Genomic DNA, 44,623 nt, shown 5'->3' with positions numbered 1-44,623 from the left:
ATATATGAACACGTAAAGGTTTAAACAGACATATAAGCAGTCACGCTTTGTCATCACCTTGTTGTTGTAAATTAGTATTCCCCCATTGAATAGACATTCTATAATATCGTATTTTGATTAAAACTATAAAACATACTTAACACTAATAGTAGAATTTTTCTTCTTCATCAAATTCACTTCTTCTTTTTTTATAAACATAAAAAAGGAGCTCTATTTATATAGAGCTCCTTTCTAATTTTATAATTTACTAGACTGTAACCCCTGAATAAATGGAACTACTTCAGGATTTACAAGTGAAGACAAATCACCTAATTCTTTTCCTAAGTAAGCTGCTTTAATAACACGGCGCATTACTTTAGAATTACGTGTTTTCGGTAAATCTTCTACAACGTGGATGTCTTTAGGACACAACGCTTTTCCAATATGAGAGTTTACTAAACTCATTAATTCTTTCTTTAATTCTCCTGTAAATGTTACATGGTCTCTTAATACTACAAAACAATGACAAACTTCACCTTTTACTTCGTCAGGTACACCAATTGCAGCAGCTTCAATTACATCGTTATGTTTCACAAGAATAGATTCATATTCAGCAGGTCCAATACGTTTACCTGCAATATTTAACGTATCGTCTGAACGCCCTGTGATGATATATTGTTCACCATCGTAAATGACCCAGTCACCGTGGACCCATTTATTTTCAAAACGCGACCAATATGTATTTATGTAACGTTCATCATCTTCCCAGAAGCTTTTCGTCATACCTACCCAAGGTTTCTCTAAGCATAATTCTCCGACCTCATCCCGAATTGGTTTACCTTGATCATCCAGTACGACAGCTGCCATTCCTGGTAAAGATGCGTTAAAACTAATCGGTGCTATTGGCTTAATAAGAACATTACCGAAAATCCCACCAGAGATTTCAGTTCCACCTGAGTAGTTACAGATTGGGACATTTCCTTTTCCAACTGTTTCAAACAGCCACATCCATGGATCAGGATTCCAAGGTTCTCCTGTTGATGCGAATACTTCCAAACTCTTTAAAGAATGTTTATTGACATACTCATCACCTTTTGCCATTAATGCTCGGATTAACGTTGGCGAAATACCTAAATGAGTAATCTCATATTTATCAACTGTCTCCCATAACCGGTCTGCTTCTGGGAAGTCTGGAACACCTTCGTACATAACCATCGTTGCTCCATTAATGAGTGAACCAAATAATAGAAACGGCCCCATCATCCAGCCCATATCAGTTACCCATAATACACGATCACCTTGTTTAATATTCATTCCAAATCCTGCATCAAAAGCTGCTTTCAAAGGAAATCCTGCATGCGTGTGTACTGTTCCTTTCGGCTTACCAGTCGTTCCTGATGTATAAATGAGCATTAATGGATCATCACTTTGCATTTCCTCTGCATGTATGAATGGTTTTTCTTTTTCTAGCGTACTCCACGAAAAGTCATAGTTATGTGGTGTAAAATCATTTCCTGCATGACGAACGATAACAACTTTTTCAACAGTTGGGCAATGTTCACAAGCTTTATCTACTTCATCTTTTAAAGAAACAATTTTACCGCGGCGTGAAAATCCATCTGCGGTAATAATCATTTTTGAACCTGCCGCTTGCACACGTGTCATAACTGCATCAGACGCAAAGCCTGAGAATATTGGTGAAATAATTGCTCCGATTTTCATTACAGCTAGCATCGCAACAACTGTTTCTGGAATCATCGGCATATAAATTGTTACACGGTCACCTTTCTCAATACCCGCGTGTTTCAAACCATTTGCAACACGGCTTACCCAGTTGTCAAGCTCTTCATATGTAAATGATTTTGAAGTTCCATTTTCCCCTTCGTACTGAAGTGCTGGCTGTATTCTCGTCTCTTCATCCGCAAGCCAGCGAGATAAAGCTGATTCTACAACGTTACATGTTCCGCCATTATACCACTGTGCAAACGGTGTACCATTTTCTAAATCTAACACTTCTGTATAAGGTTTCATCCATTGATAGCCTACTGCTTTTTCTGCCTCTCCCCAAAACCAAGCTGTTTCCTCAATAGATTTATTATAAAAAGTTTCATAGTCTTCATATCCCAATGATTTCATCCAACCATATAAACGTGTTTTTTCCTTGTACTCTTCTGTTGGAAACCAAACTGCTTGTTTCAATGTTTTCCCCTCCTTAACTTTTTGAGCAAGAAAGCCCTAAATAGGGCTTTTAAACTGGATATACAGGATGTTTACGATCTGTGAATACTTGATATTTGCTCATATACATTTCAAAACGTCCTTTTAACTCTTCACGTAAATTGTTTGGATGAACAATACCATCAATCACCATCTCTGATGCTAAGTGGTATATATCAATATCTTTCTTATACTCTTCACGTTTTTCAGCAATGAAACTAGCACGCTCTTCTTCTGGTAAAGTTGCAATTTTATTTGCATATACAGCATTAACCGCAGCTTCTGGACCCATTACCGCAATAGAAGCTGTCGGTAATGCCAGACAGCAATCTGGTTCAAATGCTGGACCTGCCATCGCATATAAACCAGCGCCATATGCTTTACGAACAACGATAGAAATCTTCGGTACAGTTGCTTCACTCATTGCAGAAATCATTTTTGCACCGTGGCGAATAATACCGGCACGCTCTACTTTTGTACCAATCATAAATCCTGGTACATCCGCAAGGAATAATAATGGAATATGATATGCATCGCATAAATTAATAAACTTAGCAGCTTTATCAGCTGAATCATGGAATAATACGCCGCCCTTCATACGCGGCTGATTTGCAATAATACCAACTGGCTTACCATCAATACGTGCTAAGCCTGTAATTAGTTCTTGAGCAAATAATTTTTTCACTTCATAGAATGAACCTTCATCAATAACTCTATTAATGAGATCTTTCATATTGAAAGGAGCATTTTGATTTTCTGGAATGATTTGTTCTAACGTTTTATCGAATTGTTTCGGTTCTTGAGGTGTAACCAATGGAGTCTTTTCTAAATAGTTGTTTGGAAAATATGAAATGTATTGTCTTGCTTGTGTAATCGCATCTTCTTCTGTCTTACATAAAACATCTCCGCATCCTGATACAGAGCAATGCATACGAGCCCCGCCCATCTCTTCTAAAGTTACCTTCTCACCGATAACCATCTCAGCCATACGAGGAGATCCTAAATACATAGATGCATTTCCCTCTACCATCATTACAACGTCACAAAAGGCTGGAATATACGCACCACCAGCTGCAGAAGGTCCAAATAACAAGCATACTTGAGGAACTTTACCTGATAACTTCACTTGATTATAGAAGATTCTTCCTGCACCGCGGCGCCCTGGGAACATTTCTACTTGATCTGTAATACGCGCTCCAGCAGAGTCAACTAAATAAAATAACGGAACACGTAGTTTTTCAGCTGTTTCTTGAATACGTAAAATCTTTTCAACTGTGCGTGATCCCCATGATCCAGCTTTTACAGTAGAATCATTGGCCATTACACACGCAGTACGACCATGTATTTTACCCGTTGCCGTTACAACGCCATCCGCAGGTAAGCCTGTTTGTTCACAGTTAGCAAATAATGCATCTTCTACATATTCGCCATTATCAAATAGAAGCGCTAAACGGTCTCGAACGAATAATTTTCCTTTTGCTTTATTTTGCTCATGATATTTCGGTGCCCCGCCTTGTTTAATTGTTTCAACTCGTTCTTCAAATGAATTAGATTGTTGTTTTTGGTCTAACATATTTACTCCCCCTTATACATCGGTTTGCGTTTTTCTTTGAATGCCTGTAATCCTTCTATGCGATCTTTCGTATGGATTACACCTTCATACGCTTGTTTTTCCATTTGTAATCCGGTATGTAAATCAACTTGAATACCATTTGAAATTGCCTCTTTTGCTAATCGAACAGCAATAGGTCCATTACTAGCAATTTTCTCTGCTATTTCAATCGCTTTCTCTTCAAGTAAATTAGCTGGTACAACAAATTCTACTAAACCGTATTCTTTTGCTTCTTGCGCTGAAATACGTCTACCTGTATAAATTAATTCTTTCGCTCTACCAGCACCAATTAATCTCGGTAAGCGCTGTGTACCACCTGCTCCTGGTATAATTGCAAGTGTCGTTTCAGTAAGACCAAGACTTGCAGATTCAGCAGCAATTCTAAAATCACAAGCTAAACTTAATTCCGTACCACCACCAAGTGCAATTCCATTTATAGCAGCAATAACTGGCTGTGGTAATTGTTCAACCATCTTCATAGTAGTACGAATCATACTAACAGCATGGCGAACTTGTTCTTCATTCATACCGGCACGCTCTTTTAAATCTGCACCAGCACAAAATGCTTTTTCACCAGTACCAGTCAAAATAACTACACGTGCGTTTGAATCTTCACTTATTTGAGTTAATATCGTTTGTAATTCATCTAATAATGCCAAAGATAATGAGTTTGCTTGTCTTGCACGATTTAACGAAATCTTTACTACGTGAGGTGTTACATAATCAACGGAAATGTTTTGTAATTGTAGCATCTACTCACCTACTTATCGTTTTATGTTGAAGCGCTCTATACACATGACTCGGTAATTGGATATTCAACTTACTTTGAATAAATTGACTAGCTCTCAATAACTTTTCTTCGTCTATATTCGTTTGGACTCCTAATTTATGGAGCATATGTACTAGGTCATCAGTGGCAACATTACCTGATGCTCCTGGTGCATAAGGGCAGCCCCCGAGTCCACCACAAGAACTATCAAACGTTGTAATACCGTATTCTAATGATTTAACTACATTCGCTAGAGCCATTCCATACGTATTATGAAAATGCATTGCAAACTGCGAAGCATCATACTTCTTTAATAGGTGTTCTAATACTTGTTCTACTTGTAATGGATTCGCTACACCGATTGTATCCCCTAGAGAAACTTCATAAATACCGTATGAAAATAGTTGATTACATAATTCGTCAACTGCTGCGACACTTATATTCCCTTCATAAGGACATCCAAATACAGTAGAAACATAGCCTCTTACCTTTTTCCCTTCGAATAATGCCTGTTTTGTTATATCTTCAATTACAACTAATGCTTCTTTGATCGATTTATTAATATTACTTTTATTATGAGATTCACTTGCTGATAAAAAAACATTCACCTCATCTACATTTTGCAAAAAAGCTCGTTCCAAACCATTTTGATTCGGAACAAGCGCAGCATATGTAACATTGGGATCCCTTTTCAGCTCAGAAAATACATCATTTGCATCCGCTAATGCAGGGACCCATTTTGGGTGAACGAATGAGGAAACTTCAACATACGACAATCCCGCTTCTGTAAGTAGTTGAATCCATTTTACTTTATCTTTTGTGCCAACAATCTTTTTTTCATTTTGTAAGCCATCACGTGGCCCGACTTCTTTAATGACAGCAAAATTAGGTAGTTTCAATTCGCTTCCCCCTATATCTCCCTATTCAATTTCTAATAATACATCTCCTTCATTTACAAAATCGCCTTCTTGCACATTAATTTTCATAACTGTGCCAGCTTCTTCTGAAATGATTGGAATTTCCATTTTCATAGATTCCAAAATGACGACATCCTGCTCTTCCTCTACTGTATCTCCTACTCCTACAACAATCTTCCAAACGTTTCCTGCCATCGATGCGTATACTTTCGTCATCATTTTTTCCCCCTTAATATTGTTAAATCTTATTTTTTAACGAGTTGTTTCGTTACAAAGCCTGTTGTATAAATACCCTCTTTGAACACTTCGTCTTCCAAAACTTGCAGTAGCATTGGTGTGTTCGTTTTAATACCTTCTACTTTTAATTCCTCTAGAGCATCATGTAATTTTGAAATTGCTTCTTCACGAGTCTCGCCATGTGCAATGACTTTCGCAATCATTGGATCATAGAAAGGTGTAATCGTTACATGATTTTCTAAGAAGTGATCAATCCGTACATTTGACGGTAATGTTAAATCTGTAATTTTCCCAGGTGACGGGAAGAATGTTTTCGGATCCTCTGCATAAATACGAGCTTCAATGGCATGACCACTACGTTTTACATCATCCTGAGTAAATGATAGTTTCTCTCCACTTGCAATCAGAAGTTGTTGTTCTACAAGGTCTAATCCCGTAATTTCTTCTGTCACTGGATGCTCTACTTGTAATCTCGTATTCATCTCTAAGAAATAGAAGTTCTTCTGATCATCTACAAGAAACTCAACTGTACCTGCATTTGTATAACCAAGTGCTTTGGCAGCTTGTACAGCAACTTCCCCCATCGCCTTTCGTGTACCTTCATCTAAAAATGGTGAAGGTGCTTCTTCGATTACTTTTTGATTTCGGCGCTGTACCGAACATTCACGCTCCCATAAATACACTGTGTTACCATGTGTATCTGCTAAAAGCTGAATTTCAATATGATGCGCGTCTGCTATATATCGCTCTAAATACATTTCTCCGTTACCGAAGAAGTTTTGCGCTCTTGTTTTATTACTTTCAAACGCTTTGGTGAGCGTTTGCTCAGTTTCCATCAACTGCATACCAATGCCTCCACCGCCTGCGGATGCCTTAAGCATTAATGGATAACCAATTTGTTTTGCAATTTCAATTGCTTCTTCAGCAGTTTCAATATTTGTAGTAATACCTGGGACTACTGGGACATCTGCTGCTTGCATTGCGATACGTGATTCGATTTTACTTCCCATCTTCGTAATGATTTCTTCTGAAGGACCGATAAATACGATTCCTTCTTCTTTGCAGCGAACCGGAAAAGACGGATTCTCTGATAATAAACCATAACCCGGATGAATTGCTTCTGTATTTGTCTTCTTAGCTATTTCAATAATTTTTTCAAGGTTTAAATAGCTTTCTTGGACACGCGGTCCACCTACTAAGTAAGCTTCATTTGCCATTTTCACATGAAGGGCATTTTCATCTGCTTCAGAATAAATAGCAACAGTGCGAATGCCAAGTTTTTGACAAGTTTTCATAATACGAACTGCGATTTCTCCGCGATTTGCAATTAATATTTTTTGAAACATAGTGATTCCTCCCTTTTATCTACATCCTAAATGTCTAGCAATTACGAGACGTTGAATTTCAGAAGTTCCTTCACCAATTTCTAATAGTTTCGCATCACGAATATGTCGTTCAACTTCATATTCACGCATATAACCATATCCACCATGAATCTGTACTGCTTGATTCGCAATACGGCTTGCTGCTTCCGATGCAAATAGTTTTGCCATTGCCGCTTCTTTGCCGAAAGGTTTATCATTATCTTTTAACCAAGCTGCTTTATGTACTAAATTGCGTGCTAGCTCTACTTCAGTCGCCATATCAGCTAATTTAAATTGAATCGCTTGGAAATTAGAGATTGACTTTCCAAATTGTTGACGTTCTTTCGCATATTGCAATGCACGTTCAAAGGCTGATTGCGCAATACCAACTGCCAATGCTGCGATTGAAATACGTCCTCCATCAAGTGTATATAAAAATTGTTTAAAACCTTTATTTACATCACCAAGAATATTTTCTTTCGGTACACGAACACCATCAAGTACGATTTCACAAGTATTAGAAGCGCGAACGCCCATTTTATCGTAAGGACTAGAAATCGTTAATCCTTCACTAGTAGTAGGTACGATAAATGCTGAAATGCGTTTTCTACCATTCTCTTCAACACCGTTGACAGCGGTTACAATAATTGTATTTGCATACTCTGCGTTTGTAATCCAACACTTCTCACCACTGATTACATACTCATCGCCATCTAGTACCGCTTTCGTTTGAGTACCACCTGCATCTGATCCAGCATTCGGCTCCGTTAATCCGAAGGCACCTAATGTTTTACCTGACGCCATTGGAACTAAATACTTTTGTTTTTGTTCTTCTGTACCGAAATAATAAATTGGAGAAGCACCTAATGAAATTGTTGCAGCATAGCTTAAACCAGTGCCACCACAAGCGCGACCAATTTCTTCAACTGCTAACGCATACGATACAGTATCGCCACCTGAACCTCCATACTCTTCTGGGAATGGGATGCCTAATAATCCTAGTTCGCCCATTTTTTGAAATGTTTCATATGGAAACTCTGCAGTTTTGTCATAATATACAGCTTTCGGTGCGATTTCCTTTTCAGCAAAGTCACGTACCATTTCTTTAATCATTTGTTTTTCGCGAGTTAGAGTAAATTCCATTCCGCTACACACCCCTTATCGAATATTGAGTTTCGACAGCGTGCGAGTTTCTACTACAAACATAACAACTTAAAAGACAAGAATATTAGTTAGACAATTGCTATAATTCTGTCATAACTTAATTTTAAAACAGATTCTGTACTAATGCACAAAAAAATTCCTACATTGTTCTACAACAACATAGGAGATTTTGTGTCGAATTATGTAATTTATTGTTTAATAATCTCTACCTTTTCCCGAATCAGAAATTTCTACTAATGCTTCAGGGTATGGTTCGAAATACGTTTGTCTTAATAAATACTTTTCATCAAATCGAATGGCCCATGATTTTAAAATTGTAAGTAAACTACTAAGTGGTATTTTCTTTTCTGCATACTTTTGTAACAGTTCTATAAAATGATCTTTTTCTTGTTTTTTTAGCTTTGTTTTAAAGTATCCAAAAATGTGCTCGCATACATTTACATTCGATGTATAGCGGGGGGTGCGCATAAATAATTCATATAAAGTCTTCTCATAGTTTTCAAATACAACTTCAATCTTTTCATTTTTTTGATTTGCAATTATACGCCCTAATTCCTTTTGTTTCACTTGATTGTATGCCATAAATAAATATTTATTGTCCGACTGAAACGATACAAGGTCTTTCATATTTTTATTATGTTTAATCATTTTGTAATATGCGATTGTAAATAACCTTGTAAAGAAATGCTCTCTAATAATAAAATTCGACAATCTACCTTCCTCTTCAATAGGAAGATGCGAAAAATTTTTTACTACTGCTCCGCCAAATAAGCCTGATCCTTTTCCCTTTGCTGGCGCTTTTTCAAAACCAGAATAAATTTTCACATCACGCGTACCACAACTTGGCGAACGATTCTTTAAAATAAAACCATCCACATCCGATATCGTTTGTAAAAAGTCATTTGAAAACCGCTCCATTTTTTCAGTTACATCTTCTCGTGTCGACGGTTGCACAAGTCTGTTCTCACCATTTTCTTCTACAATTCGTATCGTTTCACGAGGAGTTCCCAATCCAATCTCCACTTCTGGACAAACAGGTATAAATGTAACAAATGGCTGCAAATTTCGTATTGTTACATCTGGAATCATCTCTCCATTATATCGACAAGCATCAAATTCTAAACATTTACTTACGACGATTGTAGGTTTTGCAAATTGTCGCATCTCATTACCTCCTTAGTGCTAGTCCGTATACTATAAATTGTACTAAGATTAACATTTTAAGCAAAGTTTGATTCATTTATTTTTATGAGAAATATATATCCAATAATATATTAACAATCATTCAACTCTATTTTCAATAAATGTGCGCCCTATTATACTGGTTTAGATATTGTGAAATGAATAATACACAGATGCTACGGAGAAATTAATGATTAAGAAAGGAGGGAATTGTTATGAAAAAGAAATTATCATCTATTTTAAGTGTTTTAGCACTCTCTATTATGTTTTTAGGTACATCTGCGCAAGCTGAATACGATGGAAATAATATGAATAGAGTGAATAACACTGATATTTCAACTCGAGTAAATGACAATAATTTAGACAGAGTTAATAATGATGTAAGAACTCGAAATGTAAATACAACAAATGATTTAAATGATAATCGTGATAGAAATAATAATTGGGCTTGGCTTGGTTTATTAGGACTAGCAGGATTATTAGGTCTTAGAAGAAGAGACAAAGAAACACGCTGATTTAGAATATTTTTAATAAACAAGTACTTATTTATCAAAAATATATAACGAAAATAAATCGCCTTTTTAAAGGCGATTTATTTTTACTTAAAAAGTAATGTATGTAATTCACACTTCGACGATTAAATTCGTGGAGTTAATCCATACAATATAAATTGAATCGTATTTTCAATTTCTTCTTCATCATTCCATTTTTCTTCAGGCAATAATAAAAATCGTGTTAATAATAAACCTAATACAGCTGATAAAGTAAGACGTAGTACGGAAGATGGTGGTATCTCAATAATCTCTCCTTCTTCTTGAAATTTCACAATCAACTTTTTGAAATGTGAAAACAGTTCTGTTTCTACTAATTGCTGTATTTCATTTTTTAGTTCTGGTTGAAATGGTACTTCTTGAATTAATATTTTTATCATAGGAAAGTGTTTTTGAGCAAATTTAAATCTATTATGAATTACAACCCTTAAAAGTCCTTCATACGATTCATACTCTGATTTAAATATTTCTTTTGCAAAGGTTTGTACGAAAAATGGTGCAGCGAACTTAGTTAAAGTTGGCATTACGACCGCTAGTAATAAATCTTTTTTCGTCTTATAGTAGCGGAAGATGGTTCCTTCCGCTACACCAGCACGCTTTGCAATTTCACTTGTTGAAGTTGAAGCGTATCCTTTTTCTCCAAACATATCAACAGCCGCCTCTAATATTCGCATTTGACGTTCATTTCGTTTATCCGTATTAGTTGCAGCTATTAATTCCTCCAGCCAATCCTTCTGCATTTATAAAGCTCCTTTTTGTCATTATTATATTTTGCGATGTTTCTTTAAAGCAAATACATTTCCTACTGCAAATAATAGTGAAAAAAGTAATAACACAGTAAGATCTAATGCAATCTCTGTAAACCCTTGATTCCGAATCATCACTTGTCTCATTGCGTCAGCGCCGTATGTGAGTGGAAATGCTTTCCCTAACATTTGGAGCCACTTATTCATAGATTCCATTGGAAACAATCCAGAAAAGAAGATTTGTGGCACTATAACAAGCGGTATAAATTGAATCATTTGAAATTCATTATTTGCGTATGCCGATAAAAACGTACCTAATGTTAGTGCAGTTAAAGAGAGCATACATGTAATAAGTAGCGTTAGCCATATGGAGCCAGCTACGTATAAATCTAAAATATAAACGGAAAAGCTTACGATAATAATGGATTGTATAAAGGCAAAGATTCCAAAACCAATAATATAACCTGCGACTATTTCCCATCTTCTTACTGGGGTGGATAATAACCTTTCTAGCGTACCACTTAAACGTTCTCTTACGAAAGATACACCTGATAATATAAATACAAAGAAAAATGTAAAGAAACCAATTAATACAGGACCAAGCCCATCAAACATCGTAAAGTCTTTAGAGCCATGTAAATAATTTACTTCAGGTTTCATAATCGATACATCATTCTTCTCTGTGCTTTTTTGCAATACTTGAAGTACAGCACGATTTTTTGACGAATCACTACCTTCCAACAGAAGTTTCATTTTTCCATTCTCTATACGAAATACTGCATCTACTTTTTGTTTTTCCAACTCAGAAATCGCCTTTTCCTTACTGTATTCATAAATTGACGCTTCTTGATTTTTCATCATTTTTACTATTTGAGCGGGCATATCAACAACAGCAATTTGCGGTATATAGTCTTTCTGTGTAAACACTAGTGACAAAAGCCAAAGTAATAACATCGGTGCTCCAAACATCATTGCTAACGAACGCTTATCTCGAAAAAATTGACGAATAATACGTATAATTACACCAGTAACTCTCATGATGGCACCACCTCTTCTAGCAAAAAGACATCTTCAATCCGTCCAGATGACACGCGTTTTTTCAATTCTTCAGTTGTTCCAACCGCAACTAGTTTCCCTTCTCTAATTAACCCTAGACGCTCACAAAATTCAGCTTCATCCATAATGTGCGTCGTTACAATAATCGTTGTGCCTTTCTTTTTAAGATCATAAAATTTTTCCCAAATCGTTTTTCTAAGAAGCGGATCTATCCCCACTGTAGGCTCATCTAAAATTAATATTTCTGGTTCGTGAAGGAGCGCTATTGCTAATGATAAGCGTTTTTTCATTCCACCTGAAAATTGTTGTACTTGCTTTTTCATATACTGAGACAATTGTACAAGTTCAAAAACCTCTGCAATTCTTGTCTTTTTACGTTTTCCCTTTAGTCCATACATCGTTGCTATAAAATCTGCATTTTCATATGCTGACAATTCTTCGTATAATGCATCCGCCTGAGCCATATAACCAATTCTTTTCATTTCATTTAAATTAGGCATATTAGTATTATTAACAAGCACTTCACCTTTCGTTGCCTCATTAATACCTGCAATCATTTTAATGAGCGTTGTTTTCCCCGATCCAGAAGGTCCAACAAAACCAAAAATTTCTGCTTTTTCAACTTGCAATGAAAGATTGTGTAACACTTCTTTTTTTCCAAAACTTTTTGATACAGTCCGTAAAATAATTGAAGGTTGTTGCACGTTTCATCCTCCTTTTCCAATAAAATGAGTGAGTACTCACTTTTATTTTACCCTTGCTTAATTATATGTCAAACTTCATTGATTAGTATGTATGTTCAATCAACGATATTAAACAATGAAACAGAGTCGACATTAGAATTTCATTTCCTAAAGTCGACTCTGTTTCATTTAAACTATAAATTTCACTTTACGTTTTTAAATTCATATACTTCCGAATTCTAGCAACATCTAAAGAATATTCAATAACTAATTGCTGTAACGGTAAAATAACTGTGTCAGGATATAAATGTGCATATTGTAATGTTTCTGCATATTTTTCTAACCTTTTTTCTAAATACTTTATTATTTGATCAGGATGACTTACTAATAAACATTTACAATAATAATGTATTTGTTCCTCAATCGCCGTGTATTCTTCAATTTCATATTCTTTATGCATGTGTACACCCCTTTAAGTTTTTTACATGAATTACTTATCACAATTTTCACTCGACAAATTTTAAGTTTTTTGATTATTTACACTATAACAAACAATCAGGGTCAAATTTTGTTACTTTATGTAACGTAGAAAATTTTTAACAAAATTGTAATGTTAACTCCTGCAAAATACATAAAATCTCTTTACTCACTTTTGCATAAAAAAATCGTACAGCTTAATTTAACTGCACGACTACAATCTCTGGCCTATTCAAAATTCTTTGCGGAATGATACTATTTCCTAATCCTCTACTCACTACCATTGATGTATTTTGTTCTACATATAAACCTGCTGTATATTTAGGTAAAACACCTTGATTTGGAGCAACTAATCCACCGATAAATGGCAATCTAACTTGCCCTCCATGAGCATGTCCCGATAAAACCAAATCCAACCTCTCATTCTTATATTCCTTTATAAATTCAGGCCTATGGGATAATAATACATTATATCTATCTGGCTGCATTTCAATTTTTGCTTTTTTAATTTCATCTATTATAATATTTCCTTCATCACGGTTTCCAGTAACAAACTCTGGATCATCAATACCTAGCAAGTTTATTTCTTGCTCACCCTTTCGAATGCCTACATGTTCATTCCTTAAAACATTGACACCATATTTCTTCAACTCTTTTTCTAAACTGTTATACTTTCCAGACCATTGTTCATGGTTTCCTGTCACAAAATATACAGGATACTTATTTACCATTTTTTGTATTAATTGCATACTCACTTCTGCATCGTATGATTTACTGTCAATTAAATCACCCGTAATCGCAATAATATCTGGGTCTATACTTTTTATTTTTTGAATTAACACATCTTGATTATCGCCAAATTTTTTATTGTGTAAGTCTGAAATTTGTAGAATTTTATACCCTTTAAAAGAGGATGGTATTTTACTAGAGGTTATTTTAACCTCAGTTATACTTATTAAATTGTTCTGTAAATATAAAAAGATTGTAAAACCTACTAATATACAAATAATCATTACAATTCTATTAATTTTCTTTTTCATATTTTCTCCTTTACATTCTCATCAAACACTTCTATATGCTAACTGAATTATATTATACTTTCTTGAAATTTATTTAAATCAATATAATAATACAGTACATGAAATTTCGTATGAGATATGTCATATATATTCGTTATATTTTTACTTTTACCTTTTTAATAATAAGAATACAAAAACGACTCTTATCACAAGAAAAGAGTCGTTTTCTAACTTTATACTTTTAATACTTTCATGTTAAAAATGCGAAAACTAAAATACTATTTAAGAGCCTTAACTATAACTTTAGTTGCCTCTGCAATGAGTTGATTATCATAGGTTGCCTCTTTCTCATCTTTACTAGATAAAATTGCGATGATAATTGGTGCTCTATTTGGAGGCCAAACGATAGCAATATCATTTCTTGTCCCGTAACTACCAGCACCTGATTTATCTCCAACTACCCATTCAGTTGGTACGCCTGCACGAATAAGTTTGTCCCCTGTAGCATTTCCTTTCATCCACTCTGTAAGAATTTTACGTTTTTCAGCTGGAAGTGCATTTCCGACCGTAAAAGCTTTAAGATTCGTAGCAATAGCTTTCGCTGTACTAGTGTCACGAATGTCTCCTGGAATAGCTTCGTTTAATTCTGTTTCAAAGCGATCAGACATAGTAATCCGATCCCCCATATGCCTAAGCGCTTTTTCATATCCTTTCGGTCCTCCTATTTTATTAAATAAAATGTTCCCTGCAGTATTATCGCTTGAACGAACAGCAGCCTCAGCAATTTCTCCTAGTTTCATTCCAGTATCTACATGTTTCTCTGTAACAGGTGAATAATCCACTAAGTCTTCTTTCGTAAATGTGATTACTTCATTTAATGTATCAATTGAGTTTTGCTGTAGTAATACTCCTGCTGCTAAAGCCTTGTAGGTTGATGCGAAGGCAAATCTTTCGTTAGATCGATAAGAGATTGTTTGATTTGTACCAGTATCAATCGCATATACACCTACTCGAGCATCAAATTTTTTCTCAAGTTGTGAGAACTCTTTATGCGTCGCCTGATTTTTATGTTTCACTTGTCCAGTCTTTTCTTTCGCTTCAACTTGCAGTGACTCTCCTGTAAAAGCTTCTAGGCTTGTAATACTTAAACCTAATATACCAACGCATATTCCTATTTTTAGCATCCTCTTATTTTTCAAAATCATCATTCCTTCCAAATTTTTAGCACCTTTTTATACGTACACATAATAGACAATCACCGAACCAAATTTGTTCCACAAACTAAAAAAATTATAGCTAGTATGAGAGTTATTAACAAAATAAGAGATAGTAGCTACGACGCCTCTATCTCTTATTTCATATTTCATTTTTTTACTTATAAATGGCTTTATATGAACAGGGTCTCTTCCCTGAGAAAAGTACTCTAATTTTGCTTAGAACTACCTGTACTAGTAGCTTCACCATGTATACGTTGCTGTTTCAAATCAAAGTATACATCTAATACTTCCTTTCCAATTATAGAATTAATTCCATTTTTATCATCATGAAGCCATGGAACTACTACGGAAAATGCTACTTCTGGATTATCATATGGAGCATATCCAACTAACGTTAAGTTGTAACATTCCATACGTTCTCCTTTTGCATTTCTACCAATCGGGTCATCTCCACCATATACAGTTTGGGCTGTTCCTGTCTTTCCTGCTGGTTTATATGGCGCGTTTTTGAAATATTTCACGCCAGTTCCATCACCTTCTTGGAATACCCATCTAAACCCTTCTTTTATCCGATCAATATGTTCTTTCTTCATATCAATTCGATTTAATACGACAGGCTCTATGGAACGTATAACTTTGCCAACCTCTTCTTTTATTGATTGTTCTCGTATTTCTTGTACAATTTGAGGTTGCATTCTATAACCACCATTCGCAATCGTTGAAATATATTGCGCTAATTGCAACGGCGTATACGTATCATACTGACCGATAGAAAAATCTAGTAAAAACCCAGGTTGACTATCTACTTTTCTCGTTTGTCCAATTATTTCATTCGGTAAATCAATACCTGTTGGGACACCTAAACCAAATTGCTTGAAATAATAGCGCATCGTATCAAATGCTCCTTGTTTAATATCCAATGAGCCATTTGGTACGTAATTAACTCCCGCAATTTTTAAAGCTGTCTGGAACATGTATACATTCGAAGATACTTGTAAAGCCCGTAAATCATTAATATTACCAAATCCGGATACATTCCACGATTTCTTAGCTTGTGTACCTTTAAATTTCATCGGCGCGTCATAAAATTGATCTCCTGGATGTATTGCCCCTGTCTCATATCCAGTTAATAAAGTAGCACCTTTTACAGCTGACCCTAGCTCATACGAAGTTGTCATGTTTCCTAATGCCAAATCCTCAACCTCTATTTTCCCTTCTTTTTCTACAATCTTTTTGCCTGCCATTGATAAAATTTGTCCGTTATTTGGATTCGTCATGACAACAAAAGCTCGATCGAGCAGTGGCTCTGAACTCTTAAAAGCTCTCAAGTTTTTTTCTATACTTTCTTCCACTTTCTTTTGTAATTCCATATCAATCGTTAATGTTAAACTATTACCACTTTTTCCTTTAGAGATTATTTCTGTGTTAACAATGTTTCCTGATTTATCAGTAATATTTTTTACTTCTTCTTTTGTGCCGTGTAATACATCTTCATATCGTTGTTCAATATAACTTTTTCCAACACGATCATTACGGTTATATCCACGTACTAAATAAGAATCTAAATTTTCTTTCGGTAATCCTTCTTCACTACTCGTAATATTTCCTAATACAGAACGAAATAAATTACCGTTTACATAATTACGTTCCCAATCAACAGTTGCATCTACTCCTGGAAAATTCGCAAGATTTTCGCTTATCCGCGCATACTCTTCATCTGTTACATCTTTTTTAATAATTTGTGGTGTTAGTTGATAACCTGAACTCATTTTACTTTTAATAGCTAACACCTTTAAATCTTGTGCTGTTAATTCTGCTAATTCTACCTCTGTAACCCGACCTCGTCTTAAGTCTTCTATTTTTTTATCTAACTCTTTTCCCTCTATACCCTTTTCTTTAAACTTTTCTATATCTTTCTTAGTAATCTTTGTCTCCGCACGTTTCGAATTCAACTGCATCCAAAAATCTTTTTTATCGATATCTGTTAATTTATTTATATCTTGTTCAGGCATTTCAAGTACTTTCGCCAAGTCTTTTGCTGTTTTTAAAATATCTTCACTCGTAATTCCCTTCACCCTTGTATACGTAATTGTGCGAAGAGATTTATTATTAACAACTGTTTTCCCTTCTCGATCTAAAATTTGTCCACGTGGAACTGGAATACTAGTTATTGCATTTTGACTACTTTCCACTTGGTTCTTATAAGCCTCTCCCTCAACGATTTGTACCTTTCCTAGCTGCATAATAATAGCTGAGAATAGTACAAATATGCAAAGGAACATTATATTTAATCGAATAGATATATATGTCTTCTGCTTCTTGCCTTTTTGTCCTTTCATAAATCCTCCATTTAATCCTTTCAGGAATTGCTACAAATACTAAAAGCATTCCTTATATATTAGATACCGATAATCGGTTATAAATATCGCCTCAATTTTTTGCTTAATCCTTGTAAGCAACCATTCCTTTTCGTTTAGCTACGGAATTAATAACTCTCCCTTCTTGTTTTCTCTCTATTTTTTTTGCCACTTGCATTAGAAGTGCTAAACTGTATAATAACTCTTATTAAACTTACATATAAACTTGCTAGTAAATTTTCATGCTAATTATTCCTTTCTTCATGCTGTAATACTTAATAGACAACCTAAACAATAAAGTTGTTCCACATTTACAAAAAAAATAATTAAATATAAGATGAAATAGGCTACATAAGGGAGGGTTATATGTTACATACAAGAAGATGGAGATTTTTTGCGGTTCTTTCTATTGTAGGTTTGATTTTACTAATTTTATTAAAAATCAACTTCATTTCAATTACTATCGCAACTTCTTCAGCTGAAAGAGGAAAGATTTTTGATAAAAATGGTGTAATGCTAGCTACAAATAAGAAAGTTAAGTCTCTATATTGCACTTCTAATGATGAAAAGCTATCGAAACAAGATACATCAAACACATTAGCTTTTTTTAACCAATTTTCAAGCGAGTTTCAACATGATATTTCTACAGAGAACATAAAATCTCAATTACAACAATCTTGTAAAAAGAAGACTATGAATGATATACCGTTATACTCTGATATAAATGAGAATGAACTTGCATTCATAAACAAAAACAAACCCAATAATGTAATAATTAAAGATGAATGGATTCGATATTACCCTAAACACGAAATTGGTTCACAAGTAATTGGGTATGTAGAAAATGACCTTAAGTCCAAGCATATGGCTGTTGGAAAAAGCGGGATTGAGCTGCAATATGAAAATGATTTAAAAGGAAAACCAGGCAAAACTCTTATTTTTAAATTGAATAATAAAAAGTTCTTATGGAACATTCAAAAAGTACAAAAAGGAAAAGATGTGCGGCTAGCTTTAGACTCTGAGTTGCAGCAAAAGGCAGAAGAAGCATTAAAATCTCAAATTAAGAAAACACCTGATGCTAAAGCTGGTTATGCTATAGTGAGCGATGCAAAAACTGGCGCAATTTTAACTATGGCCAACTCGGTAGCTTTTAATCCAAATATATTAAATACACATGTATCTTCTAGAAAAGAAAACATTAAATCTCTTTCGCAAAATAAAGCAATTCAAAAATTAAAGTATGGTGAATCTTATGTAAATATGGCTTCTACTATAAAACCACTCACTATTTTAATTGGATTAAATGAAAAGCTTTTCCAACCAGAAGATACTTATTTAGATAAAGGTACTTTTCAGTATGATAATCAAAATAACATTACGAATGCGCCTGGAACACCAACAGGGGAGATTACACCGAGGCAGGCTATCATTAATTCATCTAACACATTTATGACAGCAAAAGTAGCTCTGCCCTTATTCAACCAAAATAATGGAAATATAGAAAAAGTGGCACATATATGGACAGATTATTTAATGCAATTCGGCCTACGTTCTAAAACTGGGATTGATTTACCCTTTGAAGAAGACGGACAATATGAATTCCATCCATCTAATAAATTTGAAAATGGGATTTCAGCTTTATTAAATGCCTCTTGGGGAGGAAATGAAGTGCATACTCCTCTTCAACTCGCTCAATATGCAGCAACTTTGGCAAGTAAAGGCGACAAATATAAACCTCAAATCGTAAGTGCGATTATTGGTCAAGATGGTAAGGAAACCAAAAAGTTTAAACCCATTTTAGAAAGTTCAAATCGTTACCCGATGAACTTTTGGAGTGTCGTGCAAGGTGGGATGAGTCAAAATATAGAGGAAATTAAAAAGTTGCCCTTTGACGTCGCAGGTAAAACAGGTATTACAGGTTTTCCAAATGAGCAAGCAAGAATGATAAATCACTCTCTTTTCATTGCGTATGCTCCTACGGAAGATCCACAAATTGCCGTTTCTGTCGTTATCCCTGGTAGTAATTCAGAAAAAAACATTGCCGCTCTCGTTACATCAGAAATTTTAGAGTACTGGAATACTCTTCAAAACGAAAATAAAAATAAAGAGGAAGGTTCACTTTAATGAACCTTCCTCTTTTACCATATAGAATCTATATTTATTATTTTCCATATACCTTCATTATTCTTTTCGAACATAAATGAATATTTAATATCAGTTAAAACGTACTCTTTCTGTACATATCCAGTATTACCGTTAATTGTAGATATTTTTATATATCCATTATTCTGTACTTTTTCTGGAATCCAAGCTTTTACCATTTCATTAGATACTTCATATAAAACTTGTGATTCTCGCTTTGGTTCAGCTAAAATTTTCGTTTTATTTCCAGTAACAGTTGCATATATAAAATGCGCTTGGTTTGGTTGGTTACTTTCTGTCAATCCACTTGGTACTTTATATACTTGCTTTGTATCTTTTGCAAACTCTCCTCCCATTGTAAGGGCGACTTGCAACTCATGAAAGATATCTTCATCAAACTTCAATTCATCCTTCCTATAACTCTTTCCTTTAAATAGAACTTCATCATTTAACGCTTTGTACAAGTTATTTTCATTTTTTGAGTTCGTACTTTGATATAGTTCATTCATAAATTGTTTTAATGATGGATCTTGAGCAGACTCATCTTTTGTTTTAGGCTTAATTTGAGTACTACTTTGTACCGGCGATTTATTATCATCAAGCCAAGGTTGTTGAACAATGAAAAATAACATTGTACAAACCAAAACAACTACAATAGGTAATGCTTTTTTACGAAATGGTCTTTTATGTTTTTCAAAATCCACTTCATTATTTTCATATATAGACTGCTTTATTTTAGAAATAAATTCTTCTTCATCTTTACGATTCTCCATTGGGCCTTTTTTTATTTTTCTATACCAGTCAGGATTTTGTTTATTGTTCATCACTACTACCCTCCCCTATTAATTTTGAAACCTTACTTCTCGCTCTACTTAATCTCGATTTTACAGTTCCAACGGATACTCCTAATGTTTCAGCCATTTCTTCATAAGATAATTCATATTTTGCATCCAATATAATTATTTCACGGTGCTTTTTAGGTAGTTCTAATACCACCTTCCACACATCATTCATTTCTTCTTGCTTAAAAAAATTCTTGTTCTGCTGACAGGGATTGCTTATCGTCACTAAAAAATCCTATTAAAGATATCCTTTTAAAATAGGAGGATTTCAAATAGTTTATTGCCGTATTTCTTGTGATTTTTAAAATCCACGTTTTAATAGATGACTCCTTTCGAAATGAATTCCAATTTTTAAACACCTTTATAAATACATCTTGCGTGATATCATCTGATAAGTGTGGATCTTTCGTAATAATAAATGAATAATTCCATACATCTTGCCAATAGTCTTTTATAACATAGTCCAGCTCATCATGATTACACTTTTCAATAAACGTCTGTTCCATTTCCACACCTCAAACTTATTTGAATAAACATAAAACTGCCCTCACTTTTTTATTATGGTTTCAATATATAGACAAAATACAAGTTTCATTTGTTCCATTGTTTATCTTTTTTCAGGCAGAATAATACTACTAAAAAACAAGTAAAGCATACAATGATAAAAATCCACTCACAATAATCTATTTTTTGAATTTAACGTAACACTCTACTTGTCCATTTCAATTTGCTATTCCCTTCTATTTACCATTAACAATGTCAACTTTTCTAAAATGACAGCAAAAAAGCATTCTCGATTAGAAAGAATGCTTTTTTGAAATTTAATTGTTCTATATTTCCCCCAATCTATATCTTTGAGTTAAGCAAACATGTAATAAATTTAGTGAAAAATTCACCTTATAATTAAGTATTATTTCTGAAATACATGTTTTATTTTTTCACCTGGAACGTTACTTCCTCCTCTTCCTTTTACATCTTCAATCATCATTGTAACAATCATGTCTGGCGCATTTGCATCGAAAGCTGCGAACCATCCCAGTTCTTTTCCGTCTGCTTCTTTCGACTCTTTCAGTTCTGCTGTACCAGTTTTACCAGCAAGCGTCACACCATCAACCTGTGCAATTCTCCCTGCGCCATCAGGGTCATTAATGACTTTAATTAATGTGCTCTTTAATATCTCTTGATTCTTTTTAGAAACCACATTTTCTTTCCAATTCCCTGCTACTTTTGCTTCTTTTAAAAGATGTGGCGACGGAATATTCCCTTCATTCACAATCGGTGCATATGTTAATGCTAAATGAAGTGGTGTCATTAATACTTGTCCTTGTCCATAGCCCGTGTCTGCTAGTTGAATATCGTTTTTTATCCCATCTTTTGCAATGATTGAAATAGGAAGTTCGTATTCGATTGGTAATTTTTCATGAAATCCGTACTTTTTAAATTCATTTACATACTGATCTTTTCCCATTTTCAAAGCTTGTTGAGCAAAATAAATATTATCAGAGTACTTCATTGCCTTATCAAAATCAATTGGACTTGCATCCTTTACACGCGTTACATAGTAATTTCCCCAAGACGAATCTTTTGTCCACTTCAATCCTTGAATTTTAAATTCTTCCTTCGGATTTATTGTGTTTGTTTCCAAACCAATTGCACCTGTGATCGTTTTAAATACGGAACCTGGTACAAATGCTTGTGTAAAGCGATTCGTCATTGGTAGTTTCGAGTCGTTACTCCATGCTTCTCGTTGGGCTTTCGATGCTCCTCTAACTATTATATTTGGATTATAAGCAGGGCTACTTACAAGTGCGATTGTTTCACCCGTTTTAGGATTGACCGCTGCACTAGACCCTGCTTCAGTTTTCATCTCATTAAAGATTTTTTCTTGAATTGCAGCATCAATTGTTAACGTAACATTTTCTCCTTCTTTTGCTTCTTTTTTTGCTACGTTTTTAATCTCTTTCCCCTTCTCATCTTCTATAAATACGCGTCCACCCTTTTCACCACGCAATTTATTTTCTAACACTTTCTCTAAACCGGTCTTACCTACTAAATCATCTGCTTGATAACCTTGTTTTTGAAGTGATTTTAACTCCTCCGCATTCACCTTTCCTATGTATCCAGTTAAGTGTGCCGCTGCTTCACCTAATGGATACGTACGAATATTTACTGGGTGAGATGAAACTCCTTCTAATTCAATATAATCATTCTGTCTGGTTCCCTCTTTTAAAATGCCAATTGGTACAAAGGAGTCTGGTTTTATCCATTTCGCTGTGAGCTTTTGTTCGACCTCTTCTATAGACATATCAAGTAATTGTGCTACTATTTCTTTCGTTTGCGCTGCTGTCTCGCCTAGTTTCTCTGGAATAATTCCAACCTCAGTCGCTTTACCATTCGTTGCAAGCCCTTTTCCATTTCGATCATATATTTCTCCGCGTTTTCCTTGCTCTATTTGCATACGTACTTTGTAATCTTTTTTCATTCCTGGAAAAATGAAGTCTGGCGTCCAATCTATTTTCCAAGACTCTTTATCTTTCACAAGTTTTGCTTCATGGATGAATGAAACTGATCCTACATCGGTATCCATCTTAACTTCAAAAAGAAAAAGCTCTTTATCTTTCGTATTCTCTCCTTTCATTTTAACTTTTAAATTCTTAGCTCCAATCCCCTCATAGATTTTTTGATATTTTTCTGTGAATTCTTTTTTAGAAATTGATTTTTTTGCATGATCTGATAAATGATCATACATATTTGTAAATTTTCTATCATTCCATAAATTGATATATTCTTCAAATGCTTGTTTTGGCGGTTCGTTTTTATTACATCCTACCAACATAACCGCGAAACAAACGAAAAGCAGCATCCATAATTTTTTCAATTCAATCTTCTCCCTTAGTTAAAAATGATGATTCCTTTCTTAATTTATTTAATAAAAAATGTTTTAACGCTTAATAGACAGTGAAAGTAAGGATATTGTTCCATATTTACAAAAAACTAAAAAAGAGTGATAAGAATTCCGTAAATTTGGAATCCTCATCACTCTCGTTTGATATTGTGCAAATCATGAATATGAAATAAGAATTTCTAATTTTTAAAAACAATTTCAATTTTCCGACTAATGGGATAAAAATCATGTATTTGTTCTATTTTTAATAATTCATAAATTCGTTGAAATGTTCGCATCAAATTCATCTGATGTTTTGGTATCTATTTTTCTCCCATCAATTGTCATCTTTATTTTTTGTTTTTGGTTTGCTGTTACTATCCAAGCGTTCGGTAAATAACGATCTTCATGGGATAATGTAGACGGTGAATTTATAACCTTTCCTCCTAAATATAGCGTAGCAGAAGAACCTCCATCCATTGCCATTGCATTTATAGCTCCTTTTTCATATAGAATATCTTGACACTCTTTCAACGTAGCTCCTATACTATGTGTCTGTCTACCGTCAATAACTAGAAACATAATTGTACCATCTTCTTTTTGGGCCATAATACTTCTTGGAGCCGACCCCCAACCGCCGTCTCCTTCTGTAATCATTTTTTCTCCATTTACAATTAACTGTGGCATAAATCCAGCTGCGGAAACGACTTGTTTATCCAACAGTTGTTGGGTAGAATAATTTCCTGTTATCATTTGACCAAACTTTGTTAATCCCGTAATAATTGTAGGGGCATTTCTATCCATATTTGTATCAATAGCTTTCCCATTTTCTATCACAATTCCAGTAGCAACATTTCCTCCACCCCTTCCTGTTTCGTCAGCAAATCCACTTGCATTCACAGCAACAAGTGCATGATTACGTTTTGCCATTACACTAATTTTTTCTCCCCTGTTAGCACCCTGTGTTCCTTGATGGCTAACAAGTTTAACATTGAAAGGATTACTAATTGTTACTAACTTTCCTTCGAAAAGAAAGCGACTATCTTTATTACTTTTAATTGTTTCTACATCAATTTCTAATGGCTGATTTTTTAATTCTTCTAATCTTTTTCCTACTATTTTTTTATAAATATGCTCATCACTGTTTGACCATTTTGGATGATTAATTCTATCTTGCAGTTTATCTAGTTCCTTTTGGGATAGGAATGTATATTTCGCATATTGTGGATGCTGAGAAGTTAATATACTCCCAGCGATTGTTATACGAAGCTCTCGGCCATAGCTAGTACCAAATAGTATTCCTACGCCAATAATCATTAAAATAGAAAATAGAAGCAAAATTCGTTTGAAGATTTTTCTTAGATGTTTCATAGTTTTATCCTCCAGCATTCATTACATTCAATAAATCCATTAAAATATTATTTATCTAAAGACAAAAGTGTTTGATTTCCTCATGCCTGAATTCCCCACTATGTTTTAGCAATTAAGGCAACATACTTATTCCGGATTTCGTTTTTTTAGTGTATATTTATAAATTTAATAACGTTTTTGCAACCATGAAGTAAATTATTAATCCTGTTCCGTCAACAAATGTTGTAATAAATGGACCTGAAACAACTGCAGGATCTAGTTTTAATTTTCTTAGAATTAAAGGTAAAGCAGCTGCTACAAGAGAAGCCCAAATAACAATAAATAATAAAGTAATTGCTACAACTTGCGCAACTTCTGTTCCAACTCCTAACATATAAGCACGAATGAGCCCAGCTATCCCAAGTGCAAGTCCTAGAAGCATACCAATTGCAAATTCTTTTTTCATTACACGGAAAATGTCTTTAAATTTCAACTCTCCAATACCAATTGCACGAGTAATTGTTGCTACAACCTGTGTTCCTGTATTCCCTCCAGTACCTACTAATAATGGAACAAAGAAAGCAAGGGCAACTACAGTTTCAATTTCGTCTTCAAAATACTTTAATACTGTACCTGTATATGCCTCAGCAACAAAAAGAAGTAATAACCATGGTAGACGTTTTAGGAAAATGCTCCAAATACTAGCTTCAAAGTAAGATTGATTCAATGGTTCACTTCCGCCTAACTTTTGAATATCTTCTGTAGCTTCTGCTTCCATAACATTCATTACGTCATCAAATGTTATAATACCAATCATTTTATTATTTGCTGTTGTGACAGGTATTGCTGCTAAATTATAATTCAGTAGCTTTTTTACAACTTCTTGTTGGTCAACTTCAGCGTGTACTGAAATTACCTCTTGCATCATGATAGTAGATAATACCTCTTCATCTGCTGCTAGTAATAACTCATGTATGGAAACGATTCCCTCAAGATAACCATAACTATCAAGAACATAACTATAAGATATTGATTCTACATTTTCAGAGTGTTCCCTAATATGCTTCAATGTCATTTTTACTGACCAATTTCCTCTAACTGCAACAAAATCACTTGTAACAAGACTTCCTGCCGTTTCAGGTTTGAAAGTCATTAATTTTTTTACGTTATGTTTTGTAATTTTATCTAGATAAGCCATTAATTTAGCCTGTTTTTCCGGATGAACCGCTAGAAGTAAATCTACTAATTCATCAATCGGTTGTAAATTTAGTAACTTTTTAGCTTTATTTTCAGATAAGTGAATTAAGATATTATACTTTTCTTCTGCACTCATATATTGAAGAACTTTAGAGCTTTTTAATACAGGAATCGTATTTAGTAATATGACTTGATCTTCAATTGAAAACTGTTTTACTTCTTGCGCAATATCATACGACGGAAGACGTAAAACTTTCTCTGCATCCAAGTTATTTTTGGTTATAAGTAATTCCTTTAATAATTTCTTCATGTTAACTCCTCCTCATATTGCTAAGGGAGACTCTAGAGTTTCATGAGTGGTTTTGTTTTATTTTATCTGTCTTAAATTTTTTATTAGAGCAATAATAGTTACATTGCAATCAATTCATTAGTTAGAATTACCTCCTTTTTGAATATAGACAAGATAAAAATAAATAACATTAAACAGAAAAACCTTTACTCAAAAAGGAGTAAAGGTTTTTTCACAATACAAATAAATGATTATTAAGACAGCTCTGCCGAAATCACAGAGGTGCCTTTCTATCAAATCGTATACCACTCCCTCGTTGAGTTTTAGCACTGTATAGCATAGGTTTTTATAACCAGCTACATTAAGAAGGGCCTTAATCCGACCGTTCCTGTTGACCCATTGGCGTCTCTCGACATTTTTGGGCAGCAGCGTTTCTCTATACAGGAGCCTCACCTAACAAAGTTTATTGAATTACTTCAAAATTTAAACCAGAATTTAATATTTGTCAACTGACTTTCAATTCCATTTATAAAAAAATCTTTTATAGAAAATGAAATTATATTTTATTATAAATTTAAAATTCCCCTTAAAAAACATAGAATTCAAATAGATTTAATTCGAAGAAACGTAATAAAACATATGAAACTTATTGTTTTTAATCAAATTCCAACTTTATAACAAAAGATGAATAATTAGTCATTCTGTATATCAAAAGAACATTCACAAAAAAATCTTCTTTTATGATTAAAATCTTCTTTACTGTTTATCAAATTTATATGGTTAAACTACTTAATCAAACGATACACTACAAGTCAAAAATATGTACTTATACAGAATGATTACAGACATTTTTTCATATCATTTCTCAAAGGACTATAAAGCAAGAAAACAAATAAAATTAGCAATATGGTTGCTTGACAAGCAAAAAAAATATATTTATGCTTGCTACACGAAACAAACACATAAAATTTATATTGCTTAACCTGTTAGGTGAGGCTCCTATGCAAACACAGGCTATTGCCCAAAAATGTCGAAAGACGCCAATGGGTAGAACAGGAATTGTCGGATTAAGGCTCTTCTTAAGATAGCTAAGTAATGAATTTTCATTACTTTACGTTGTATAGTGCCAAAGCTCTACTAGAGGGAAAAAAGCCTTATTTAGTCATGCCATTTTGAATCCCTCTAGTTACATACTAGGGGGATTTTTTGCGTAAAGAACAGGGAATAAGCGATAGAATCTTCCTAAACAAAAGTCATATTTAGTAATTAACGAGAACAAGATTCTATTCATTAGCAAATGTAATATTATGTTTTGTTTTAAATCAGGAGGATATTAAAATGAAAAAAATATTAAAACTCGATTATCTATTGCTCCTTCCTCTATTCATAACATGTACTTTAGGTATTATCATGATGTATAGTGCAAGCTCCATTGTCGCTGTTCAACATTACGGTTATAACAGTAGACATTTTGTTGATTCTCAATTAACAAAGCTACTTTTAGGAACAATAGGATTAATAATTTGTGCTTTACTCCCATATGAAATATGGAAAAAACGAATAGTCTCAATCTGTATTATGGTTGGGGGGATTTTTTTATTAATTATGGTTTTATGGAAAGGAAAAGTGGTAAATAATGCTCAATCATGGATCTTTGGAATACAGCCAGCTGAATTTCTTAAGTTAGGAACAATCCTTGTAACAGCCCGTTTTTTTGCATTGCGACAAGAACAAGCTAAAAATAACTGGAGTGGTATCGGAAAACTTTTATTTTTTTTAGCTACAATTTTTTTTCTTATCTTTAAACAACCAAATTTAGGATCTGCACTTTTAATATTAGGTATAGGTTTTAGCATATTTCTTTGTTCAGGAATAAATATAAATCTACTAATCAAAAGAACTACCATCGGTTCTATTTTATGGTTACCTATTTTATATTATTTGATTCAATATAGTTTATCAGAAGTTCAAAAGACACGTATTACTACGATTTTCAATCCCTTTCTTGATGCGCAAGGAAATGGATACCAGCTTGTAAACTCTTTTATTGCCATGGGCTCTGGAGGAATCACTGGTCGTGGATTTGGAAATAGCATACAAAAAACAGGTTATCTTCCAGAACCACACACTGATTTTATAATGGCAATAGTTTCTGAAGAACTAGGATTTATTGGTGTATTTATTCTATTGGTTGGAGTTTTGACTATAGTACTTCGCTCCTTAAAAATTGCACAATTATGTGTAGATCCATTCGGCAGTTTTATAGCAATTGGTATAGGATGTATGATTGGTATGCAATCAGTTGTAAATTTAGGTGGTATTACGGGACTATTTCCTCTTACAGGTACTCCATTTCCATTTGTAAGTTTTGGTGGAAGTTCTTTAATGGTGAATTTAATAGCAATAGGAATATTGCTTAATATCTCAATTTTCAATAAAATAAGACTTTCTCCTTTTTAAAATTACTATTGTACTATAGTCATTTTTGTTACATTTAGAGAGATTATACAGGCTTTCATAATGATTTGATCAAACTGTAGATTTATTAATTTTAAACGAACATTTAAAATATTTTATAGCATAGAATAGACAGTATACAGTAGACACCACTAATATCTACTAGGTGAATAAAAAGAAGGAGAAAATAAATGACTCTAAATATAAATAGAGTATTCCCACGTAATTGGTATGCTGTGAGTTATGTAAAAGATATAAAAAAGATTCCAGTAAAAAAAAGAGTTGCTGGCAAAGATTTTGTATTATATCGGGATGAAAAAGGCGAAGTTCAGGCTCTATCACCTTACTGCCCTCATCGTGGCGCTGACTTATCACTGGGACAAGTAGTAAATGGTAAACTAGTCTGTCCCTACCATGGTTGGGAGTTCGATAGTTGTGGTACTTGTGTAAGAATTCCATCCCAACCCAATAAACCTATCCCGAAATTTGCTCATACCTTCTCATACCCTGTAAAAGAAAAGATTGGGTTGATTTGGATATACCCTGATAGTGAGGAAAATCCACCTGAATGGCAAACTTTTCATGTAATGGAGAACACTCCTTTTAAACTCTCTTTCTTCCACGCCACTTGGAATGCACACCTTACTCGATCAATCGAATCTGTGCTGGATATTGCTCATCTTGCTTATGTACATAAAAAAACGATTGGTAGAAAAACAAAAGCCGAATCAACCAATTATAAGCTGGAGGGAACACTGGATCAGTTTATATTCTCAAATGGTGATGCTTACCTTGAATACAAATTCCCACATCAGTGGATGCTTCACAGTGGCAAACAGGAGAATGAGTCATTTATTCAGTATATTACGTTTACACCAATTGATGAAGAAGAGACATTAATTATGGGATATACCGGAAGGACATTTTTAAAGTACTTCCCTTTACTAGACCAAATTTTAGCTAAATTTAGTTTAAGAGTACTAAAAGAGGATCAAATTATTGTAGAAAGTCAACATCCTAGACCTATACCAGAAGCTTTAAAAATGGAGGCCCATGTTCATGCAGATATGGCTCAAGTTCAGTTTAGAAAACGTTGGTTTCAGTTTTTACAAAATGGGTCTTGTTTTTCACTTGATTAAAGGCACGTAACGCAGTATTAAATATAGGTGTAGTGATGTTGATAGACGGTGGATGCTACCCCATCGCCATCAAGCTAAAATTTTATAGTACCCCCTGAACCCAATTTTGTACTAACTCGTAACAAAAAATCCCTTCAAAAAAGAAAGGCGCCTATGCACCTTTCTTTTGTAATGCATTCTCACTCTCTTAGCATTCAGAATCCCTTATGAATCACTTTAATGCATCATTGTACGAACCTAATTACCCTTTAGAAAAGTAATAATTTGTCTCCTTACTTTTCAGTAACATATTTCCTCTTATTATTAAAAATAAGTCGTTTCTACTTAATATTTTTACTATAACTCTAACTAGTGCTAACCAAAGGATCATAATAAGCCAAATATAATTTATTAATCACGTTTAAAGTACATAAGTCTGCACTGATTGAAAATGCAGAACCAGCATTAATATCGTTTAGCGTATTTGTAATCCGCTAACGACTTAAATCACCTTATTTCACTCTCTTCGGTAAAGCTGAGCCTGAATGTTCAATTACTGGATGAACATAAACATTAATGTCAGCATTACTAAAATAATTTTCACCTTGATCCCAATTCTTACTTATTTTCTTTCATTCTTTATAATTATTCCGCTTATATACTTCTCCTAATGCTAATGCATCCACCTTATATTTTTTTGAACAAGCTTTATTGATTTTTGAATCCTTTGCTCCATCTCTTTTGAAATATCCTTCGTTAAGCGTTTTTTATCTCCATGCTCAAATGTTTTCAATTATTTTTGTTTCTCCAGATTTATTATAGAATCTTTCATCTAAAATTAGTCTGTTTTACCAGTTAACATAGAATTTGACAGACGAATAAATTCTTCTTTTCGATTTAAAAAAATGTATGTGCAATAAGAGTTATGTTTAACATTAACAAAACACTTAATATAACCAATAAAACCATACACCCAAAATTTACTTCTTCATTGAAAAAACAACATTTTTAGCTAGATATAGTAAGTTATTTTAGGATGAAAAATTTAAAATATCTATCTTTATATACAGTTCAATATATTACTACAATTTTAACAAAGGACCACAAGCAATTGTAAAAGAGAAAATGAAAAAACAACTTAAGTTTTACCCTATACAATCATTAAAATATATTAAATTTATTGTTGTATTAATTACCAATAAGAATTTCATAAAGAAAGCACAGACTTATTAAGACACATATTTATCTAACCTACATAAAATAAAGATGTACAATTGCCTACTTTATGAATTTTTTATAATGATATATAGAAAGGATTCATTAAGTTATGTTTGTTGGGAAATAACATTTATATTTCCTCTAAAATAAACAGGGTACAAATTACACATATCAGCCTGTTTATTTTAGAGGAAAGTTGTTTATAAGTAGTTCTTTTCTTTAAAAGAAGGAACTACATTTTTTAAATTAAATTTCTAAATGGATAAATTTAGCACGGGAAAGGGATTGAACTTATGTCTAATTTAAATTTCATTTCTGATCAATTTGCTGCAATTCTTAAAGGAAAGAGTAAAATAAATCAAGGTGGTTGTTCGGTGTCTTTTCACCGCAATTTTAAGGTCCTGGTTCAAGGAAAACCAAGTGCCTATGTAGTTCCCGTCGGAGTAAGTTTTGAATCGTTGGATCAAAATGGCAATGCATTAAATTTAGGAGAAATCGCGGTTCTACAAGAAGAGATCCCTGCATTTATGAAATCAATTGTACAACAAGGAATTATTGTCAGTGCTTTACATAATCACTGGTTATACATGAATCCCTTAATTATGTATATTCATATCCAATCGGTAGAGCATCCGTTACATTTTGCAAGAAAATTGGCAAATTCATTTTTATCGTTAAGCAGCTATCCTGTTACTAATATCGAAGGGCAATAATTTATCTACAATCATAGATATGATAATAATATGTACCAGACTCCATGCACGTTGCGCTTGTATAAATAGTATTATCTAATGTATCTTCTTCCGTTATTACTCCTCCTTTTGGAACCTCACAATTTTACAAAATACGAAAAATGACCGATATACCCTCTTCTTCGTTATCTATACCCTGAATATTTTATTTACCATACGCTGCTCGTATAAACCTTGATGGTGGGGTGAAATCTCCATTAAGTCCCATTGAACCTGAACCTTGTCCAAAAGTACTTAATGGTATATCCCCCTCGCATGGCTGCGATTTAAGACCTATATATTGTCTTGAATTTTGTAAATGCCAATTAAACTCAGGACTATTAGTCACTACTCCTTGTCGATTCTAATACAATAGATTCACCCCATTTATCCGATAAAATCCAATGTAATGGTGGAGTAACTCCTAAAGCAGGTAATGGTACCTCCCAAAAGGAAATACTAGCTACAAATTTCTTTAACTCTTCAACAGATTTGAATTGTGTCTTTCGAAACCAGAAGAAAAGCCAATAGATTTCTGAAAACTGGGCGTATGATTTGATATTGTAAAGCCCTCAGGCATCAATTTGTTCATCACCTATCATCATGTATCCCTTGGTTGAAACCATCAGCTTTTCTGTACCTCTTCCCAGTCGATAGCTCGAAAAGTTATGAGTGTTGAGCTCAACTTAACGACGACGAGAGCTGCTCCCCAATTAGTGATGAAACCCATTATCACATTTCGTATCATGTGGCATAGGTCCATCCAAGGAATCCAGAAAGGCAACGGCCTGTTTGAGGTTCCTCAAAAATAAATGCGCGAGATCCATAGAAAACCCGTTTCGAACCACAACGCGCATAATCGTCACTGCTTCTAGGTCTGGAGGCAATGGATATGCGGGTACTTGCCAGCCGAACACACGCAATTGTCGAGATAAATCATAAAGGTTCCAGTTTAATGTGTAACCTTTTTTCAGTTGCCAAGCGAAAACCGGAATATCCGAACCATCGGACAAAAGTTCGAACGGTTCCATCTCCTGAATTGCCTTGCTAAGAAAAAGAGCGACCTTCTGAGAAGCCCTTTGGACATCATAGTACCCACTTTTCCCCAAACGCAGGTAATTGTAATATTGTAGGAGCACTTGTGCGCCAGGACGTGAAAAATTCAGGGCAAAAGTCGGCATGTTTCCGCCTAAATAGGAGACGCGGAAGATTAAATCATCGGGGAGATCATCAGCTTCCCACCAAATTATCCAACCCAAGCCAGGATAGACTAATCCATATTTATGTCCCGATACATTGATGGACTTCACCCTCGGCAACTGAAAATCCCAGACTAAATCTGGTTGAAGAAACGGTGCTATAAATCCGCCCGAAGCCGCATCTACATGCATAGGAATGTCGATTCCCGTCCTCTCCTGTAAATCGTCCAACGCTTTTGCAATGGCGGCAACCGGTTCGTAAAGTCCGGTATAAGTCTCACCGAGAATCGGTACCACACCAATCGTATTTTCATCCACGGCTGCAAGGACCCCTTGAGGATCTAATCGGGGATGCTCAGGGCTAACCTTCACATAGCGTGGTTCAACCTCCCAATAGTTCGCAAATTTTTCCCAAACGACTTGAACAGCAGAACTAAACACAATATTAGGCCGATCCACCGGCTTACCCTCTCTTTTTCGTGCATTTTGCCAGCGTCTCTTTAACGCAAGCCCCCCGAGCATACAGGCTTCCGACGATCCAGTTGTTGAAACGCCCATAGTTGTAAGGGGGCTGGGGGAATGCCAGAGGTTGGCTAAAATGCGGACACACCGCTCCTCAATTTCAGCTGTCTGTGGATATTCGTCCTTATCAATTATGTTCTTATCAAATGATTTAGCATATAAGTGCTCTGCGGTAGGTTCCATCCATGTACTAACGAATGTTGCAAGATTCAAGCGTGCATTGCCATCAAGAGTCATTTCATCATGGACGATTTGATACGCTGTTTCTGGTAACATGCCTTCATCAGGCATGTGAAAGCGCGGAACGACTGATTCTCCTTTGCGGGCAAAAAGAGGATTTATAGAAAATTCGGGAGGCAGCTCCATTTGCACGTGACGCGGTAGATATTGTGGATTATCTGGCATAACCTCTTTTCCTTCATATGTATCGTTTTGCACTTCTTCTTTTCGATCCTGCGGCATACTAGTCCCCCTTAATTAATGGTTTAACAAATATATTATTTACAAAAAAACATTTGCTAAACCAAGGGACAATTCTAATAAAAGGTGATGCCATCATTCAAAATAAAGGAGTATAGTTTTTGATTATAAAATAGAAATCGATTTATATTTTAATGAAAATATTGAATATTTTTAATATAATTATTGAGTTATGTATTTATAGAAACTTAAGGGGTATGATTATGGAGTTTATTACTTTTAAAGTAATTTGTATCTTTTTATTTTTAATGCTTATGACTTCTATAGAAGTTTTAGGATATGGAGTTCAACTTGTTGGAGCGAAATTAGCTTTAGTTGCATCGGCTTTTGCTAAATATAATATTATGTCTTTAATTGCTCGATTTTCTAATATGTTTCAACAACCATTTACTGTTTCTTTAGTTGATAGTACAGCAAAAAATGGTAGATTAGAATTACTAATTAAACAATTAGATTTTTGTTATTAGGTTCTACTATGGGAGTAATACTTGGAGGGATTATTAGTACCATTTTTTATGAAAGTTCTTTCTAAAGCGCTAATACCATTGTCAAAAGATGGTTCGTTTTTAAACATGTTCAAATTAATATGTTCACAAAAGAATTGATGCAACGTTAAAAAGAATGAGCCCGGTACAATACCGGACTTATATTCATACAACCGCTGTATTTTTCTGTTTAACTGTTGGGATTCAGTTCATAATGAAACATATTTTTACATAAAAGACTTTCGTATATAAATTTTTCAAATGATTTATTAGCGAATTGTTGACCAATATCACTTTTTTGAGTGAGTAATTTTTTAGATTGATAATGTAATGAATTTTTTTCGTTTCTTTTATGTAAAATATTCTAGTTTTGCATTAGGAAAGAACTGTTTCATATAGGAATACAGATAGTTTTTTATATCCTCTTCTTCTTCTTTTTGATAAATGTATTTTCCGATTCCATATTTCCCCCATTTATACCTTCTTTTCTCTTCATCTAATTCTAGTTTTGTCATCGGGTAGTTTTTTTCAATTACTCTCTTAGCTGGCTTTGTAAAACGATGTTGAATAAATTCAAATGTAATATCATCCCGTGCATCAAGAGGTAATTCAGCATTTAGGCGTTCAAACATATGATAGTATCCTTCCTTCCAGCCTTCATGCAGGTAAATAGGAGCTACAATGAAACCAAGAGGATATCCAGCTCTAGCTACTTTTCCTGCTGCCTCAATTCGTTTAGCTAAGGGAGAAGTTCCTGGTTCAAAGTTTTTAATCACATAATCAGCGTTTACACTAAAGCGAAATCTTGTTTTTCCATTATGTTTAGCATCAAGTAAATGATCTACATGGTGGAATTTCGTAACAAATCTCAATTTCCCATATTCAGATTCTCCAAAATGCTCAATGGCCCGTTTAAGGGTATGCGTTAAATAATCGATTCCTACAATATCTGAAGTACACGACGCTTCAAATCTTGTTACTTCAGGTGCACGCTCTTTCATGTATTTATCAGCAGCATCTAAAATTTCTTCAACATTTACATACGTTCGTATATAAGGCTTACTTCCCATCGTTGTTTGTAAATAACAATAATGACAATGTCCCATACATCCCGTTGCAAAAGGAATTGCATACTCTGCTGAAGGCTTGGAAGTATCGAATTTCAGTGTTTTTCTAACACCAACAACCAGCGTGGATTTTGCTACTCGATACTTTTGAAAATCGTTATCCCCTGGCAAATCTCTTACTTGATTATGGGAAGTAGTATGTCGAATTTCAACATCCATCTTTGAAAACTTCTCAAACAGCTCTTTCCCCAAAGGATAATCTAATGCTTTCGGTTCAAAATATACGAGCTTAGGCATAAATGGCTTATTCATTCTAACATCCCCTCTGAAATATCACCATAATAGTAAGTGTAAGCTTGGTTTGCTTCATCTTCGGTAGCATATATAGCCATCTCATTTGTTAGTGGATAATACGTTTCGTAAAGAAATAGTGCTAATTCATTAGGTCTTTCAGGATTATTTACAACTGCTGCAGCTTGTATGTTAGCTACGTCTTGAGTATGAGGATTTCGGTAAAAAATATAAACAATGTCACCAGCATGATACGTATTACTTTCAGAAGAAAATTCCATTCCATCACCATCTCATTTCATAAAATTCAATGCTCACAGTTTTACTTTCTAATTTTCTTGTAGTGTAACTATTTAATTACATTGATAATGATTACGTCATACAAACATATTTTGAAAAATGAATAATAAATGTACTCCCAAAAAGGCAAGCATATATCAATGCTTGCCTTTCGTTCTAACGACGATGTTCAACAAGATCGATTACACCTAAAACGACGTGTGCTAAACCAAAACCAAATACTGTATTTGCAATCATTTTATTAGTTCCACGAGTTTGTTTAAGAGCATAACCTGCTGCTGTCACTGCTGTACCTAAAGCTGTTGGAATTAATCCTTCACGAATGTCCACAGTGATGCCTCCTTGTTTCGTAGTTAGTAAATTTGTTTTAATGACTCGAAGTAAAGTATTAAAACAAGTATTAGTATTTTTCTTTTTAATAAAATTATGTGAAATTTTTATGAATAATATTTTAAATCCATAACAGCTATAAAGATTGAAAAAATTATTAATTAACAAATAAGAAAATATCTTCAAAACGTATTTTTATATGAAAATTTTATACCTCAGACAAAAAAATCTTTGCGAAAATTCTCTCCATAAAAAGTGCTCCTAAATTTATATATATAGGAGCACTTTTTATGAAACACTATTCTTTATTTGCTTATGAACCACTTTATTATAATAACCATGCTTTACAACTTGCCTAAAATCATCTACCTCGATATCCATTCTTTCCGCAATATCTACAACAATTGTATTTTGTAAAACATTCACCACAAATCCCATTAATTTCAAATTGTGATTTTTACGATATGAAAATTCAACGTAATCCCCAAGTGTTACTTCTTTATTATGTTTCATTTGGCGCCCCCTAAATTATCGATAATTATACAATAGTTTCCCCCTTTTTTACTTCTACATACGGGGTCACCAGTTTATCATTTTAGCCAATTCATCTCCCACCTACTTATTTTGCGTTCCTTGAGGAAGGGGTCTTCTTGGCTAAAATGATAAAAAAAGACAAACTCTCCAATGTGAGGAGTTTGTCCAAAACCATGATTTCTTTAGTTTAACAATATAGAATTCAGTTCCGATAAGAATCTTTCTTTTTTCCATATCCCACGGTTTTTGCATCGATACTAACAATAGTGGATTAGAATAATGACTTAATACTTGCTAGGACAGTAAGAATACCTATAATAATGACAAATACATTGCTAGATTTCCCTTTGTATTTAGCAAGTACTGATACTTTATGGATTGCATACATGGGTAGTATACATAAGATAGCAGCAACTAGCGGACCGCTAAGGGCATCAATGATTCCAAGAATACTTGGATTTGTATAAGCAACATACCAGCATGTTAATACGACAAAAGTAAGAATCATTGTCTTAACTGTTTTTTCTCCTATATCTTTCCCACGTTTTTTACTGGACTTGATAATCATGTCACGCATTACCTCATACGCTCCTATATAATGACCAAGGAAAGACTTTGTAATAGCCACAAAAGCAATGATAGGAGCTGCAATAGTGATTACTGGCGAATTAAGCTCATTAGCAAGATATGATAGGATTGACAAGTTCTGTTCTTTTGCCACCTTAAGATCATTTGGAGTCAAACTTAAGGTACTGCTCCAAACAAAGAACATAACAACTGCGAATGTCATAATATAACAAACTTTTTGTATTTGAGCACATTTAGCATCAGTAGCATCTATTCCATACGTAGCTCTCTGTTTCATAACAAATGACGAAATCATAGGCGAATGATTAAACGAGAATACTATGATTGGAAGTATCATCCATATCGTTCCTAAATATCCTGTTCCTGTTGAAGCAGTAGAAACACTTGAAAAACTAAGCATTGACGTATTCCACTGTGGAATCAAAGATATTGCGATAAAAAGTAGAGAAGCTATAAAAGGATACACTAGCATGCTCATGATCTTTACAGTTATATCTTGACCAAAATTTAGTATAGCGATAAGACCGAGTACTAAAACAAGCGATAAAATGGACCTTGGAGGCTCCGACATGTGCAATTGATGCACGATAAAGCTACTAGCGGTATTTGTAAGTGCGACCGAGTACATCAGCACGATCGTATAAATGGAGACAAAATATACAATATTAAAAATGATACTTGCCTTATTTCCAAAATACTCTCTTATTGTACCTGTAATCCCCTCATCGGCAGAGTTCGAAGCGTAAATCATTTTAGCAAGCGCCCTATGTGAATAATACATAACAGGATATGCAAGTATGGTAATTAACAGCAATGATAATAAACCACCTGAACCTGCATTAATCGGTAAAAAGAGTACTCCTGCTCCAATTGCTGTTCCAAAAAGGCTCAATGCCCAGGTAGTATCCTGTTTATGCCACTTTTTAGGGTCTAAATATTTCTCATTTTTTACTGCAGTGTTATCAGCTTGAAATTCTATGTTTTTTGCAGTATTCCCATCCATATAATAATTCCTCCTTGTGTCCTATTCTTAATTCTCTTTTTAAGATATAGGAATATAGACCGTTCTTGAAAAATGAATAGCTTATATAGTGCCCCACAACGAATATCCCCCTTCTAGGTTAATAAAAATCAAAAAATTAGCGAAGCATCAACCTGAAGGGTTTGTTACCACTTATAAAATATTTTAATTATATAGTAGTATATTTTATTGATAACTCCCCCAATATACAGACATCCTTAGGCGAACAATAGAGTAAAGATTGTTAAAAACTTCACAATATATTCGATAACTTATTGATTTGATTGTTTCTCCCCAAAGATTTTATTTTTAATGGCAATTCCTGTAGGTGTAGCTGCAATACCACCTAAACCTGTCTCTCTTAATTCGCGAGGCATCTGTCTTCCAACTCTATACATGGCTTCAATCACTTCGTCAGCATTGATGAGATTGTTTACGCCAGCTAATGCGATGTCCGCTGCTGCTAAAGCATTTGCCGTTCCAATGGCGTTTCTCTTTACACAAGGAATTTCTACCAAACCAGCGACCGGATCACAAACTAAACCGAGTAAATTTTGTAATGCAATCGAAAAAGCTTCAGAAGATTGCTGTGGCGTTCCACCCGCAGCTTCTACCGCAGCTGCAGCCGCCATCGCTGAGGCACTTCCTACTTCAGCTTGACATCCTCCATACGCTCCTGAAATACAAGCGTTGTTTGCGACTATCGTTCCAAATAACGCTGAAGTGAATAGAAAATGAATCATATCTTCATGACTTAACTGCAACGTATCTTTAATACTAAATAGGACTCCCGGAATCGTCCCACTCGCACCTGCTGTTGGAGTTGCACAAATAGCTCCTAATGCAGCATTTACTTCATTAACACCGATAGCACTTTGAATCCCTAACACCATCAAATCTCCAGAAAGAGTTTTCCTATTTTCTCGATAGTTTTTAATTTTTACAGCATCCCCTCCGGTCAAACCTGTTGGAGAAAATACACCGTCGCCCTCGATACTTTTATTTATTGCATGTTGCATAGTCGCTAAATTTCGTTCCATTTTACTCCATACTTCTTCATAAGAAGTTTTAGTTTGTTTGATTTCCTGTTCGATTGCTAATTCATAAATTTGCTTTTGGCTTTTATTAGCTGCATCCACAATTTCTTTTATGGCCATATGCATATTTTTCACTCCTTAATGTGACTAAAGAATAATAAGATTAGCTATATTGCTTAAATCTCCTAATTCCTTCTGAGCATTACCTGGCAATATCGAATCCAAAGCGAATGCATATAAATATTTTGTTTTATCTTCCAAACTATGAAAGTTGTTAATTTCCACATCATATTGTTTAAAGATCCTGCGTAAAACAAATTCAAAGTCAGCTCTTTCTGAAATCGCAATAACAACTGGCAATGGCCCCTGCAGATTTAAGCTAAATCCATCAATTTCAACATTTTTGACTTCAATCAACCCACCACCGACCGAAATACCCATTACTCTAATACTTCGACTTTCATCCTCTGCATATACATCTGCCGTATTTGGATGACCAGCAGGACTATTACCCAATTGTTCAATAAAGGTAATGTCAATTCCCTTAGACTCTGCTATTTTAATAGCATCTGGCACTTTGCTGTCATCAGCAGCTAAGCCTAATATACCAGCAATAATTGCAAAATCAGTTCCGTGACCTTTATGGGTTTCAGCAAATGATTCATAATACTTTACCACAACTTTTTTGGGAAGACCTTGAAATAATTTATTAGCAACTGTTCCAATAGCCAAAGCACCTGCAGTATGTGAACTTGAAGGGCCTATCATTATGGGCCCAATCACATCAAAACAACTTTTGTATTTAACAATCTTTTTTTCTTTAATAGATGCTACATTCATGTTCATATAAGCACCCCCATAATTTATTATTTTTAGCTGTAGTTGAATCTAAGTTATTAGAATGATCGATTCAAAACAAGTTTTGTTTGATAACGCTTTCTTTATTGAGTTGAATAAACTTCCCTTCTAATCCGCTATCCTCCGTATAGTAATCATATCAGTATGTCCAATTTTAAAAAATTACTGGCAAGTTGTTTAGAATTTTTAATCCAAAACGAGGTTTGATATTTTCTCTAGAGGTAATAAATTGTGTCTCGACGCCCTCATTATAACTTGTATATTTATAAGTTTAATCTTTTTTTATTTTTAGAAAGATCGAATAGACAGAATTTTGAATAGGTAATAAATTATACTTAGTATGTAGCAATTGTGTCCTTTGTTTGAAGCTGTATTAGTTAGTAAAAAAGCAAAAATAACACAGAGTTCCTTTCATAAACACATTGATTATATTGAAAAATCATTATAAAGATACTTATATTGTCTTTTGTTTGAACATCTTGTTTTGAACGGGAAACCTGTTGCAATAAATAATTCATTCAGATGAAAAGGAATACATTAATAAAATTTAAAAACGTTTTAGTATATTAATTATACATTTTGTATAAATATTAATTATCAAAAAAACTAACTTCTTATTAGGATCTTAACATAAAGGATACATTCCAAATAACAATGGAGATTCTGCTTTATCAATTTCTTTATACGTCATATTTCCCTCTTTACCTGCAACAGCAACTTGTACTTTTTCATTTGTTTTCACATCTTCTGCACCTATTGCACCACCCGCCAATAATCCTGTACTTAACAGACTATCGTGAACAAAAGTTAGAGAGTTATAGAACAAAATATAATGTGTATGTACATACATTTCTTTTAAAAGAAGTTTTGTAGTATGCAACTGAATTAAAAAAATATAGATTTTTATGACTCTTTTTAGGGGATATAGCAAAGTGAGATCTTTTATATGCACATTGCTATACCGAACTAGATTTCAGCATAGTATTTTTTTGCAACACATTGATTTTTTACCAAACACGTATAAAAACCAACAATATGAAAATAAACGACTGGCTAAAATTTTACTTTCAATAAAATAAAAAAGAACCTGCAAATTTGCAGATTCTCCTGATAATGATTTATATGAGTAAGACTCGAAAATATAATACAATGATTCAAAAATAAGTTCAAGTAAATTCAAAGAACCGGCTAGAGTTCGAGTTCTTTCAGAAATGATGATGTTTTCTAGGCTTCGCAAAGTGAGAAAATACAAGAATATAATACATCGAGATTTAGAGAATTTCAATACTTAAATTAGAGGTTATTTTAATGTGATGTAACATCAGCATTTTGAAGGAATAGCAATGAATACCTTATACATCCCCAGTCTACATAACGCTTTATTATCAGTAGAAAGAAAAAGGAAAATCCCTACTTCCACAATAAATCCGCCTTGCTACTCTATTCATTTTTTGATACATTCCTATCCACCGTTTTAAGGTTCTCTTTTGTACTGTGTTAGCCAAAAAATTGTATAAATCATAATTCGTTTTTCTTCCACCTGTTTCACCCTTTCTACACCCTAGTTTTACAAAATAAGAAGTCATCAAAACTTATATTTATTACTTTCTGTTATCTCCTCTCTCTTGTTCTATGCATAGTCTATCTAAATTTTTATTAGCTACTAAAAAAAGAATTTACAGGACGATTAAAAAAAGCCAAGTGTATTGCACTCGGCTTTATGGTCGATTAAACAATTTTACTTCAGACGTATTAAACTGATGTAGATAGTCTTTAGTAGAAGTATAACCTGAATTCATGAGTGTTTTCTTTTCTTCTTCTGTGATATCAAAATTAAACGACGACGTAAAGAATGTATTAATAAATACAGTGCGGGCAGCATCTTCTTTGGTGGTTTTTCCGCTCTCATGACCTTTGATCATGGTTTGAGACAAATTCCATGCAAAATGAATAAGAGAATGGCCAATATGATGTTCTGTTGAGGTTGCGATATGTTTTAACATGGCAACCTCCGCCTGAGATTCTAAACGGAAACCAAGTGTTTCTTTGTTGTAGACAATTTCATCTGTAGGATCAAAGAAAGATGCATTGTATTTCGTGTGTAAGCTTCTTAGTGTAGAATGATCCTCTATATTGCTTATCAGTTTATTAACCTCGTCAATCGTATCTGTGGTCGTGAAGTGTTCTTCTTTATTCACAAAACTTTTCCGATCAAATAAACGAATTGGGTAGTTATCGAGTACACCTCCGTCTACATAATAATCTTTATCCCATTCCACAGATTTAAAAAAGAATGGGATGGACATCGAAATCCGCACAGCAACTACTAACGGGACATCAGGTGTCGTTTCGCGTGAAAACGTACGAAGCTGGTGTGTAGAAACGTTCGTTCCTTGGAAAAACACGTCTTTTCCTGTTTTGTCATACAACTGCTGAAAAGTTGTGTCCTTACTCCCTGTCCACTTTTCAACGATCTTTCCTACCCACTCAGTGAAGAAATCCCCTTTATAGATACCAAAACCATCAAAAAACAAACGAATGTTATCTTGTACAATCGAAAAATCATCATCTTTAAACGCTTTGAAATTCATGTCTTTGTGGATTTTTACAAGATCTGCGAATGGAATGGAAAGACCTAAAAGTAATGCAGTAATCGCTCCTGCTGAAGTCCCTCCAAATCGTTGTATTTCTGGTAAAATCCCTTCTTCATTTAGTGCACGGATGGCACCTATATAAGCGCTTCCCTTTACCCCGCCACCTTCAAATACTAAGTTACGAAATGGATATGCCATTATATACCTCCAATAAAGAAATTTTCGATCTGTTATAGTATCGGAAGTATATTGAAATATATTCCAAATGGTATTAAGAAAGTTTCATGTCCTCCGATACGTATGGCCGAATTATCTTTATTCAATGGATGAATTGTTTGAAAGAGAAGAAATTTGCTTGGAATGGTAATTTAGTAGGATAGGAAACAGGAAACGGAGTGCATCTTTGGATGCACTGAATAATATCCCCTTTTGAAATCGTATATAACGTAACTTCTTTTCCGATGTCCAAGTAAAATCACGAGTAAGAAATCAAGGAATAATCTACATTTCATAAATCCCGCACTCTCTTTAACATACAATTCAGTGAAATAATTTGTTTCAAATACGTAGAAATATGGTTTAACCAGCAATCAATGATCAGGTCTTCTTACCCTAAGTAAACCTAAATCTATTTGTCTCCATACAGAAAGGAATAAATAGTTTTGTTCCTATTCATGAAATAGTACAATATATGCAAAATTACATATCTAATTAATTGCTTTTAATGTTATATTTTAATAGCGATGAATGCTATTATTTCATAAGTTGTCAACAAGCGTTATGTATGTATGAGAAAAAGGAAGGAGCCAAATAGGCCCCTTCCTTTTTCTACTAATTAACTAAATTACTCTCTGGTAAAAATTTAAATAGTAATGCTCATTTACAGGCGTCTGATTATGCATTAAACATGCTAACTTTGCTTGCTGTCGGAAAAATTAAAAACGATAGCATTAAGCTATTAAGAGACAAAAATTCATCAACACGAAGACAGATTTGTCTTGGCTAGATAAATTTGGTGATAAATACAGGAAATAACTCTTACGATTCAATGATTCTTTTTCCTGCCTTCTCCCCTTGCCACTTCTGTTTCATGACTTGTAAATAGAGATCTTCAAACTCGTTAAAATGGATGCGAAAAACATCTAATGTATCGATATAAGCAGAAATCACATCTTTTTCATTAAAATGGATACCTTCCTGTGCTAAGTCATAGCTATCATTAAGGCTGTATAAATCAAAATATTCTTCTTCCCAATACAGGCCTCTATTTACTAGTAATCGAGTAGAGCAAGTAATCGCTTGTTTAATATTCCATTTCTGAGCTACTAACTTTTCATTTAAGACTGAAAGAAGGATGTTTACCAAGGGTTTTTCATCAACTATGCGGCTATATGACAGTAAAGCCGATTCTATATATATCAGCTTTGCTTTAGACATTAAAGATATCTCCATAATTTCATATGGCGGGTGATCACTTGCTTCAATCAACCTATCGCACCATGAAATAACCTCCTCTCTATTCCAAAGTCCGCAGCCTAGTCC

General features: G+C 34.1%; 36 protein-coding genes, 4 pseudogenes and 2 riboswitches (1 of these 42 only partly in view). Of the genes and pseudogenes, 6 read left to right on the top strand and 34 right to left on the bottom strand.

Going from position 1 to position 44,623, the window contains the following annotated elements; translation table 11 throughout:
• Positions 1-237: 237 nt before the first annotated feature.
• The 8 genes from HMPREF1014_RS12460 to HMPREF1014_RS12425 all read right to left on the bottom strand — a co-directional run bounded on the left by HMPREF1014_RS12460 (position 238) and on the right by HMPREF1014_RS12425 (position 9,423).
• Positions 238-2,178 carry an AMP-binding protein gene (locus HMPREF1014_RS12460; RefSeq protein ID WP_000806480.1) on the bottom strand — a complete coding sequence of 647 codons (1,941 nt, stop codon included), beginning with the start codon at positions 2,176-2,178 and terminating at the stop codon, positions 238-240.
• A gap of 49 nt (positions 2,179-2,227) precedes the next feature.
• Positions 2,228-3,769: an acyl-CoA carboxylase subunit beta gene (locus tag HMPREF1014_RS12455; RefSeq protein WP_000886745.1), complete on the bottom strand. Its 1,542-nt coding sequence runs from the start codon at positions 3,767-3,769 to the stop codon at positions 2,228-2,230.
• Between the two features lie 2 nt (positions 3,770-3,771).
• Positions 3,772-4,560, bottom strand: coding sequence for an enoyl-CoA hydratase (locus HMPREF1014_RS12450; RefSeq protein ID WP_000939797.1), 789 nt, complete (start codon positions 4,558-4,560; stop codon positions 3,772-3,774).
• Between the two features lie 4 nt (positions 4,561-4,564).
• Positions 4,565-5,476 (bottom strand): hydroxymethylglutaryl-CoA lyase, encoded by a 912-nt coding sequence (mvaB, locus tag HMPREF1014_RS12445; RefSeq protein WP_000775438.1) that lies wholly within the window; start codon positions 5,474-5,476, stop codon positions 4,565-4,567.
• A 21-nt stretch (positions 5,477-5,497) separates the two neighbouring features.
• Complete coding sequence (locus HMPREF1014_RS12440) at positions 5,498-5,713, bottom strand: acetyl-CoA carboxylase biotin carboxyl carrier protein subunit (RefSeq protein WP_001987345.1); 216 nt, start codon at positions 5,711-5,713, stop codon at positions 5,498-5,500.
• Between the two features lie 26 nt (positions 5,714-5,739).
• A complete protein-coding gene (locus HMPREF1014_RS12435) occupies positions 5,740-7,077 on the bottom strand; it encodes an acetyl-CoA carboxylase biotin carboxylase subunit (RefSeq protein ID WP_000486756.1) in 1,338 nt (445 codons plus the stop codon).
• A gap of 15 nt (positions 7,078-7,092) precedes the next feature.
• Complete coding sequence (locus HMPREF1014_RS12430) at positions 7,093-8,238, bottom strand: acyl-CoA dehydrogenase (RefSeq protein WP_000397282.1); 1,146 nt, start codon at positions 8,236-8,238, stop codon at positions 7,093-7,095.
• Between the two features lie 216 nt (positions 8,239-8,454).
• Positions 8,455-9,423 (bottom strand): YbgA family protein, encoded by a 969-nt coding sequence (locus tag HMPREF1014_RS12425; protein WP_001248648.1) that lies wholly within the window; start codon positions 9,421-9,423, stop codon positions 8,455-8,457.
• A gap of 233 nt (positions 9,424-9,656) precedes the next feature.
• Between HMPREF1014_RS12425 and HMPREF1014_RS12420 the strand changes: the two genes are divergently transcribed.
• Positions 9,657-9,956, top strand: a complete 300-nt coding sequence (locus tag HMPREF1014_RS12420; RefSeq protein ID WP_000728151.1) for a WGxxGxxG family protein — start codon at positions 9,657-9,659, stop codon at positions 9,954-9,956.
• A gap of 122 nt (positions 9,957-10,078) precedes the next feature.
• On the opposite strand, the gene HMPREF1014_RS12415 is transcribed toward HMPREF1014_RS12420, so the two are convergent.
• The 7 genes from HMPREF1014_RS12415 to HMPREF1014_RS12385 all read right to left on the bottom strand — a co-directional run bounded on the left by HMPREF1014_RS12415 (position 10,079) and on the right by HMPREF1014_RS12385 (position 17,529).
• On the bottom strand, positions 10,079-10,732 hold the full coding sequence (locus HMPREF1014_RS12415; protein WP_001168193.1) for a TetR/AcrR family transcriptional regulator: 654 nt from the start codon (positions 10,730-10,732) through the stop codon (positions 10,079-10,081).
• A 24-nt stretch (positions 10,733-10,756) separates the two neighbouring features.
• Positions 10,757-11,776: an ABC transporter permease gene (locus tag HMPREF1014_RS12410; RefSeq protein WP_001266717.1), complete on the bottom strand. Its 1,020-nt coding sequence runs from the start codon at positions 11,774-11,776 to the stop codon at positions 10,757-10,759.
• Positions 11,773-12,498 carry an ABC transporter ATP-binding protein gene (locus tag HMPREF1014_RS12405; protein ID WP_001187071.1) on the bottom strand — a complete coding sequence of 242 codons (726 nt, stop codon included), beginning with the start codon at positions 12,496-12,498 and terminating at the stop codon, positions 11,773-11,775. Before HMPREF1014_RS12405 ends, HMPREF1014_RS12410 begins: the two co-directional genes overlap by 4 nt.
• Positions 12,499-12,685: 187 nt before the next feature.
• A complete protein-coding gene (locus HMPREF1014_RS12400) occupies positions 12,686-12,937 on the bottom strand; it encodes a hypothetical protein (protein WP_000548621.1) in 252 nt (83 codons plus the stop codon).
• A gap of 214 nt (positions 12,938-13,151) precedes the next feature.
• Complete coding sequence (locus HMPREF1014_RS12395; RefSeq protein WP_000727187.1) at positions 13,152-13,994, bottom strand: metallophosphoesterase; 843 nt, start codon at positions 13,992-13,994, stop codon at positions 13,152-13,154.
• Between the two features lie 257 nt (positions 13,995-14,251).
• Positions 14,252-15,178, bottom strand: coding sequence for a class A beta-lactamase Bla1 (bla, locus tag HMPREF1014_RS12390; RefSeq protein WP_009326957.1), 927 nt, complete (start codon positions 15,176-15,178; stop codon positions 14,252-14,254).
• A gap of 218 nt (positions 15,179-15,396) precedes the next feature.
• Positions 15,397-17,529: a peptidoglycan D,D-transpeptidase FtsI family protein gene (locus tag HMPREF1014_RS12385; protein WP_000678284.1), complete on the bottom strand. Its 2,133-nt coding sequence runs from the start codon at positions 17,527-17,529 to the stop codon at positions 15,397-15,399.
• 384 nt (positions 17,530-17,913) lie between these two features.
• Between HMPREF1014_RS12385 and HMPREF1014_RS12380 the strand changes: the two genes are divergently transcribed.
• Positions 17,914-19,671 (top strand): peptidoglycan D,D-transpeptidase FtsI family protein, encoded by a 1,758-nt coding sequence (locus tag HMPREF1014_RS12380; protein ID WP_000903423.1) that lies wholly within the window; start codon positions 17,914-17,916, stop codon positions 19,669-19,671.
• 14 nt (positions 19,672-19,685) lie between these two features.
• On the opposite strand, the gene HMPREF1014_RS12375 is transcribed toward HMPREF1014_RS12380, so the two are convergent.
• From HMPREF1014_RS12375 to mgtE, 5 genes and pseudogenes are all read right to left on the bottom strand, one after another.
• Entirely contained in the window at positions 19,686-20,513 is an 828-nt protein-coding gene (locus HMPREF1014_RS12375; RefSeq protein ID WP_001060751.1) for an SH3 domain-containing protein, read from the bottom strand.
• Positions 20,503-21,037, bottom strand: a pseudogene (locus HMPREF1014_RS12370) (RNA polymerase sigma factor). Before HMPREF1014_RS12370 ends, HMPREF1014_RS12375 begins: the two are co-directional and overlap by 11 nt.
• A 404-nt stretch (positions 21,038-21,441) precedes the next feature.
• Positions 21,442-23,409, bottom strand: a complete 1,968-nt coding sequence (locus HMPREF1014_RS12365; protein WP_000737769.1) for a penicillin-binding transpeptidase domain-containing protein — start codon at positions 23,407-23,409, stop codon at positions 21,442-21,444.
• 279 nt (positions 23,410-23,688) lie between these two features.
• Entirely contained in the window at positions 23,689-24,786 is a 1,098-nt protein-coding gene (locus tag HMPREF1014_RS12360; protein WP_000681824.1) for a phosphodiester glycosidase family protein, read from the bottom strand.
• A gap of 157 nt (positions 24,787-24,943) precedes the next feature.
• A complete protein-coding gene (gene mgtE, locus HMPREF1014_RS12355) occupies positions 24,944-26,272 on the bottom strand; it encodes a magnesium transporter (protein ID WP_000734821.1) in 1,329 nt (442 codons plus the stop codon).
• Between the two features lie 281 nt (positions 26,273-26,553).
• A riboswitch (M-box (ykoK) riboswitch) is annotated at positions 26,554-26,719 on the bottom strand.
• A 507-nt stretch (positions 26,720-27,226) separates the two neighbouring features.
• Positions 27,227-27,403, top strand: a riboswitch (M-box (ykoK) riboswitch).
• Positions 27,404-27,589: 186 nt separating this feature from the next.
• On the opposite strand from mgtE, the gene HMPREF1014_RS12350 reads away from it, so the two are divergent.
• Positions 27,590-28,711: an FtsW/RodA/SpoVE family cell cycle protein gene (locus HMPREF1014_RS12350; protein ID WP_000722116.1), complete on the top strand. Its 1,122-nt coding sequence runs from the start codon at positions 27,590-27,592 to the stop codon at positions 28,709-28,711.
• 188 nt (positions 28,712-28,899) lie between these two features.
• Positions 28,900-29,847 carry a Rieske 2Fe-2S domain-containing protein gene (locus HMPREF1014_RS12345; RefSeq protein ID WP_000174200.1) on the top strand — a complete coding sequence of 316 codons (948 nt, stop codon included), beginning with the start codon at positions 28,900-28,902 and terminating at the stop codon, positions 29,845-29,847.
• Between the two features lie 241 nt (positions 29,848-30,088).
• Here the strand turns inward: HMPREF1014_RS12345 and HMPREF1014_RS31230 are convergent.
• Together HMPREF1014_RS31230 and HMPREF1014_RS29950 are read right to left on the bottom strand one after the other, a co-directional pair.
• A pseudogene (locus HMPREF1014_RS31230) lies at positions 30,089-30,157 on the bottom strand (HXXEE domain-containing protein); the annotation flags it as partial.
• Positions 30,158-30,338: 181 nt separating this feature from the next.
• Positions 30,339-30,598, bottom strand: a pseudogene (locus HMPREF1014_RS29950) (Ger(x)C family spore germination C-terminal domain-containing protein); the annotation flags it as partial.
• A 739-nt stretch (positions 30,599-31,337) separates the two neighbouring features.
• On the opposite strand from HMPREF1014_RS29950, the gene HMPREF1014_RS12335 reads away from it, so the two are divergent.
• The gene (locus HMPREF1014_RS12335) at positions 31,338-31,757 is read left to right on the top strand and encodes a DUF1259 domain-containing protein (protein WP_000067577.1); all 420 of its coding nucleotides are present in this window, start codon (positions 31,338-31,340) and stop codon (positions 31,755-31,757) included.
• A 4-nt stretch (positions 31,758-31,761) separates the two neighbouring features.
• Here HMPREF1014_RS12335 and HMPREF1014_RS32100 read toward each other — a convergent pair.
• Together HMPREF1014_RS32100 and gad are read right to left on the bottom strand one after the other, a co-directional pair.
• A pseudogene (locus tag HMPREF1014_RS32100) lies at positions 31,762-32,278 on the bottom strand (linear amide C-N hydrolase); the annotation flags it as partial.
• A gap of 210 nt (positions 32,279-32,488) precedes the next feature.
• Positions 32,489-33,958 carry a glutamate decarboxylase gene (gene gad / locus HMPREF1014_RS12325; RefSeq protein WP_001135432.1) on the bottom strand — a complete coding sequence of 490 codons (1,470 nt, stop codon included), beginning with the start codon at positions 33,956-33,958 and terminating at the stop codon, positions 32,489-32,491.
• Positions 33,959-34,179: 221 nt separating this feature from the next.
• Between gad and HMPREF1014_RS12320 the strand changes: the two genes are divergently transcribed.
• Positions 34,180-34,443 carry a lipid II flippase family protein gene (locus HMPREF1014_RS12320; protein ID WP_000394421.1) on the top strand — a complete coding sequence of 88 codons (264 nt, stop codon included), beginning with the start codon at positions 34,180-34,182 and terminating at the stop codon, positions 34,441-34,443.
• 368 nt (positions 34,444-34,811) lie between these two features.
• On the opposite strand, the gene splB is transcribed toward HMPREF1014_RS12320, so the two are convergent.
• From splB to HMPREF1014_RS12265, 10 genes are all read right to left on the bottom strand, one after another.
• Positions 34,812-35,840, bottom strand: a complete 1,029-nt coding sequence (gene splB, locus HMPREF1014_RS12315; protein ID WP_001039638.1) for a spore photoproduct lyase — start codon at positions 35,838-35,840, stop codon at positions 34,812-34,814.
• Positions 35,837-36,100, bottom strand: a complete 264-nt coding sequence (locus HMPREF1014_RS12310) for a transcriptional regulator SplA (protein ID WP_000396091.1) — start codon at positions 36,098-36,100, stop codon at positions 35,837-35,839. Before HMPREF1014_RS12310 ends, splB begins: the two co-directional genes overlap by 4 nt.
• A gap of 175 nt (positions 36,101-36,275) precedes the next feature.
• Entirely contained in the window at positions 36,276-36,449 is a 174-nt protein-coding gene (locus HMPREF1014_RS12305) for a hypothetical protein (RefSeq protein WP_000354585.1), read from the bottom strand.
• Positions 36,450-36,737: 288 nt separating this feature from the next.
• Complete coding sequence (locus HMPREF1014_RS12300; protein WP_000682213.1) at positions 36,738-36,962, bottom strand: DUF2187 domain-containing protein; 225 nt, start codon at positions 36,960-36,962, stop codon at positions 36,738-36,740.
• A gap of 292 nt (positions 36,963-37,254) precedes the next feature.
• Complete coding sequence (locus HMPREF1014_RS12295; RefSeq protein WP_000348956.1) at positions 37,255-38,574, bottom strand: aromatic amino acid transport family protein; 1,320 nt, start codon at positions 38,572-38,574, stop codon at positions 37,255-37,257.
• Positions 38,575-38,864: 290 nt separating this feature from the next.
• Positions 38,865-39,755 carry an L-serine ammonia-lyase, iron-sulfur-dependent, subunit alpha gene (gene sdaAA / locus HMPREF1014_RS12290; protein WP_000550892.1) on the bottom strand — a complete coding sequence of 297 codons (891 nt, stop codon included), beginning with the start codon at positions 39,753-39,755 and terminating at the stop codon, positions 38,865-38,867.
• A gap of 21 nt (positions 39,756-39,776) precedes the next feature.
• Positions 39,777-40,475: a serine dehydratase beta chain gene (locus HMPREF1014_RS12285; RefSeq protein WP_001056999.1), complete on the bottom strand. Its 699-nt coding sequence runs from the start codon at positions 40,473-40,475 to the stop codon at positions 39,777-39,779.
• A 637-nt stretch (positions 40,476-41,112) separates the two neighbouring features.
• Positions 41,113-41,367 (bottom strand): hypothetical protein, encoded by a 255-nt coding sequence (locus HMPREF1014_RS12280; protein WP_000557543.1) that lies wholly within the window; start codon positions 41,365-41,367, stop codon positions 41,113-41,115.
• A gap of 838 nt (positions 41,368-42,205) precedes the next feature.
• Positions 42,206-43,279 carry a patatin-like phospholipase family protein gene (locus tag HMPREF1014_RS12270; protein WP_000331137.1) on the bottom strand — a complete coding sequence of 358 codons (1,074 nt, stop codon included), beginning with the start codon at positions 43,277-43,279 and terminating at the stop codon, positions 42,206-42,208.
• Positions 43,280-44,119: 840 nt separating this feature from the next.
• Positions 44,120-44,623 carry the 3' portion of a hypothetical protein gene (locus HMPREF1014_RS12265; RefSeq protein WP_000844538.1) on the bottom strand. The gene runs 39 nt beyond the window's last position, so 504 of the gene's 543 nt are visible here — the last part of the coding sequence; the start codon falls outside the window, past its right edge — the gene reads right to left on this strand; its stop codon occupies positions 44,120-44,122.

The organism is Bacillus sp. 7_6_55CFAA_CT2 (assembly GCF_000238655.1).
Taxonomy (GTDB): domain Bacteria; phylum Bacillota; class Bacilli; order Bacillales; family Bacillaceae_G; genus Bacillus_A; species Bacillus_A cereus.
The sequence above is the reverse complement of the archived record's forward strand: the minus strand, read 5'-3'. Positions and strand labels throughout refer to the sequence as shown.

Bases quoted from the DNA above. Each gene is read 5' to 3' on its own strand.
- HMPREF1014_RS12360 (WP_000681824.1), bottom strand. From the start codon at position 24,786: ATGAAACATCTAAGAAAAATCTTCAAACGAATTTTGCTTCTATTTTCT.
- HMPREF1014_RS12425 (WP_001248648.1), bottom strand. From the start codon at position 9,423: ATGCGACAATTTGCAAAACCTACAATCGTCGTAAGTAAATGTTTAGAA.
- gad (WP_001135432.1), bottom strand. From the start codon at position 33,958: ATGCCGCAGGATCGAAAAGAAGAAGTGCAAAACGATACATATGAAGGA.
- HMPREF1014_RS12450 (WP_000939797.1), bottom strand. From the start codon at position 4,560: ATGCTACAATTACAAAACATTTCCGTTGATTATGTAACACCTCACGTA.
- HMPREF1014_RS12420 (WP_000728151.1), top strand. From the start codon at position 9,657: ATGAAAAAGAAATTATCATCTATTTTAAGTGTTTTAGCACTCTCTATT.
- bla (WP_009326957.1), bottom strand. From the start codon at position 15,178: ATGATTTTGAAAAATAAGAGGATGCTAAAAATAGGAATATGCGTTGGT.
- splB (WP_001039638.1), bottom strand. From the start codon at position 35,840: ATGAATAAGCCATTTATGCCTAAGCTCGTATATTTTGAACCGAAAGCA.
- HMPREF1014_RS12410 (WP_001266717.1), bottom strand. From the start codon at position 11,776: ATGAGAGTTACTGGTGTAATTATACGTATTATTCGTCAATTTTTTCGA.
- HMPREF1014_RS12285 (WP_001056999.1), bottom strand. From the start codon at position 40,475: ATGAACATGAATGTAGCATCTATTAAAGAAAAAAAGATTGTTAAATAC.
- HMPREF1014_RS12350 (WP_000722116.1), top strand. From the start codon at position 27,590: ATGAAAAAAATATTAAAACTCGATTATCTATTGCTCCTTCCTCTATTC.
- HMPREF1014_RS12270 (WP_000331137.1), bottom strand. From the start codon at position 43,279: ATGGCATATCCATTTCGTAACTTAGTATTTGAAGGTGGCGGGGTAAAG.
- sdaAA (WP_000550892.1), bottom strand. From the start codon at position 39,755: ATGCATATGGCCATAAAAGAAATTGTGGATGCAGCTAATAAAAGCCAA.
- HMPREF1014_RS12395 (WP_000727187.1), bottom strand. From the start codon at position 13,994: ATGAAAAAGAAAATTAATAGAATTGTAATGATTATTTGTATATTAGTA.
- HMPREF1014_RS12430 (WP_000397282.1), bottom strand. From the start codon at position 8,238: ATGGAATTTACTCTAACTCGCGAAAAACAAATGATTAAAGAAATGGTA.
- HMPREF1014_RS12295 (WP_000348956.1), bottom strand. From the start codon at position 38,574: ATGGATGGGAATACTGCAAAAAACATAGAATTTCAAGCTGATAACACT.
- HMPREF1014_RS12415 (WP_001168193.1), bottom strand. From the start codon at position 10,732: ATGCAGAAGGATTGGCTGGAGGAATTAATAGCTGCAACTAATACGGAT.
- mgtE (WP_000734821.1), bottom strand. From the start codon at position 26,272: ATGAAGAAATTATTAAAGGAATTACTTATAACCAAAAATAACTTGGAT.
- HMPREF1014_RS12375 (WP_001060751.1), bottom strand. From the start codon at position 20,513: ATGAACAATAAACAAAATCCTGACTGGTATAGAAAAATAAAAAAAGGC.
- HMPREF1014_RS12385 (WP_000678284.1), bottom strand. From the start codon at position 17,529: ATGAAAGGACAAAAAGGCAAGAAGCAGAAGACATATATATCTATTCGA.
- HMPREF1014_RS12400 (WP_000548621.1), bottom strand. From the start codon at position 12,937: ATGCATAAAGAATATGAAATTGAAGAATACACGGCGATTGAGGAACAA.
- HMPREF1014_RS12345 (WP_000174200.1), top strand. From the start codon at position 28,900: ATGACTCTAAATATAAATAGAGTATTCCCACGTAATTGGTATGCTGTG.
- HMPREF1014_RS12455 (WP_000886745.1), bottom strand. From the start codon at position 3,769: ATGTTAGACCAAAAACAACAATCTAATTCATTTGAAGAACGAGTTGAA.
- HMPREF1014_RS12300 (WP_000682213.1), bottom strand. From the start codon at position 36,962: ATGAAACATAATAAAGAAGTAACACTTGGGGATTACGTTGAATTTTCA.
- HMPREF1014_RS12440 (WP_001987345.1), bottom strand. From the start codon at position 5,713: ATGATGACGAAAGTATACGCATCGATGGCAGGAAACGTTTGGAAGATT.
- HMPREF1014_RS12310 (WP_000396091.1), bottom strand. From the start codon at position 36,100: ATGGAATTTTCTTCTGAAAGTAATACGTATCATGCTGGTGACATTGTT.
- HMPREF1014_RS12380 (WP_000903423.1), top strand. From the start codon at position 17,914: ATGTTACATACAAGAAGATGGAGATTTTTTGCGGTTCTTTCTATTGTA.
- HMPREF1014_RS12320 (WP_000394421.1), top strand. From the start codon at position 34,180: ATGGAGTTTATTACTTTTAAAGTAATTTGTATCTTTTTATTTTTAATG.
- HMPREF1014_RS12335 (WP_000067577.1), top strand. From the start codon at position 31,338: ATGTCTAATTTAAATTTCATTTCTGATCAATTTGCTGCAATTCTTAAA.
- HMPREF1014_RS12435 (WP_000486756.1), bottom strand. From the start codon at position 7,077: ATGTTTCAAAAAATATTAATTGCAAATCGCGGAGAAATCGCAGTTCGT.